This window comes from Pseudomonadota bacterium (assembly GCA_008501635.1).
Taxonomy (GTDB): Bacteria; Pseudomonadota; Gammaproteobacteria; order QQUJ01; family QQUJ01; genus QQUJ01.
Genome location: QQUJ01000018.1, coordinates 433990 through 491660, shown reverse-complemented (window position 1 = coordinate 491660; position 57671 = coordinate 433990). Strand labels below are relative to the sequence as shown.

At 60.4% G+C, this 57671-nt stretch carries 41 protein-coding genes, 1 tRNA gene, 1 other RNA gene and 2 pseudogenes (2 of these 45 only partly in view); 16 read left to right on the top strand and 29 right to left on the bottom strand.

The features are described from left to right. From DWQ09_12265 to DWQ09_12245, 5 genes are all read right to left on the bottom strand, one after another. Nucleotides 1-94: the 5' end (the start) of a tRNA (adenosine(37)-N6)-dimethylallyltransferase MiaA gene (locus DWQ09_12265; GenBank protein ID KAA3627915.1), read on the bottom strand. Its footprint begins 818 nt before the window's first position; the window shows 94 of its 912 coding nt (coding positions 1-94); its start codon is at nt 92-94; the stop codon falls past the left edge of the window. Nucleotides 95-156: 62 nt separating this feature from the next. Continuing rightward, nucleotides 157-1929 carry a DNA mismatch repair endonuclease MutL gene (gene mutL / locus DWQ09_12260; protein ID KAA3627914.1) on the bottom strand — a complete coding sequence of 591 codons (1773 nt, stop codon included), beginning with the start codon at nt 1927-1929 and terminating at the stop codon, nt 157-159. A 46-nt stretch (nt 1930-1975) separates the two neighbouring features. Beyond that, nucleotides 1976-3289, bottom strand: a complete 1314-nt coding sequence (locus DWQ09_12255) for an AMIN domain-containing protein (GenBank protein KAA3627913.1) — start codon at nt 3287-3289, stop codon at nt 1976-1978. Nucleotides 3290-3399: 110 nt separating this feature from the next. Then, nucleotides 3400-3879: a tRNA (adenosine(37)-N6)-threonylcarbamoyltransferase complex ATPase subunit type 1 TsaE gene (locus DWQ09_12250; protein KAA3627912.1), complete on the bottom strand. Its 480-nt coding sequence runs from the start codon at nt 3877-3879 to the stop codon at nt 3400-3402. Next, on the bottom strand, nt 3879-5366 hold the full coding sequence (locus DWQ09_12245; protein KAA3628028.1) for an NAD(P)H-hydrate dehydratase: 1488 nt from the start codon (nt 5364-5366) through the stop codon (nt 3879-3881). Before DWQ09_12245 ends, DWQ09_12250 begins: the two co-directional genes overlap by 1 nt. Nucleotides 5367-5489: 123 nt before the next feature. Here DWQ09_12245 and queG point away from each other — a divergent pair, with 123 nt between their 5' ends. Then, nucleotides 5490-6569: a tRNA epoxyqueuosine(34) reductase QueG gene (gene queG / locus DWQ09_12240; GenBank protein ID KAA3627911.1), complete on the top strand. Its 1080-nt coding sequence runs from the start codon at nt 5490-5492 to the stop codon at nt 6567-6569. Between the two features lie 537 nt (nt 6570-7106). Further along, nucleotides 7107-9659: a response regulator gene (locus tag DWQ09_12235; GenBank protein ID KAA3627910.1), complete on the top strand. Its 2553-nt coding sequence runs from the start codon at nt 7107-7109 to the stop codon at nt 9657-9659. Nucleotides 9660-9663: 4 nt separating this feature from the next. Here the strand turns inward: DWQ09_12235 and DWQ09_12230 are convergent, their stop codons facing one another. The 3 genes from DWQ09_12230 to DWQ09_12220 form a co-directional block, all read right to left on the bottom strand. Continuing rightward, nucleotides 9664-10587 carry an enoyl-CoA hydratase gene (locus DWQ09_12230; GenBank protein ID KAA3627909.1) on the bottom strand — a complete coding sequence of 308 codons (924 nt, stop codon included), beginning with the start codon at nt 10585-10587 and terminating at the stop codon, nt 9664-9666. Nucleotides 10588-10989: 402 nt separating this feature from the next. Continuing rightward, on the bottom strand, nt 10990-12102 hold the full coding sequence (locus DWQ09_12225; GenBank protein KAA3627908.1) for a response regulator: 1113 nt from the start codon (nt 12100-12102) through the stop codon (nt 10990-10992). Nucleotides 12103-12365: 263 nt separating this feature from the next. Beyond that, entirely contained in the window at nt 12366-12908 is a 543-nt protein-coding gene (locus DWQ09_12220) for an oligoribonuclease (protein KAA3627907.1), read from the bottom strand. 116 nt (nt 12909-13024) lie between these two features. Between DWQ09_12220 and DWQ09_12215 the strand changes: the two genes are divergently transcribed. Both DWQ09_12215 and DWQ09_12210 read left to right on the top strand, forming a co-directional pair. Then, on the top strand, nt 13025-13363 hold the full coding sequence (locus DWQ09_12215; protein ID KAA3627906.1) for a 4a-hydroxytetrahydrobiopterin dehydratase: 339 nt from the start codon (nt 13025-13027) through the stop codon (nt 13361-13363). A 39-nt stretch (nt 13364-13402) separates the two neighbouring features. After that, nucleotides 13403-14416 carry a small ribosomal subunit biogenesis GTPase RsgA gene (locus DWQ09_12210; GenBank protein ID KAA3627905.1) on the top strand — a complete coding sequence of 338 codons (1014 nt, stop codon included), beginning with the start codon at nt 13403-13405 and terminating at the stop codon, nt 14414-14416. Between the two features lie 187 nt (nt 14417-14603). Here DWQ09_12210 and DWQ09_12205 read toward each other — a convergent pair whose 3' ends face one another. The 7 genes from DWQ09_12205 to DWQ09_12175 form a co-directional block, all read right to left on the bottom strand. Beyond that, nucleotides 14604-15203: a recombination protein RecR gene (locus tag DWQ09_12205; GenBank protein ID KAA3627904.1), complete on the bottom strand. Its 600-nt coding sequence runs from the start codon at nt 15201-15203 to the stop codon at nt 14604-14606. 12 nt (nt 15204-15215) lie between these two features. Further along, entirely contained in the window at nt 15216-15542 is a 327-nt protein-coding gene (locus tag DWQ09_12200) for a YbaB/EbfC family nucleoid-associated protein (GenBank protein ID KAA3627903.1), read from the bottom strand. Nucleotides 15543-15609: 67 nt separating this feature from the next. Beyond that, a complete protein-coding gene (locus DWQ09_12195; GenBank protein KAA3627902.1) occupies nt 15610-17268 on the bottom strand; it encodes a DNA polymerase III subunit gamma/tau in 1659 nt (552 codons plus the stop codon). 151 nt (nt 17269-17419) lie between these two features. Continuing rightward, an RNA gene (gene ffs / locus DWQ09_12190) (signal recognition particle sRNA small type) lies at nt 17420-17516 on the bottom strand. 391 nt (nt 17517-17907) lie between these two features. Beyond that, complete coding sequence (locus DWQ09_12185) at nt 17908-18225, bottom strand: hypothetical protein (GenBank protein KAA3627901.1); 318 nt, start codon at nt 18223-18225, stop codon at nt 17908-17910. Nucleotides 18226-18490: 265 nt separating this feature from the next. Next, nucleotides 18491-20029, bottom strand: coding sequence for a glycerol-3-phosphate dehydrogenase (locus DWQ09_12180; protein ID KAA3627900.1), 1539 nt, complete (start codon nt 20027-20029; stop codon nt 18491-18493). A 202-nt stretch (nt 20030-20231) separates the two neighbouring features. Continuing rightward, nucleotides 20232-20993 (bottom strand): DeoR family transcriptional regulator, encoded by a 762-nt coding sequence (locus DWQ09_12175; protein ID KAA3628027.1) that lies wholly within the window; start codon nt 20991-20993, stop codon nt 20232-20234. A gap of 334 nt (nt 20994-21327) precedes the next feature. Here DWQ09_12175 and DWQ09_12170 point away from each other — a divergent pair, with 334 nt between their 5' ends. Continuing rightward, the gene (locus DWQ09_12170) at nt 21328-22353 is read left to right on the top strand and encodes an aminoglycoside phosphotransferase family protein (GenBank protein KAA3627899.1); all 1026 of its coding nucleotides are present in this window, start codon (nt 21328-21330) and stop codon (nt 22351-22353) included. Continuing rightward, nucleotides 22350-23636 carry a phosphopyruvate hydratase gene (locus tag DWQ09_12165; protein ID KAA3627898.1) on the top strand — a complete coding sequence of 429 codons (1287 nt, stop codon included), beginning with the start codon at nt 22350-22352 and terminating at the stop codon, nt 23634-23636. The genes DWQ09_12170 and DWQ09_12165 overlap by 4 nt, the downstream gene beginning before the upstream one ends. Nucleotides 23637-23651: 15 nt before the next feature. Here the strand turns inward: DWQ09_12165 and DWQ09_12160 are convergent. Then, nucleotides 23652-23833, bottom strand: a pseudogene (locus DWQ09_12160) (AraC family transcriptional regulator). A 75-nt stretch (nt 23834-23908) separates the two neighbouring features. Between DWQ09_12160 and DWQ09_12155 the strand changes: the two are divergent. After that, nucleotides 23909-24154, top strand: a complete 246-nt coding sequence (locus tag DWQ09_12155) for a hypothetical protein (protein ID KAA3627897.1) — start codon at nt 23909-23911, stop codon at nt 24152-24154. A 219-nt stretch (nt 24155-24373) separates the two neighbouring features. After that, nucleotides 24374-25480: a tartrate dehydrogenase gene (locus tag DWQ09_12150; GenBank protein ID KAA3627896.1), complete on the top strand. Its 1107-nt coding sequence runs from the start codon at nt 24374-24376 to the stop codon at nt 25478-25480. A 180-nt stretch (nt 25481-25660) separates the two neighbouring features. On the opposite strand, the gene hflC is transcribed toward DWQ09_12150, so the two are convergent. Next, entirely contained in the window at nt 25661-26668 is a 1008-nt protein-coding gene (hflC, locus tag DWQ09_12145; protein ID KAA3627895.1) for a protease modulator HflC, read from the bottom strand. Continuing rightward, a complete protein-coding gene (gene hflK / locus DWQ09_12140; protein ID KAA3627894.1) occupies nt 26665-27735 on the bottom strand; it encodes an FtsH protease activity modulator HflK in 1071 nt (356 codons plus the stop codon). Before hflK ends, hflC begins: the two co-directional genes overlap by 4 nt. A 971-nt stretch (nt 27736-28706) precedes the next feature. On the opposite strand from hflK, the gene DWQ09_12135 reads away from it, so the two are divergent. Beyond that, a complete protein-coding gene (locus tag DWQ09_12135) occupies nt 28707-29414 on the top strand; it encodes a Crp/Fnr family transcriptional regulator (GenBank protein KAA3628026.1) in 708 nt (235 codons plus the stop codon). Between the two features lie 180 nt (nt 29415-29594). Here the strand turns inward: DWQ09_12135 and DWQ09_12130 are convergent, their stop codons facing one another. From DWQ09_12130 to DWQ09_12115, 4 genes are all read right to left on the bottom strand, one after another. Then, nucleotides 29595-29927, bottom strand: coding sequence for a DUF1840 domain-containing protein (locus DWQ09_12130; GenBank protein ID KAA3628025.1), 333 nt, complete (start codon nt 29925-29927; stop codon nt 29595-29597). 99 nt (nt 29928-30026) lie between these two features. Continuing rightward, a complete protein-coding gene (locus DWQ09_12125; GenBank protein KAA3627893.1) occupies nt 30027-30527 on the bottom strand; it encodes a hypothetical protein in 501 nt (166 codons plus the stop codon). A 43-nt stretch (nt 30528-30570) separates the two neighbouring features. Continuing rightward, nucleotides 30571-30903: a BON domain-containing protein gene (locus DWQ09_12120; GenBank protein KAA3627892.1), complete on the bottom strand. Its 333-nt coding sequence runs from the start codon at nt 30901-30903 to the stop codon at nt 30571-30573. 35 nt (nt 30904-30938) lie between these two features. After that, nucleotides 30939-32393 carry a diguanylate cyclase gene (locus tag DWQ09_12115; protein KAA3627891.1) on the bottom strand — a complete coding sequence of 485 codons (1455 nt, stop codon included), beginning with the start codon at nt 32391-32393 and terminating at the stop codon, nt 30939-30941. A 503-nt stretch (nt 32394-32896) separates the two neighbouring features. Between DWQ09_12115 and DWQ09_12110 the strand changes: the two genes are divergently transcribed. Continuing rightward, the gene (locus DWQ09_12110) at nt 32897-33616 is read left to right on the top strand and encodes a Crp/Fnr family transcriptional regulator (GenBank protein KAA3627890.1); all 720 of its coding nucleotides are present in this window, start codon (nt 32897-32899) and stop codon (nt 33614-33616) included. A gap of 270 nt (nt 33617-33886) precedes the next feature. Here the strand turns inward: DWQ09_12110 and DWQ09_12105 are convergent, their stop codons facing one another. After that, nucleotides 33887-34516, bottom strand: a complete 630-nt coding sequence (locus DWQ09_12105; protein KAA3627889.1) for a Crp/Fnr family transcriptional regulator — start codon at nt 34514-34516, stop codon at nt 33887-33889. Between DWQ09_12105 and DWQ09_12100 the strand changes: the two genes are divergently transcribed. Continuing rightward, a complete protein-coding gene (locus DWQ09_12100) occupies nt 34454-35689 on the top strand; it encodes a hypothetical protein (protein KAA3627888.1) in 1236 nt (411 codons plus the stop codon). The two genes, DWQ09_12105 and DWQ09_12100, sit on opposite strands and share 63 nt — an antisense overlap. On the opposite strand, the gene DWQ09_12095 is transcribed toward DWQ09_12100, so the two are convergent. From DWQ09_12095 to DWQ09_12085, 3 genes and pseudogenes are all read right to left on the bottom strand, one after another. Further along, on the bottom strand, nt 35518-44166 hold the full coding sequence (locus DWQ09_12095) for a cyclic beta 1-2 glucan synthetase (protein ID KAA3627887.1): 8649 nt from the start codon (nt 44164-44166) through the stop codon (nt 35518-35520). The genes DWQ09_12100 and DWQ09_12095 overlap by 172 nt on opposite strands. A 1192-nt stretch (nt 44167-45358) precedes the next feature. Next, nucleotides 45359-45699, bottom strand: a pseudogene (locus tag DWQ09_12090) (ABC-F family ATPase). A gap of 1026 nt (nt 45700-46725) precedes the next feature. Then, nucleotides 46726-46816, bottom strand: a tRNA-Ser gene (locus DWQ09_12085). A gap of 52 nt (nt 46817-46868) precedes the next feature. Between DWQ09_12085 and DWQ09_12080 the strand changes: the two genes are divergently transcribed. After that, nucleotides 46869-47714, top strand: coding sequence for a pentapeptide repeat-containing protein (locus DWQ09_12080; GenBank protein KAA3627886.1), 846 nt, complete (start codon nt 46869-46871; stop codon nt 47712-47714). Here the strand turns inward: DWQ09_12080 and DWQ09_12075 are convergent. Next, complete coding sequence (locus DWQ09_12075) at nt 47711-48556, bottom strand: YdcF family protein (protein ID KAA3627885.1); 846 nt, start codon at nt 48554-48556, stop codon at nt 47711-47713. The two genes, DWQ09_12080 and DWQ09_12075, sit on opposite strands and share 4 nt — an antisense overlap. A gap of 56 nt (nt 48557-48612) precedes the next feature. Here DWQ09_12075 and DWQ09_12070 point away from each other — a divergent pair, with 56 nt between their 5' ends. From DWQ09_12070 to DWQ09_12055, 4 genes are read left to right on the top strand one after another with little or no spacing between them, the layout of a single operon-like run. Then, on the top strand, nt 48613-50667 hold the full coding sequence (locus DWQ09_12070) for a molybdopterin oxidoreductase family protein (protein ID KAA3627884.1): 2055 nt from the start codon (nt 48613-48615) through the stop codon (nt 50665-50667). A gap of 50 nt (nt 50668-50717) precedes the next feature. Continuing rightward, nucleotides 50718-52403 carry an NADH-quinone oxidoreductase subunit F gene (locus DWQ09_12065; GenBank protein KAA3627883.1) on the top strand — a complete coding sequence of 562 codons (1686 nt, stop codon included), beginning with the start codon at nt 50718-50720 and terminating at the stop codon, nt 52401-52403. Further along, complete coding sequence (locus DWQ09_12060) at nt 52393-55317, top strand: formate dehydrogenase subunit alpha (GenBank protein ID KAA3627882.1); 2925 nt, start codon at nt 52393-52395, stop codon at nt 55315-55317. Before DWQ09_12065 ends, DWQ09_12060 begins: the two co-directional genes overlap by 11 nt. Nucleotides 55318-55324: 7 nt before the next feature. After that, on the top strand, nt 55325-56518 hold the full coding sequence (locus DWQ09_12055) for a hypothetical protein (GenBank protein ID KAA3627881.1): 1194 nt from the start codon (nt 55325-55327) through the stop codon (nt 56516-56518). A gap of 99 nt (nt 56519-56617) precedes the next feature. Here the strand turns inward: DWQ09_12055 and DWQ09_12050 are convergent, their stop codons facing one another. Next, nucleotides 56618-56989, bottom strand: coding sequence for a hypothetical protein (locus DWQ09_12050; GenBank protein KAA3627880.1), 372 nt, complete (start codon nt 56987-56989; stop codon nt 56618-56620). A gap of 461 nt (nt 56990-57450) precedes the next feature. After that, on the bottom strand, nt 57451-57671 hold the 3' portion of the coding sequence (locus tag DWQ09_12045; protein ID KAA3628024.1) for a fasciclin domain-containing protein. It continues 319 nt past the right edge of the window; the window shows 221 of its 540 coding nt (coding positions 320-540); its start codon lies off the right edge, out of view; the stop codon is at nt 57451-57453.

Here is a 57671-nt window from a genome sequence, read left to right as displayed (position 1 = left end):
AAACCATGGCTGAGTCGACGCTGATGATCTGACAGGGCAATCTGCGTACCAATTCCACTGCCAGATCGGTCTTACCAGTCGCGGTAGCCCCCATCAGAAATATCACCGGGCGGTCGCACTGTGGTGAATCAAGGGGAGGCTCAGTCACGGAAACGGTTACCGCCCCCGCAGGAACAGGCGATCCAACTCTGTCAACGAGAGTTGAGTCCACGTCGGTCTGCCGTGATTGCACTGGCCGCTCATAGCGGTGCGCTCCATGTCGCGAAGCAGCGCATTCATCTCTTCGATGCTCAGACGCCGATTCGCGCGCACCGAGCCGTGACAGGCCATCGTTGCAAACAGGCGATTCACCGTTTCTTCGACGCGGGTACTGCGTCCATGCTCGGCCACATCAGACAGGACATCCCGCACCAGACTCCCCGCATCACTCCTGTTGAGCAGGGCTGGTACCCGCCTGACCACCAGCGCTTCCGGGCCGGTGCGATCCACCTCCAGGCCTACCTTGCAAAACAGACTCGCGCTCTCTTCGGCGAGATCGGCTTCGCTGCGCGATACACGCAACTGCTCCGGCACCAACAAAGGCTGGGTAATCACGGAATCCGTCTGCCACTCCTCTTTGAGCCTTTCATAAGTGATTCGCTCATGTGCGGCGTGCATGTCCACCATCACCAGGCCGCTGTCGTTTTGCGCCAGGATGTAGACGCCGTGAAGTTGCGCCAATGCCAAGCCAAGAGGAGGAAGCCCATCGGCTCCCGGTTCTTGGTTTGGTGGCGGCGTTACCGCGGTCTCTGTCGCTTGCAATGCTGTGTAAAGAGCCGCATGGTCGCGTAGCTGCAGAGGCATGCTCTGCTGGACGATCGATCGAGCCGGTGCACTTCCCCGCTGTCCAGCGACATCCGACTGTGTGGTACTCGGCGTCGAATCTGCCGGGCGAACACCACGCAATGCCCCATGGATCGTCGTAAAAAGAAAATCGTGCACCAGATTCGATTGACGAAAACGTACCTCGTGTTTGGCGGGGTGGACGTTTACATCCACTGCCGCCGGATTCATCTCGAGGTAAAGCAAATAGGCGGGATGCCGCCCATGATAGAGAACATCATGGTAGGCCTGACGTACCGCATGGGTAACAAGACGATCGCGCACCGTACGGCCGTTCACAAAGAAATACTGCATGTCTGCCTGCGAGCGTGAAAAGCCGGGTAGCCCAATCCATCCCCACAGATGAAAACCCGCACCCTCATGATCGATGGTCACCGAATGGGCAAGAAACTCCGGGTTGAGCAGATCAGCAACCCGTTGTTCCCGGTCTTGTATCTGCGTGGCGGGTTGCATTTGAAGCACGACCCTCCCATTGTGACGTAGCGTGATACCAACTCCGCAGTGGCTCATGGCCAGGCGGCGCGTGACGGTGTCGATATGGGAAAACTCGGTTTTCTCCGTACGCAGAAATTTGCGTCGTGCGGGGGTGTTGTAAAAGAGCTCGCGCACCTCGACCACGGTACCTGTCGTTAGCGCAGCCGGTTGGGGAGCCGAGACCCGATGGTTCGCATCGAAGGAGATCTCCCAACCCCGATCGGCATCGTGCGCTCGTGAGGCCAGGCGCAGCTGTGCGATCGAGGCGATGCTGGCCAGCGCCTCACCACGAAAGCCAAGACTGGCAACCCGCTCCAACTCATCGAGGCTGCGAATCTTACTGGTCGCATGCGGACTCAGCGCGAGCACCAGATCGTCAGGGTGTATGCCACAACCGTTGTCACGGATGCGAATCAATGCCACGCCCCCCTGCTCGACCTCGATTTCGATCCGCGTCGCGCCCGCATCCAAACTGTTCTCCAGCAACTCTTTGACGACCGATGCCGGGCGCTCGATCACCTCGCCGGCGGCGATTTGGTTGACAAGTTGAGGGGAAAGCTGGTGTATGCGCATGCGTCCGGTACGATTGGCGGTAGACCGCCATTGTACCGACCGCTGCTCAGTTGGTCATAGTGACCAGCTCACGCGGGATACGCAGTACCGCACCCACCGAGAGCGTATCGTCGCCCAGGCCATTGATCTGCCGCAGGCTATGCAGGCTGACCTGATAGCGCCGGGCGATTCCGGAGAGCGTCTCGCCGTGACGTATCACATGCTTGTTGTGCGCGAGAAGCGTTCCGGGAGGCGGTTTATCCGCAAAATAAGCGCGGATGCCCCGCATAATGGCCCGTGCCACCTTCTCCTGGTGTTGAGGATTGCGCAGATTGTTCTCTTCCGTGGGATTGGTGATGAACGCGGTCTCCACCAGAATCGACGGAACATCGGGTGATTTGAGAACTGCGAAGCCGGCCTGCTGCACACGTCGTGAATGCATACGCCCCACCTTGGCGAGGTTGTTGTGGACATGCTCGGCGACTTCAAGGCTATCCTCAATGGTCGCCGCCTGGGATAGATCGAGCAGCACCGTTTTCAACAGGTCATCCTTGTCCTCCAGACTTACCCCGCCGATGCGGTCTGCGGCGTTCTCCTGCTCGGCCAGGAATGCGGCAGCGGCGGTGGTCGCGCCCCTCTCCGACAGCACATAAACGGACGAACCATGTGCCCGATGATCGTTGAATCCATCGGCGTGTATAGAAACGAAGAGATCGGCCTTGGCGTCTCGCGCTTTGGCGTAGCGATCTTTGAGGCCGACATAATAGTCACCTTCGCGAATCATGACCGCCCGCATACCGTACTCTTGTCTGATCTGCCGCTCCAAGCGCATGGCGATCTGAAAAACCGCGTCCTTCTCCCGGGTCCCCCGGCGTCCTATGGCACCCGGATCCTCGCCTCCATGCCCGGCATCGATGGCGACGACGATCGCTCGCGGCCCCTGCCCTGCCTGCGGTTCGGCCACCAGCACCTTGGGCTTGGCGGCGTCGCCCTGCGCATCGTACAGGTCGATCACCAATCGATGACCGTACTTTTCGTTGGGTTTGAGCAGAAAACTTTTGGGTCGCACAGGACCGGCCAAATCGAACACCACCCGCAAATCGTCGCCATTGCGCGACGAATGACGCACGGCGCGTAACAGGGGGGATGCCGCTTCGGGAATCGGTATGTTGGTGTTTAATCGAGCATTTTTCAGATCGACGACAATGCGATCGGGTTCGCGCAACGGGAACAACGCGTGATCCACGGGTCCATCTATATCAAAAACAATTCGGGTGTTGTCGGGAGCGGCCCAAAGCCGAATGCCGTCGACGCGCGCCGTTTGCGCCTGTCCCAGAACAGGCCAAAGGGAGAATAACAGTAGGATCAGGGCTCTTTTCATGCCGGCGCACCGGTCGGTTCTTTATGAATGTTATGGCATAGAACTAGTACAAAAACAAGTTTTTCCTGATAAAACGGTAAGATAGCCATCTTTTCTAGAAGTTTTCTAGCTTATGCGTTCACGTCGGTCCATTGTTGTCTCAGACCATCAATCACCCGTACTCCTCGCTGGGTAAACGCGTGCAGATGTGCCTCACGCCCACCGCTCACATAATCAAGTCGGATTTGAAGGTCGGCGGCAGGAAGAAAACCCGCACCTTTTTCGGGCCACTCGATTAATACCAACGCCTCTGAATCGAGCAAATCTCGCAGACCGAGATGCTCCAGCTCTTCGGCGTCGGCGACTCTGTAAAGGTCAAGATGTATGACCCGCCTTCCAGCCACTGCGTAGGGTTCAATCAATGTGTAGGTTGGGCTTTTAACCGCGCCCCCATAGCCGAGCCCCCGCAAAAAACCGCGTGTCAGTGTCGTTTTCCCCGTGCCCAGGGCGCCCACCAAAAAGATGACCAGGCCCGTCGCGCAACACTCCGCCAGCAGCGCGCCCAACCGCCGGGTATCTTGCTCCTCGGACAGTACACACCCCCACTCCATTATCTTGGCGCCGGATTGGCGAGACGTCGCAAGTGCGGCAGGAGGTCCGTGGCCAGCAGACCGCGCTCCCCATCACGGGCTGCGGCATCAGCGGCTTGCGCATGCAGATAGACGCCAACCCTCGCGGCCTGGACGCTGCTTAATCCTTGCGCCAGGAGACCGGCTATCACCCCGGTCAGCACATCACCCATCCCACCGCTGCCCATACCGGGATTGCCGAGCGTGCAAAGACCGGGTATCTCACCCGCGTCGGCGATTATGCTGCCCGCCCCTTTCAGCACTGCCACACCTCCATACCGCGACTGCAATCGCCGTGCACTGCCGAAACGGTCGGATTGAACCTCTGCAATGGAGCAGTCGAGCAAGCGCGCAGCCTCTCCCGGGTGGGGGGTCAGTATCCAGCGTTCATTCACATGTGGCCGATGTGCCAGAAGATTCAAAGCATCGGCATCAATCACCAGGCGCTGCTCAGACAAAAGCACGCAATCCAGCAGAGAGCGAGCCCAGTCGCTGCGCCCCAATCCTGGCCCAATCGCTACAACTGAGGCTCTTTCAAGCAGTTTCTCGAGTGCGGCAGGTTCTTCTATCCCGTGGGACATAAGCTCGGGCTGCGTCAAGGTCACCAGGCCGGCATGTGATTCCCGGGTGGCCACGCTCACTAGTCCAGCACCTATGCGCGCCGCCCCCGATGCGGCCAGGCGCGCTGCTCCCAACATGCCGCGCTCACCGCCAATCACCAGCACGTGACCATTGTCGCCCTTGTGGCTGCTTCTTGCCCGAGGTGTCAGTGCAGCGCGAATTTCCTCCTGGCTCAGGCGCATGGCATCGGGATCGAACGCTTGGTAGACCTCTTGCGGAATCCCCAGCGAATCAAACCTTACGGAACCTGTGTAATCTTGCGCGAGCCCGGTGAATAAACCCCTTTTCAAGCCCACGAACGTCACCGTCATCTCAGCCCGAACAGCAATGCCCATCGGCATACCCGAATCGGCGTTCAGACCCGAAGGTACGTCCAGTGCCAGCACGGGACGACTCGATTGGTTGATCGCCTCGATTACGGCCGCAAACTCACCAGTTACGTCGCGCTCCAGGCCGGTTCCCAACAAACCATCGACGACGACGCAGGGCGTCGCGAGCGCCCCCGCCTTGAACTCACCCACGGTTCCGCCGCAAGCAAGCCAGGCATTGTAGGCCCGCAATCCGTCACCGTGCGGGTCGCCAACCCCCTTGGGGCGATAGACAGCGGCAATGAGCCCCGCCTCCCTGGCCAATCTGGCGACGACATAGCCGTCCCCAGCGTTGTTTCCACTTCCGCATACCACCACAATGCGTTGAATCGACGGCCAGCGCTTCTGCAATGCAGCGAACGCCGCATGACCGGCGCGATTCATCAAATCGATACCCGGTTCACCCCACTTCTCTATAGCGAGTCGATCTAACTCGCGCACCTGCGCAGCGCGGTATAAAGCGGTCGGAAGCCCGCGGATCTCATTCATGACAACGTTGGCGGCGGAAGCATTCATGCTCAGAGGCTGAGGCGGCTATAAAACAGTGGCAAAATACCGCGAAACTCCATCGCGAATCCAGCAGCCTGTAGAATCCGCGTCACTATGCCAGAAGAACAGCTTTTCAACATTGAGGAACTCAGCGATTCCATCCATCGTTGGGCGGGAGAGCTTGGTTTTCAGCGGCTCGGCATTTCCGACATCGATCTTCACAAACAAGAGCCACAACTGCAGAACTGGCTGCGGGCCGGCTATCACGGTGAAATGCACTACATGTCGAAGCATGGGATGAAAAGGGTGCGGCCGGCGGAACTCGTTCCCGGCACACTGTGCGTGATCAGCGTCAGAATGGACTATCTGCCGGAATCGGTTGCCGCGGCCGAACAAGCACTGTGCCAAAGAGAGTCCGGATATATCTCGCGCTATGCCCTGGGACGTGACTACCATAAAGTTTTGCGCAAACGTCTGCAAAAGCTCGCAACGAAAATTGAATCGATAATCGGCCCGTTCAGTTATCGTGTCTTTGTCGACAGTGCCCCGGTCATGGAAAAGCCGATCGCTCAAAAAGCAGGTCTTGGGTGGGTTGGCAAACATACCAACATCATCGACAAAGAGGATGGTTCGTTCTTCTTCCTCGGCGAAATCTACACAGACCTGCCCCTGAAACCCGATTCTCCCGCGAAAAACCACTGTGGCTCCTGCAGTGCATGCATCGATGTCTGCCCTACCCAGGCGATAGTAGCTCCGTATCAATTGGATGCCCGACGTTGCATCTCCTATTTAACGATTGAACACCCCGGATCGATAGCCGAGGAATTCAGACCCGCGATAGGCAACCGAATATATGGCTGTGACGACTGCCAACTCGTATGTCCTTGGAATCGATTCGCCAAACTCGGCGCGGAGGCGAATTTCGTGTCGCGAAGCGAACTGGGGAGCCCCAGGCTGACAACCCTGTTCCGCTGGACCGAAGAAGAGTTTTTACGTAACACCGAGGGTAATCCCATACGCCGGATCGGGCATGAAAGGTGGTTAAGGAACATCGCAATCGCCCTGGGAAACGCACCGCCATCCCAGGCCGCCAGGGAGGCGTTACTTTTCGGGACGCGAAGCGCGTCCGAATTGGTACGCGAACACTCGACCTGGGGCCTTTTACAGCAGGGCATTGGTCGGTCAAGGCTCTGATGAGCGTTCGGCTGCCGTAAAGCCGGGTCCCGCCTGGCACCTGGCCAGCCACCCCCGGCACCTCTCCCCGGCACGATTTAGTGCCCCGAGCGGCTGCCTTTTTACCCCCTGAAGCCGTGCCCTGATGCCTCGATCCCCCAGATTGGGCATCAGGTCAAAGTTTGTTTCGAAAAACTTGGGCTAAATATTTGTGATTCTGTGTCGATAAGATTTCATGCTTGTTCGTCCGAGGCACCGGAACATCCTTACAAAAAGGCAGTAATTCTTTTTCACACAATGGGTTAGCAAGCTTTATGGGAACACTTACCGGTAGATTCGTATACGCTTAAGGGGTAGTAACGTCGTGCTTTGCCATTCCGAGAGCAAAGTTTGGGTGTGGTATCGGAATGGTGCATCCCAGCATGGACCGGACACTGCCCCATCGTCGACAAACACCGGTGCGAAACCGCGGCAAGGCCTTTGCAATCCGTCCCTCGATGGCAACGTGCGTTGTATTGACAGGCCGCAAGTTCTGATCTCAGAAGGATATCTTTCTCGATGAGTGCTGATCAAAGAACGGTTTGGCTGGAGCGGGTACGCCAACGCAAAGATACCGAGTTGGAACAGGCCGTCACCCGTGTGGTCATGGGGGCCGCGGCCTTTGTTTACGTGTTGGCTTACGCGCTTTTCTCGGAGGAAGGATTCGCGGGCGTCAAGACCGGGATTACGATGTTCGCGACGTTTTTCGTCTGCTCATTTGTGATCGTCGCTAGCGTTTTGTGGAAGCCGGCACCCAGCCCGTCGCGCCGCGTGCTCGGTTCTGTAAACGACATGTTCTGGATCTCATCGATACTGTATGTATACGGCGGGATGACCTCCCCGATCTGGATCATGTATCTCTGGGTCATCGTAGGGAACGGTCTGCGTTACGGTAATGTCTATCTGACGATTTCCGCTTCACTCGCGATGCTCGGTTTTGGCATCGTAGCGATCTATTCACCCTTCTGGTCTAACATCCCCGAACTCTCGTTCGGGTTATGGGCGGGTCTGTTGGTACTGCCGCTCTATTTCGGCATGCTGATCTTGCGCCTGACCAAAGCCACAACCGACGCTGAGCAGGCGCGCACCTACGCAGAGCAGGCGAATCGCGCCAAAAGTCAGTTCCTGGCGCACATGAGTCATGAAATCCGCACCCCGATGAACGGCGTCATCGGGGTGGCATCGCTGTTGGGTGATACCGCATTGGATCAGCAGCAAAGAAGTTTTGTTGGAACCATCCAAAGATCCGCCAAGCACCTGCTATCGATCATCGACCAGATACTCGATTTCGAGAAAATCGAGGCAGGGAAGGTTGTCGTTGAGAAAGTCGGGTTTGATCTGCACGATCTGGTCCGTGGCGTCGTCCGTACATTTGAACCGATGGCCAGAGACAAGGGTTTGAGGGTCAATGCCCGTTTCGATGCAAGCGTTCCCTATCAGGTAGTGGCCGATGAGCTGCACCTGCGCCAGGTGCTAATCAATCTTGTAAGCAACGCGGTGAAATTTACCGACAATGGCCAGGTGGACATTGTCGTTCGTTCAGTTGGCGAGACCGATAACGGGATGCTGACCGCGTTCGAAGTACGGGATACCGGCATAGGAGTGCCGGAAGAGAAGAAAAAACTAATATTCGAATCATTTACCCAAGCCGCCGACTCGACCGGTCGCCTCTATGGCGGTACCGGATTGGGAACCACGATTTCCAGAGAACTGGCTGAGGCGATGGGTGGCACGTTGACTCTCGAGTCCACAGAATCACAGGGAACGACGTTCACCTTGACGATTCCCCTGGAGAGCTCGCACGGAACCAAGGCCGAGGAGACCCGATCAACCCGGTTTTCGGACGACAAGATATTGTTGTGCTCCAAAGATGCAGAACTGTGTTCCGTCCTGGGGCAGTGGCTGGAATCTTGGTCCATGAACTGGGACCAGCTGATGGCGTTACCAGTGGATAACGATGCCGTATCGATCAATTGGCAGGGGGTTGGCGTTCTGGTTATCGACGAACGCATGCTGCCCAATCCTGTGGCATTCGCACACGCCTATGAGAGCAAACGCGACGCCACCGCTAGCGCACTCCCGCTGCTCATGTTACTTCGCACCAGTGAACAACCGCTCGACAGCGAACTGTTCATGGCTGGTTACACCTCTATTGTTACGCGACCGCTTAACAAGTCTCTCGTCTACACTGCGCTCCATTCCTGCTTGAACCCGATAGTGGAAAATCCATCGGCTGTTTCTTTCTCTTCCCGAATGCCCACGGGTTCCGCGTTGCGCATACTCGTCGCGGACGACAACGAGATAAACGCAGAAGTGGCCCGACTGGTCCTTGAAAGGTCCGGTCACTCGGTTGACGTTGTCGGTGATGGGGAGGCCGCGCTCGATCAACTGGAACGGCATCCCTACGATGTGGCGGTGATTGACATGCAGCTACCGGAGCGTACGGGACCTGAGGTCATCAAGTTGTACCGAATGATGACCGTCGGGAAGAAGTATCTGCCGTTCCTCGTCTTGACGGCCAATACAACCACGGAGGCAAAGGAGGAATGCTCTGAAGCGGGTGCTGATGGCTTCCTGACCAAACCCTTTAATCGAACCGTATTGCTGCGAGTCATTGAACAGCTCGCTTCGCGCGGTCACCAGCGGCATATGCTCACTGCACCGGAGCTGACAGAGGTCCCCGCGCGGGAAAATCGATCCTATGTCGATAGTCGCGCCATCGAGGAGTTAGTCAGGATCGCGGGTGAGAAACAGTTTGCAGTCAAAGTAGCCAATGACTACTTGAACCATACGAAATCGATGCTGGATAAACTGACGCGCGAAGCGGCCGCGTCGATGCTCACAACGGGCGATTTTCGTGACGATGTCCATGCACTTTGCGGAAACTCCAGCTACGTAGGAGCCTCCGCGTTAGCAGAAACTGCACGAGAGATCATGAAGAAACCCACCCCGGTGCTGAAAAACGATCTGGAGGTGGATATAGGCAAACTACATGAAGTGTTCCATCACACCCAGGAGGCGATGGTACGCCTCCTGGAGGATGAGCTGGAAGTCAATCAAGCCTCCAGATAATTTATTACTTGGATCGCGAGGCCTCCTGCACGTTGTTGACTGTTACCGAGGCCTGAGCCTGCGCACGCAGAATTCTCTCCATGGTTCGCAGTTCCTTGTCGGAAAGCGCCAACGCGCAGTCTACCCAGTGCTGGGTAATCTCCAGCAATTCTTCAAAGGGAACGCGGTTGTGTTTGCGCCGTATAGTGGAAATCAGACTCCTGGCGTTGCTTTGGCGCGGGGCATTCTTGACCAGCCTCCGCACAGCGCTCTCACCCTCTCCTGGTTCGGCAAGAACATTGACGATTCCCATCTCATACATCTCCTCGGCGGAATAGAGTTTGCCGCTCATGATTATCCGCTCCGCCAAGGCTTGGTTGACGCGGCGAGAGAGGAATGAATAGGCGCCCATTCCCGGGAAAAGATTAAAGAGCACTTCGGGAAAACCGAATTGGCTGCCGCGTTCCGCAACGATCGTCGTGCAGGCCAATGCCGCCTCAAACCCGCCGCCTAATGCCGGACCCTGCACCAGCGCAATAAATTCAAAACCCTCAAGATCGAGCGCCACGGAACCATTGTGCGCGACCTTGATGCATGAGGTGGCGTATTCCAGCAATGCACCCCGATCCCGGTCGCGAATCCATTTTACAAACCTTCCCAGGTCCCCGCCTGTATTAAAGAACCCGTTGATAGCCGAGGCGAACACACCCCAGCGAAAGGTAGGGGCTCTATTTTCAGCTTCCTCGGCATGATAGCGTTTGCGAATACCCTCCTGCCAATACAATATATCCGCCAGCAATTCAGGTGTGTAGCACGTCTTCATAGGCGGCTGCATATATAGTGCGGTTACGCCCAGACACTCATCTTCGACAACTTGCGCATGCTGATAGCTTCTCGCCTTACCCGTCCGTCTTTCCCCATTCGACTCGATCAGTGTCAGATTGGCCATTTGTGCTGCTCTCCTCTTTCGATATAGATGTCATGGAACACAGGCAATACCATCTTCTCTTTTATTCTTGGCATTCCCCGAATACCTATTCGTGCATGGATCACGAAACTACGCACGCAGAGCGGAACGTACAACTGTTTTTCTTCATGCCATCAACGAGTTAGCGTTATTCGATCAGACTTCTTCAGTGAAGCGTCGATTTTTTTGGTTTTTCGCCCACTAGACCAAGCACGACGCTTGGGCATAAGGCAGTCAGTGAGATATGGCTCCCGGCCTTCTCGAATCGGCCTTTATATAGTGTCAGGACTGCTCGCTGCTATAGTTTTCATCGCGGGCATAGGAGTGCGGGCACTCATCCAACCTGATGCATTTACGTGAATGGCGTCGGCTATAGTAACGCCCTTACTGGAAGGTGCTGTCAGGATCCTGCAACTCGTTATGCACTTCCGCCACCTTCTCTTTATTGCACGTCATGATCTCTATACATAAGGGATCAAAGTGTTTACCGCTTTCCGCCTGGATGTAGTGGAAGGCGTCTTCCAGCTTCCACGGTTTTTTATATGGGCGCCTCGACGTCAGTGCATCGAACACGTCGGTAACAGCTACGATTCTCGCCGCCATGGGTATCGCATCACCGGCAAGCCTCTGCGGGTAACCCGTGCCGTCAAAACGTTCATGGTGATTGAGGGCAATAATTGCGCCCGCCTGCAGGTACTTGGAAGGACTGTCCTTGAGGATGTTGTAGCCGATGTGGGTATGCTGTTGCATAAAGAGCTTTTCCGCCGGCGTATACCGCCCCATCTTCAAAAGAATCCCGTCGGGGATGCCGACCTTCCCGATGTCATGCAGCGTTGCGGCCAGACTCGTCACTTCGCACTGTTCTTCAGGAAACCCCAAATCTTCCGCAATGATCCGCGTGTATCTTTTCACTCGTAAAACATGATTGAAGGTTTCTTCATCTCTGAACTCGCCCGCTTTCGCGAGTCGCAACAAGGTTTCGCGCTCTCGCTCCCGCACCTCACGTGTGGCAAATCCGACCTGCTGCTCCAACCAGTCAGCACGGTCTCTGATGATATGCTGCTGGTTTCGGAGCGTAAGCAGATTACGACACCGCGCTGCACACTCATGCCGATCTACGGGCTTGGTAAGAAAATCGGTGGCGCCCGCTTCCAGCGCCTGGTAGCGCACTTCCCGGTCTTCGACAATGGTGACGATCACGACGGGGATATCGAAACCGTTAGGCAGTTCGCGAATGCGTCGGATAAATTCGATGCCGTTCATTTCCGGCATCTTGTAGTCGGCAACGATGAGGTCTGGAGTCCGCTTGTTCATCCACTCCAGCGCGGCCGGGGCCCCGTCGAACGTGAGTATTTCCACTCCGCCGATTGTTTTTTTTATGATTTCTGCGAGGATCTGCCGGCTGGTTGCCTGGTCATCCACGATTACTACGGTACCTACCGCCGCCCGTTTTTCGACGACTTGCTCAGGATAGTGCGACAGGGCTGTTGTGTGCATGGTGACCTAGCTATCCCCACAGGCGGCTGTGATTATAGTGTTCGCTTCCGTTGCCGCTGCAATTTCACTCATTTGCCGAAGCGGTTCTCCCACCCAGGCAAACGGGTGATTTTTACCGGATTATCAGCGTCGCTTCGTTCTCTTGCAATGCTTGCCGCATACATATCAGTATTCCATTTAATAAATATCACTAATACAGATTTTTAAAACGGGATTGCTGCGAACGCCAGCGCATTCCCGGTCACCTGGTATTCGATCGATAGTTATTTAAACAGCATGCTCCGGTAGTACTGCAGTTCCCTGATCGATTCACGAATATCGGAAAGCGCTTCATGTCTACCCTCTTTGGTGAATCCGTCAGCAACGTCAGGTGCCCAACGCCTGGCCAGTTCCTTGAGAGTGCTGACATCCAGATTGCGATAGTGAAAAAAGCCCTCAAGCTCGGGCATCAATCGCACTAAAAAGCGCCGGTCCTGGCAAATACTGTTGCCGCAAATCGGCGATTTTCCGCTTGGGACCCACCGCACCAGAAATGCCAGGGTTGCCTGTTCCGCCCCGGCCATGTCGATATCACTGCGCCGGACCCGTTCGATCAGACCGCTCCTGCCATGGTGCAGCGTGTTCCATTCATCCATGCCGTCGATAACAGCGTTCGGCTGATGGATCGCCAATACCGGTCCCTCCTCAAGCACATTGAGTTGGGAATCAGTGACGATCGTAGCGATCTCCAGAATGGTGTCGCGATCAGGATCCAGGCCTGTCATCTCCAGGTCAATCCAGATAAGGTTCATGTCGCTGATCGTCATTAGAGAACCGCCTCGGCTAAAGGGATGGCTGGAAATGTAACAAACCCATGCGGATCTCGCACAGCGGGCGCGCAGGAGTCTAGACTCTACAGCAGTACCAATGCGGAGCCCGCATCATGAACAAACTCACTCAAAAGCGATGCCGCCCCTGCGAAGGCGGCACCACCCCCCTCGGGGCAGAAACCGCGGAAACCCTGTTGGAGCAACTGCATCCCGACTGGCAGCTCAGCTCGGATTCGCAGGCCATAGAACGACTGTTCCGTTTTTCCGATTTTCACAAGACGATGGCATTCGTGAACGCCCTCGCCTGGATCGCTCACGAAGAGGACCACCATCCTGATCTCGAGGTGGGCTACAATCGCTGCACAGTCAGGTATACCACTCATGCCATTAACGGGCTGTCCGAGAACGACTTCATCTGTGCCGCAAAAACCGATGCCCTGTTCCAAGACTGAATCATATCGGAGCGACTCCCTCTCGCCTTTTGCAGCGCTATGGCAAATCGCCGCCTGACCCGCCGTCAGGCGCATCACGTCCAGCGCATCCAGGAGCGGCGGCTGGCTCGCGTCAAACAGCGCACACAATCCAATACTGACGATAGCGAAGCCAATCAGCTCGGTTCCGAGGAGATCGGTCAGGTGCTCGCCAATTTTGGCTCTTCGCTGATGGTGGAAAACAGCCAAGGCGAAGTAATACGTTGCGTACCCCGCGCCAACCTCGAACTGATGGTCAGCGGCGACCGCGTGGTTTTTCAACACATCAATGGGTCAGAGGGTGTCGTAACGGCCCTGGTACCCCGTCGCACCGAACTCAGCCGTCCGGATTACGGCGGCCGACTCAAGCCGCTGGCTGCCAACATTGATCGATTGGTGGTGGTCGCGGCGGTCCAGCCCGCCTTCGATGAACACCTCATAGACCGTTACCTGGCAGCGGCTGAGCTATTGGGTGCAGTCCCATTGGTAGTGGTCAACAAGATCGACCTCGCAGATGAAGGCGTGCGCAAGACATTGCATGAACAAATGTCGGTCTACGAACGCATCGGCTACCAGGTCGTTTACACCAGCACCAGGCGCAAACATGGATTGGATGAACTGTTTCGAGCGCTCTCAGGCCATACCAGCATTCTGGTGGGTCACTCCGGCACAGGCAAATCATCCCTCATAAAGGCGCTCCTGCCCGAGCAGATGATCCGCATCGGCGATCTGTCTGAGGCATCGGGTCAGGGTCGGCATACCACCACCTCTACAATGCTCTACCATCTCCCTACCGGAGGAGATCTGATCGACTCGCCAGGGGTTCGTGAGTTTCGACTCTATGAAAAAGACCCGCAACGCGTGGCTGAGGGTTTTATAGAGTTCCGGCCGTTTCTCGGCCACTGCCGCTTTCGCGACTGCCGTCACGAAACGGAGCCGGACTGTGCACTACGTGACGCGGTGAAGCAAAACAGGATCGACGAGCGACGCCTGGCGAGTTATCGAATTATTGTGCGAGAAATTGCATCCGAATGAGTGTCGCCCGAGTCAGGGCATCTTTAGGAACCTCTGATCAAGTCAGTTTAAATGAGGGTGTTGTACAGAAGGGGCGAATTCAAGGCGCAAAGTGCAGGTAATAGCCCACTATTGCCAAGCTTTCCAACACCGGAATCATCGCTTCCGGGCAACAGAATCACTGAACACGACTTGATCAGCGGTTCCTTTACATCGATCGCCTGCCACTGAAGGCGTGAGACAGCGTTCCACCGTCGATATATTCCAGCTCACCCCCCAGGGGCACGCCATGGGCGATGCGGGTCGTGGTCACCCCGTATTGGCCCGCAAGCTCGGCGATGAAGTGAGCGGTCGCCTCGCCTTCCACCGTAGGATTGGTGGCGAGAATGACCTCGCTTAATCCGGGGCTGACAAACCTTTGCTCCAAATCGTCCAGGCCGAGTTCACCCGGCCCAATGCCATCGAGGGGTGAAAGATGCCCTCCCAGCACGAAGTAGAGACCGCGATAGTCCGTGGCTTGCTCGATCGCGTAGACGTCGGCCGGGGTTTCGACTACGCACAACAAAGTGCGCTCGCGACGATTGGAACTGCACAAAGGGCACAGTTCTGATTCGCTGAATGTGCGGCAGCTCGCGCATCGCCCCACATTGACCATCGCCTCTTCCAGTGCGTGCGCCAGAGCCCGGCCACCGGTACGGTCTCTCTCGAGCAGGTGAAAGGCAATACGCTGCGCCGATTTCGGTCCAACTCCCGGCAAACATCGCAACGCCTGTATGAGCCCCTCGATCAACGGCGGGAAAGTTGCCATCGCCGCCAGCGCTCAGAACGGCATTTTGAAGCCGGCCGGCAACTCGAATCCCGAGGCAAAGCCGCTCATTTTTTCCTGGGTATTTTTCTCGACGCGCTGCACCGCATCGTTGACGGCCGCCGCCACCAGATCCTCGAGCATCTCGCGATCGTCGTCGACGAAGAGACTGGGATCGATAGAGACGCGCCGCAACTCGTGACGCCCCGTCATGATGACTTTCACCAGCCCGCCTCCCGACTCGCCCTCCACCTCCATGTTGGCCAGCTCCTGCTGAGCCTTCTGCATATTGGCCTGCATCTGCTGGGCCTGTTTCATCAACTTGCCGATCTGCCCCTTCATGGTTACTCCTCAATTACAGCTATGGCGTGATTAGACGACTTGTACCTTCCTGCAGCGGCTGCGCCGTTCAATGGGAATCGTTAAGCGGACGCGTGGAACCGTCACGGATCTGTGCTGAAAAAACATCCTGCAATGCTTGAACATTGGGATCCTCCGCGACGGCTTTCTCAGCTTCGGCTTGTCTCTGCGCGGCGTCGCGGGCACGCTCCTGGGCCGGTGTTACCTGAGTGAGGTTGCCTACCTCGATCTCCAGCCGCACCGGTTCACCCAAATGGGTCTGCAGCGCCTCCGCCAGGCGTTTCTCCAACGACTCGCTGCGCAATTGCGCATTGGCCGGATCGAGCATCAAATGCACGCGACTACCCTCTCTGCCCACCCAGGAGCAGTGCATTGCGAGTTCCTTGACCATACCTCCCACGCGCAGCGAATCCACGATCTGTTTCCAGTTACCCTCGCTGCCACGGTTGGGATTGGTCGGCGCTTGCGGGCGCGGTGCCGGCGGGAGCTCGGCGACAGCGTCTGCGGAAGATTCCCCCGCGGGGGTGATCGCCGGCAACGGAGCCTTCGCCTGCGCCCCGCGCACAGCGCTCCGTTCTCCCCGACCGGTTTGGTTCGCGTCGCCGGCAACTTGTTGCTCACCGGTGACCGGACGAAAGGCGAGCATGCGCAACAGAATCATTTCAAAGCCACTGCGGGGCTCCGGGGCCAGCGGTAGATCGCGGCGCCCGTTCAAGGCGATCTGATAGAAAAGCTGCACCTCTTCCGGCGATGCCTGTTCCGCCAACTCCATCACCGCGTCGCGGTCTCCCAGGAGGTCATCGATGGCATCCGGTACTACCTGGGCCAAAGCGATGCGCTGCAATACAGTGATCATATCGGCCACTATCCCGCCGAAATCCGGGGCCTGCGTCGCAATCCGCTGCACCTCTTCGAGCAGTGCCTGCCCATTGCCGGCGACGATCTGACGCAACAGTTCGAACACGTAGGTCTGCTCGATGGTACCGAGCATCATACGCACCTCATTGTCGCGAAGCTCGCCGCCACCGTGAGCGATCGCCTGATCGAGCAGACTCAGCGCATCGCGCATACTGCCGTCTGCGGCACGCGCGATCAGCACCAGGGCGCCCTGGTCGAAGCAGACCTCCTCCGCCCCCAGCAGACGCTGGAGATACTCGACGATCATCTCGGCAGGCAGCCGTTTGAGGCTGAACTGCAGGCAGCGCGAGAGCACCGTTACCGGTACTTTCTGCGGATCGGTCGTTGCAAGCAGAAACTTCACATGGGGAGGTGGTTCCTCCAATGTCTTCAACAGGGCGTTGAAGCTGTGGGTGGAGAGCATGTGCACCTCGTCGATCAGGTAGACTTTATACCGCCCCCGGGTTGGCGCGTACTGCACATTGTCCATCAGTTCGCGCGTATCCTCGACCTTGGTGCGGGAGGCGGCATCGACTTCGATCAGATCGATAAAACGACCCTGATCCACTTCGCGGCAGGTGGCGCACTCACCGCAAGGTTTCGAACTCACACCCTGCTCGCAATTGAGCGATTTGGCGAGAATGCGCGCCACAGTGGTTTTGCCCACGCCACGGGTACCGGTAAAGAGAAAGGCATGGTGCAGGCGATCGTTGTCCAAGGCGTTGATCAACGCCTTGACCACGTGCTCCTGCCCCACCATCTCCTCAAAGGTGCGGGGGCGCCACTTGCGTGCCAGTACCTGATAGGTCATTGCTCTCTTCGCCGCGGGGATAGGTGAGCTTCTCAAATCCCGAATTACATTCGGGCTACATTCAGGGTCAAACGAGCGGTCGATTATAGCGCACCTGGTCGGCGGCTTACTTGATCCGCGGAACAGGTTGGTATGTAAAGTGGGTGGCGGCCCGCACCAGCCACACCCCGGCACACAAATTCACTGCTGCCGCTGCTCCCTTCCGGGCCTGACGGGGTTCACAGCTGATTGTTGCGGGGGGACCGGCACGGCCCGCCATAAAACCGGGGGACCGGTCGATCGATCCGAGGGTGGCCTTTATACCCCAGCCCCCTGCGAGTAACAAGCAGCACCGGGTGCCGGGCGGCCACCCTTACGTTGGTCAGAACTGCCTGCTGAACGCACCACGATCGGTAGCGCTCCTGCCGCGTCCCGCGCTGAGCGACCGGCCCTATCTATGCTATGGTTCCCGCACGCCAGGGCGCGATCGTCACCCCGGCCAGCCACCTGTAAGGACCACTTCGGCCATGGCGACAACAGACCGATCGACGCCAACCACCCTGTTACCCCTTCGCGATATGCCGCAGGCCACATGTCGCGCAATCCAGATGGTCATGACGGATATCGACGATACATTGACCGATGACGGTCTACTGCGACCTAACGCATCGCTTCGATTTCGGCCGTATTGGACTGCACGGTGCAGTAGATCACCTTCTTGCCGGTCTTCTCGGTCAGGTAGTCCTGGAAAGGTTTGAAGGCATCGCGGTAGACAGCGGGGTCCTCGACCGGCGTGTCGGTGGATACCAAAGTAGAGGGATCGCGCCACTTGAAAGAATCCGTGGGCGCACCCGCCACCAGATCGTTATCCTCATCGCGGTAAAGAACATCCAGACTACCGCGATTCTTGCACTCATCCGCAACGGCCGGCGCCAATCCTCCCGCCGTCATCAGGCCCAGCGAGCGTGGTTGGGTCATTCCCAATGAGCGAGCCGCAACACCGCGCTGGAGCCACGAGCGCCCGGCCCTTCGGGTTGGCCCCGGAGGTGCGCTGGCGGTGTTCTCGACTTGCCAATAGCGTTGCTATTGGCTGCGCCTTCGGGCCTACCCAGCGCACCTCTGGGGCTCAACACAGCACGCGGGGGATTCTGAGATAGGTTCTAGTGATCTTCCTTAGATGATCGTTAGATACTTTTCGTATTATTCCTGCCCTATCGCGACCCACTCCCTGACCGCAGCGGCCTCACGCCGCCGTTGCGGTAGGCACTTGAACCGCCAACCACGCTTCAAGATTCCTCACCTCTTCCGGTGTCAGCCAAAGTCCCTGTTTCGTCCGCCGCCAGATGACATCCTCCGCACTGCGCGCCCATTCACGCAACACCAGATACGCCACTTCACGTTCGTACAGGCTACCGCCGAAATGTCTGCCCATTGCCTCGAACGAGGCCGCGTCACCGATCACATCGCCGGCCAATGCGCCATAGGCCCGGGAGTAACGAGCGGCCAGAGCAGCAGGTAACCACTGATATCGACGCGTGAGGTCCGCGGCGATCTCCTCGGGCTCACCCCGCTCGGCCAGCCCGCCCGGCAGCAGCGCTGCCGCCGTCCACGGTTTCGCCATCTGCGGCAACCAAGGTCTCAGTTTCTCCAGCGCATTCTCCGCCAAACGCCGAAACGTAGTGAGCTTACCGCCGTAGACAGACAATAGCGGAGGTTCTTCCGGTTTGCCGTCGATCATCAAACTGTAGCCCCTGCTCACCTCGGAGAGCGAACTCGCTTCGTCTTCATCAAGCGGCCGGACGCCGGCGTAGCGCCAGACCACGTCCTGCCTCTGCGTCTCATGGGTGAAGTTGCGATTGGCGACGTCCAACAGATAGTCGATCTCATCCTCGTCGATGGTGGCCTCCGCCGGATTCCCCACGTACGGTTTTTCCGTGGTACCAATCAATGAGAATTGCTCTTCGTAGGGAATCACGAAAACGATCCGGCCGTCGGTATTCTGCAGCAGGTAAGCCTGGGCGCCGGTGTGCACTCGCGGCACGACGATGTGGCTCCCCTTCACCAGCCCGATGCGCCGTTTCGGGGTCAGCGCCAACTCCTTCTCCAGCACACTTTCCACCCAGGGGCCCGCGGCGTTGACCAGAATGCGCGCCCACAGCTCCTGCGGCGCACCGGAATCGACGCGCGTCTGAACGCACCAATGCCCATCAGCCCGGCCTGCCCAAACCACTTTGGTTCGGGTGCGGATCTCGGCCCCTCTGCCGGCGGCGCTGCGCGCCACCAGAATCACCAGACGCGCATCGTCCACGCGGCAATCGGGGTAGGCGAATCCGCCGCGATCCCGATTGCGCAGCGGCTCTCCCTCGGGTGCAACGCGCAGATCGAGGTGCCGGGAGGCAGGCAATTTGCGCCGATGACCGAGGTGATCGTAGAGCCACAGGCCGATGCGGATCATCCACTCCGGGCGCTGGGCGGGATCGTGGGGCAGGACAAACGTAAGCGGTCGTACCAGGTGGGGCGCGCGGTGCATCAGCGTTTCGCGCTCGGACAATGCCTCGCGCACCAGGCCGAATTCGTAGTGCTCGAGGTAGCGCAGTCCGCCATGGATCAGTTTACTGCTGGACGAAGAGGTGGCCGAGCCCAGATCCGACTGCTCACAGAGAACGACCTTCAGCCCGCGCCCCGCCGCATCCTCGGCGATGCCGACGCCGTTGATACCGCCCCCGATCACACAGAGGTCAAAGATCCCGGATCTATCGTTCTCTATCGCCACGCCGTCCATCAGCCACCCTCTCGCGCACCGGGCGATCCCTACGATCCCTAAGAATCGTCCCGGACACCGGCCAGCAACCTCAATTTCCTCTAAAGGAATTGTGAACCACGGATGTTCATTTTAGAAGGTATTATTTTCGTTTTATTACATTTTCCTCCTGTGCAAACACCCATTGGCCAGCTGGGACAGGCGGGGATCAGCGTGTCAGGCATCAGTTGAGCAGGTGCAATTCCACCTCATGCGCCAGCGCCAGATCCCGCAACTCCGCGGGCAACTGCCCATCCGTGAACAGTGCGGAGACTTCGCTGAGATGCCCCATCCGCACCATGGCATTGCGGCCGAACTTCGAGCTGTCGGCCACCAGGAACACACGGCGCGAGTTGGCGATAATCGCCTGGGCGACCTTGGTCTCACGGTAGTCAAAATCGAGCAGCGAACCGTCCTGATCGATACCACTGATGCCGATGATCCCGAAATCCACCTTGAACTGGCGAATGAACTCCACCGCCGACTCGCCCACGATACCCCCATCGCGTCTGCGCACGACACCACCCGCAATCAGCACTTCGACATCGGGCCGCGGCATCAGGGAGAGCGCGACGTTCATATTGTTGGTTATTACCCGCAATCCTTTGTGATCGGCGAGCGCTCTCGCTACCGCCTCGGTGGTGGTGCCGATATTGATGAACAGCGAGGCGTTGTCGGGGATCTGTGCGGCGACAACCCCGGCGATACGCTCCTTGATCTCGGCGTTGTGCACGCGCCGTGTCGTGTAGGCGGCATTCTCCACGCTCGAGGGCAGGCCCGCACCCCCATGATAGCGGCGGATGTCACCTCGTTTGGCGAGATAGTTGATATCCCGCCGCACGGTCTGCGGCGTTACCCCAAAGCGCTGCGCCAGGGCCTCGATAGTGATAAAGCCCGTCCGCGCCACCAGCGCACGGATGGCCTCGTGCCGCGACCCCGAATTCATGCTCATTGCCCGCCTCCCTGCCCCCTCGATCACGAATATTCGAAAACGAACATCAAGTCCGTAAAACCTGCCATTGAACGCCGTGATTGTCAAAGAGAAAGACACGAGGAGCGCTTGAAGGCCGAAAAATCCGGCTTCCCGATCCGCATCTCATCCGTTCGGGCAGCGTACCCCGCCACCGGTGCAGCACTGTCGGCGGATTTCCTCCGCGCCGCCTCTTGAATCTGTCCGCCCGGTCGAATAAATCCTTGTTCCTCCCCGCCGCGCCATTCGGATCCGATCAATCTCCGTGTTTGTGCGTTAAGCTCCCAGGGATCGATCCCTGGAGAGCCCGATGGCCAAGCCCAGCCCGCAGGACACCAGACCCGACCCATCCATGTTAAACACGCTGCGCAAGGCCGGGCTCCTCGATGATCCGCATGCCGCCGTGTTCGAGGCACTGACCGGGGGTGTCTCCTCGGACATCTGGAAAGTGGTGACGCCGAAAAGGACGTTCTGCGTCAAGCGCGCCCTGCCGCAACTCAAGGTCGCGGCGCACTGGGTCGCGCCCGTCGAGCGCAACCAGTACGAGGTGGCCTGGTATGAGATTGCCGGGGCGATCGTGCCCGATGCCACGCCCGCCATCCTCTACCACGATCCCGCGACTATGCTCTGCGTCATGGAGTACCTCGATCCGGCAAACCATCGGCTGTGGAAGAGCGAGTTGCGCGACGGCCACGCCGATCCCTTGTTTGCCGCCGAGATCGGGCGGCGGCTGGCTGCGATACATGCGGCCACCGCGGACGACCCGGCGGTCGCCCGACGCTTTCCCCGCACGGACATCTTTCAGGACATCCGCCTGGAACCCTATCTCGAGGCGACTGCGGCGCGGCATCCCGATCTTCGTGACGCGCTCTTCGCACTCAGTCACCGCACCGCTGCAACCCGCCGGGTGATGATCCATGGCGACGTCAGCCCCAAGAACATCCTCGATGGCCCGCGGGGACCGGTATTTCTCGATGCGGAATGCGCCTGCATCGGTGACCCGGCCTTTGACCTCGCCTTCTGCCTCAACCACCTGCTGCTGAAGTCACTGTGGAATCCCGCGACCCGTCCCGCCTTCAACGACTGCTTTACCGCCCTGGCGGGCGCCTACCTGGCCGGCGTGACCTGGGAGCCCGTTGCCGCCCTCGAGACGCGTGCCGCGCATCTGCTGGCCGGACTGTTTCTGGCGCGGGTCGACGGCAAATCGCCCGTGGAGTATGTCACCGAGGAGAGCGATCGCGAACGGGTTCGGCGCTGCGCCCGGGGGCTGCTCAGCAATCCCGCCGATGAGTTGACCATGGTGCTTGCCGCATGGAACAGGGAACTCGACACATGAACGACACCATCGTTTCCATTCACGGCCGGCGTGTCTGGGACTCCCGCGGGCGTCCCACCGTCGAAGCCGAGGTACGACTGGCCGGCGGCGCGATCGGCCGCGCCATCGCCCCGGCGGGTGCCTCCACGGGCAGCGCCGAAGCCGTCGATCGCCGTGACGGCGGCACCGCGTTCGGCGGATTCGATGTGCGCGGCGCGCTCGACGCGGTCAACGGCGAGATTGCCGGCCTGCTGCGTGGCAGGGCGGCCACCGATCAGTCGGAAATCGATGCGGCACTGGTGGCGCTCGATGGCACACCCAACCGGGAGCGCCTGGGCGGCAATGCCCTGGTCGCCACCTCCATGGCGGTCGCCCACGCCGCGGCCACCGCGCGGGGCTTGCCCCTGTGGCGCTACCTCGCGAACGGTGACAGCTCCCCCTGTCTGCCCTTACCGGAAGTTCAGATCTTCGGTGGCGGCGCCCATGCGGGACGGCGTGTCGACGTGCAGGATTTCATGGTGATCGCCGTCGGCGCCGGCAGCTACGCACAGGCGCTCGACTGGACCGCCGAGGTCTATCGCGCCGCCGGGCAGTTGATGAGCGCAGCCGGCCTGCTGCAGGGCGTCGCGGACGAAGGGGGTTACTGGCCGGCCTTCAGCAACAACGAACAGGGGCTGGATGTCCTGGTGCAGGCCATCGAGCGCGCGGGGTTGGTTCCCGGCAGCGACGTCGCGATCTCGCTCGATATCGCCGCCACCGATTTCGGGCACGGTGGTCGTTACCGCCTCTCCCGCGACGGGCGCGAGATCGACAGCGACGGCCTCGCGGAAATGCTGCTCGGCTGGCTCGCGCGTTACCCGATCGTTGCGATCGAAGATCCGCTCGGCGAGGACGACGGCACCGCGCTGGCGCGCTTCACAGCCGCTGCCGGACCGCGCATTGAAGTGGTTGCCGACGACTTTATCTGTACCAACGCCGCCCGCATCCACCGAGCGGCCGAACTCGGCGCCTGCAATACGGCGTTGATCAAACCCAACCAGGCCGGCACCCTGACCGAGACGCGGGCAGCCCTTGAAGCCGCCCGTGCCGCAGACTGGGAGGCGATCGTCTCCGCTCGATCGGGTGAGAGCGAAGATGTCACCATTGTGCATCTCGCCGTCGGCTGGGGCGCTAAACAACTCAAGGTCGGTTCGTTCTCACGCTCCGAGCGAATGGCGAAATGGAACGAGGGGCTACGCATCGCGGAGAGCCTGGCTGACAGCGATGGGGATCTGCCGCCGCGCGCGGCGTTTCCCTGGGGGTGACAGACGCCGCGGCCCCTATCGCGCCCCCTGCTCCCGCCATTGCCTCGGGGTCAATCCCGTCCAGCGTCTGAAAGCCTGGTGGAAGCCCGTGGTATCGGAGAACCCGAGAGATAGGCAATCTCACGGATCGGAAGAGTGCCGGCAAGGTAGCCGCAGGCGATGGTTGCCAAACCGATTCTGCCGGACAGGTGGGTCATCCCGCTCGGCTGTTTGGCGGCTGGTGCGGGAATCGCCTCGCTGTCACAGATCGGCCATCCGTGGGAGTCGGCGGCATGGTGGTCAGCCTCATCGTCGCCGGATTGCAGGCCGAGGCGACGCCCGCTGTGCGCGGCCGTGTGATGAGCATGTACACCACCACCAGCCAGATCGTTCCGGCCGCCTCGGGGCTGTCGGCGGGAGCCTTGTCGGAGTTTCCGGATGTCGTCACCGCCATGCTGATCTGTGGTTGCTTGATCGCACCGGTCGCGCGGTTCGGCATCGGCCGTCTCCGCCTCGTTCGTGCCTATGTTCTTGCCTGATCCGGCAGTTCGCACTCCCGGGCTTTGGACCGTCGCCAATCAGGCACGGCCTGGCTCGTGATTCGGATCATTGCGGACTATGATCGTACTGGCATTCGCCTTTGGACGGTCCGCGCGCCACCGGCAGCGCCCTGATCGCCGGGTTCGGGTGGCCCAGGGTAAACACGCTTCCATATCGCATACCGGCCGGCGTCCTCTTCTGAAACGGAGAATCACCCAGTGACTATGCGTACCCACAAACTTGCGGTCATTCCCGGCGACGGCATCGGTATCGAGGTCGTTGCCGCCGGCCTGGAGGCTCTGGAGACCCTCGCCGAACAGCAGGGTGGCTTCCGTTTCGAGACCGCGCACTTCGATTGGGGTTCGGAACGTTACAAGCGGGAAGGCGCGCTGATGCCTGCTGACGGGGCCGAGCGGCTGCGTGCGTTCGATGCGATCCTGTTTGGAGCGGTTGGCGCTCCCGATGTACCTGACCATCTGACCCTCTGGGGATTGCGCCTCGCCATCTGCCAACCGCTGGACCAGTACGCCAACGTTCGGCCAACACGCGTTCTACCGGGAATTCAGAGCCCGCTGCGCAGCGTCAATGACGGCGAACTGGACTGGGTGATCGTGCGGGAAAACTCGGAAGGCGAGTACTCGGGACAGGGTGGGCGCAGCCATCCCGGCCTGCCTATTGAAGTGGCCACCGACGTCTCGGTCTTCACCCGCGCGGGGATCGAGCGGATCATGCGCTTTGCCTTCCGGTTGGCGCAGTCGCGCCCGCGCAAGCGCCTGACCGTGGTCACCAAATCCAATGCGCAGCGTCACGGGATGGTGCTATGGGACGAGGTGGCGGCGCGGGTTGCCAAGAAGTTCCCCGATGTAGCCTGGGACAAAATGCTGGTGGACGCCATGACGGTGCGCATGACACTGAAGCCCGCTTCCCTCGACACCATCGTGGCAAGCAACCTGCACGCCGATATTCTGTCCGACCTCGCCGCGGCGCTCGCCGGATCGATCGGCATCGCGCCGACGGCAAACCTGAACCCCGAAGGCATGGCGCCTTCGATGTTCGAACCGATCCACGGTTCGGCGTTTGACATCACCGGCAAGGGCATCGCAAACCCGGTGGGCACTTTCTGGACCGTCCAGATGATGCTCGAACACCTGGGTGAACATGCAGCGGCCGAACGTCTCATGCAAGCCATCGAGACGGTCACCGCCGATCGATCGTTGCATACGCCGGACCTCGGTGGCCAGGCAACGACGCGCCAGGTTACCGACGCGCTGATCAGGATCATCCGGGGTCAGGAACGTCCCAGCGGGGCGGGTAATGTCGGCTAGCGCTCCAAAGTTCACCGTCATGCAGATTTACAACATCGTGCTTGCCCTGACCGCGCTCTTTTGACCACACCCGCTCGCCGACGCGCATCATCGAGGTGCGTGAAACCATTGGCTCTTTGTGGAGCAAGTTCCGTTCCTTCGCCGACAATGCACGAAGGTGCGGCGCAGGTGGCTCACGTGCTATCGCCGTATTGCGTCTGTGCTTTCCAGTGGCACCCGCGCACCGTTCGGGCTCATGCCCTTGAGAAACTTGAATAGATCGCTGTCCGTGGACAACACCAGCGTGGTCTTTTCCGCGATGATCGCCTGGTAGGCCTGCATGGTGCGCGTGAACTCATAAAACTCCACCGCTGCGGGACTCTCGTTGTATGCGGCCGCGTAGATCTCAGTGGCCTTGGCGTCCGCCACGCCACGAATCTCTTCGACCTGCCGGTAGGCCTCGGACTGGATCTTGTTCAGGTCTCGCACACGGTTGCCGCGTATCCTGGCAGCCTCGCCGTTCCCCTCAGACAGGAAACGTTCGGCGATCTGTCGCCGTTCGCTGATCATCCGGTCGTAGATCTTCGGGCGCACGCTTTCGTTGTAGTTGATCCGCTTGAATCGGATATCGAGCAACTCGATACCAAAGACCCGAACCTTCTCGGCGGCGGCCGTGAAAATCTCCTGCTCCACGAGTTGGCGCCCCTTCTGTATGGGCACCAGGGCACCCATATTGAGCTCCTTTTCCGCATCGGTCAGGAGGACGTCGCGCAGCGGTACGCGGTCCTTGGTGGTGCGGATGATCTCGATCAGCTCGTGTTTGGCCACAGCGTTACGTGTTTCGCTGCCGAGAATGTCGTCAAGGCGCGACTGGGCACTGCGTTCATCGCGTAGCCGCAGAAAATATTGCAGCGGATCGGTTATCCGCCAGCGGGCGAAAAGGTCGACCGAGATGTAGAGCTTGTCTTTGGTGGGCATATCCGAGGGGCTGCCGTCCCACTCGAGCACCCGTTTATCGATCGGATTGACGTCCTGGATGAAGGGCACCTTGATCTTGAGACCGGCCGACGTTACCGGGTCACCAACGGGCTTGCCGAATTGGGTGATGATCATCTGCTCGACTTCGCTGACGGTGTAGATCGCGCTCATGGCGAGATACCCTCCGATACCGAGGACCACGAGGAGTGCGATTTGAGTGTTCCTGCTCATGGCCGCGCGCCCCCCGCCTGCGAATCGAGATTCAGCAACGGCAATATCCCGCGCGCCTGTTCATCGATGATGATTTTGGAGCGAATGCCCGGCAGCACATTCTGCAGGGTCTCGATATAGATGCGGCGGCGCGTGACCTCTGGCGCCTTGGCATACTCGGCCAGCAAGGCACTGAATCTGGCGACATCGCCTTCCGCTTCATTGATCCGCTTGAGCCGATAGCCGTCGGCCTCGCGGATACGCTGATCTTTCTCGCCCTCGGCCAGCGGGATTACCTTGTTGTAATCGCGGCGGGCTTCGTTGATGAGCTTCTCCTTCTCCTGTTGCGCCTGGTTGACCTCGTTGAACGATTCCTGCACCGGCCCGGGAGGGTTGATGTTCTTCAGTTGCACCTGGTCGATACTGAGTCCCATGGCATACTTGGTGGATAAAGCCTGCATCTTGGCAAGCGCCTCGGATTCAATCTCTTGCCTGCCGATGGTAATCACCTCATCGACGGTGCGGTCCCCGACGACTTCGCGCATGACCGATTCGGAGACATGGCGCAGCGTGGCACTCGGCTCCCTAACCTCGAAGAGAAATTTCACGGGATCCGAGATACGGTATTGAACGACCCATTCCACCAGCGCGGCGTTCAAATCACCGGTGACCATCTCCGTCTCGCGCTTCGTCTCCCGCCTTCCGTCGCGAGTACCCTGGTACGGATCGCTGGCGCCCGGGGTTATGAAGCCGAATTCCTGCTTCAATTGCCGTTTAACGGGAACGATCGTTGCGGTATCGATACCGAACGGCAGCTTGAAATGTAATCCCGCCGGGACGTCCTTGAGGTACTTGCCAAAGCGCTGCACCACAGCGACGGAATCGCTCGGTACGGTGTAATAGGCCGTCCATGCGAGCAAGCCGGCCACCGCGAGAACGACAACGACAATCAACACGCTCGGGCCGCCACTCGGCAGGAACTGTTTGAGCCGAGCCTGCCACTGTCGTATCAGAGCCTCCAGATCAGGCGGTGTGCCCCCACTGCCCCACGGGCCGCCTGGTCCACCGCTATCGTGCTGGGATGGCATGAAAATCCTCTCATTTGAACGTCTGCTGTGACGCCTGGTGTCCCGACGTCAAGCCAACCGAAGTGGTGCCCATGTCGCTCAACGCAGGCGGATTGCCGGTCCGGGGAGAACATGTCATCCCTTCGTTTTCGGCTCGTTCTTCAGATTCAGGGTAGGGTGCCCGTTCGACCGGGGTCTGTACGCCAGCGTACATTGGGACCACCGGACCCATGCGCAGCCCACCGTCAGCGCGGCGATACGGTCTTCCTCCATGGCACACTGCGCCGGACTTGGTGCGGTGTCAGGCGCAGTGCCGTCGCTGACCAGCCCGCATCTTGCATGAGGGGTTCGGCTTCAGGCCCAAGCTGGCAAAGCAGTTTGGATGATTGACCGCTGGAGCAAAACCGTAGCCATGGTCCTAGGGGGATCGTTCGAAACGCGCAGCCAGATTGGGCCTGGGGCCGACCAGGTAGTAGCTGTGCCGATCATTGTGGGCCGCCTCTCGAACGGGACCCTGACCCGGCCGGTCAGCTGCGTTTGTATCCGGCGCGGTATCCGATCATGGTTGGTCGCCGATGCGGTTGCGGCATGAACGCCCATCACTGCTTCTCCCAGGTCAGAGACCATTCCCGGAAACATGGCGCGATGCCCTCCGGTGGGGCGCCGTGCAGTGCTCCAGCATTCGTTGTCTGGTCCCCGTTTCGATTCGAACTTACACCGTGCACGACACGCCTTCTGTACGCATGCGCACATAAACCCGCTTTCAATGCTGGCAGCCCACCAACGCTCGCGGGCGGATTGTTGCCCGCCCATTTGCATCGCAAGCCTGCTATGTGCGCAAGCGAGCAGACAACCAGCCGGTTACTCCCCATAATGCGAGCCAATCATCTTGGGGAGGCCTTTCGGTGTTGGCCGGCACCCCGCATCCGCATGGCATCGGCTGGATCGCTGGTGTCGCTTCCGGTTATTTCCCCGCCATCAGGAGAGCGCACGTGCCGCCCACCCCCGTTGCCACTATCGGCAATCGGTTACTTGCCGCCTTGCCGCGCAAAGACAGCCAGCGTTTTGCGGCAGATTGCAAGCCGATCTATCTGACATTTGGCGAGAGCCTGGCCGAGCCTGGCGAGCGCATTCGCCATGTCTACTTTCCCACCGAGAGTTTCATTTCCCTGACCACGCCCAGCGACCGCGGCACTACCCTTGAGGTTGGGCTTATCGGCGATGAGGGCATGCTCGGGATTTCACTGCTCCTCGGCGTGAATGTCTCGCCTCTGCGCGCCCTGGTGCAGGGGGCAGGCCCGGCGCTGCGCATGAACGCGGCATCGTTTAACCGCGAGCTCGAGCAAAACCAGGTACTCGAACGCGTCATAAAGCGCTACGTCTACGTGCTATTGAGCCAGATTGCACAGACCGCGGCCTGCACCCACTTTCATCAGGTCGAGGCGCGCCTCGCACGTTGGCTGCTGATGACACACGACCGGGCGCACTCGGACAGCTTTCATGTCACGCAGGAATTCCTCGCCTATATGCTGGGTGTGCGTCGCGTCGGCGTCACCAAGGCCGCCAGTGCCCTGAAGCGGCGTAAGCTGATCCACTATAGCCGCGGTGCAATTACGATTCTTGACCGCAGCGGCCTCGAGGCGGCAACCTGCGACTGCTACGCGATTGACAGGACCACCTATGCGCGCGTCATGGGTTAGCGCCGCGTCCAGCCCGCATTTTGCACGAAGACAGACCGCCGAGATCTCGGGTTTTGCAAGCAGTCGAATGGATGGGGCTTAGGCAGGGCTCAGCGGCAGGGTTACGATCCGTCCTGTTCGGCCTCAGGCCCAGGCCATTGACCTTGGCCCGAGAATCAGGTTGGTCGTTGACTGTCGCCATCAACTGACTGTGCCCGATTGCGGGTTGCTGTCCCACATCACATAGCACTCGGCCCTGGTCGCGGCCCTGAGCAGTTCGACCACGGGCAGAGCGCGGTGATGGAGACTGACGGCGGGTTCCTCGTCCTCTACCGGAGAGGATACTCCCGGCCCCGGCGACTGCCCCTCCAGCGCCAGCGCCGCCTCCAGCCGCTCGAGCGCCAGCGGAACATCGGCGGCATCAAGCGCACCGGGTATCGTTCCGCTGTGTCCCATCATCCTGAGCAGGTGGATCGCCACATCGCCGAACAGGGTGATATCCGCATAGGCTGGGCAGGAAAAAGTTACCAGCATGATCACACCCCCTCTCTCGTCAAAGTCCAGGTATCGACCAGCAAACCGTTGGAAGGGTCCCGGACGGGTTTACGACAAGACATCGGTGAGATAGGCGGGCTAGATCCATATCGCAACGGCACACCGCGGGCCTTCGCGCCCCGGCGCCGGCACGACCGGCCACGCAGAACGTGCGCCCGGTTCCAGTGCGATGTATTCCCACAGGGCGGTGCGCAGTCGCTGGACCGGTTGGACGACGCGATCCTTGGCACCCCATTGCCCCTCTGTGTACCCCATTGCCCGGCCGCTGCGCGGGTCGCCGACAGCGGCAGGCTGCCACGGGCCGGCCACGTCAAACCGGCGCCGACCCGTGACGATTTGGGGAGGAACCAGGTGCTCCATGCGCCCTGGCAACAGTGGGCTTCGCAGTGCACGAAAGCGGGAAACAAGACATGTGCCGGGAATTTCAAACGTCATGCCATCGCCCCGGTTCACCGCGACCGGCCCGTACTCACCCACGAACACCACCCGTGCGGCGTAGGCGACGGCCGTATCCCGGCCGATACCGGACAGCGCGGCACCGCCGAGAACGAGGGTCAGACCGATCACAATCAACACCATGCGCCTGTCTGGATGGCCGGGGTTGAACACCTTCGATCCCCTGTCACTTCATCTTCATGTCGTTCTTAACGGATTTCACGCCCGCAACCCCGCGCGCCACCGTGACAGCCCGATCGATTTCACTTTGGGATCCCACGAAGCCGCTCAGTTGCACCACGCCCCTGAAGGTCTCGACGTTGATATCCAAGACCTTGAGCATCGGGTCGCGGAGTATGGCCGCCTTAACCTTGGTGGTGACGACGGTGTCGTCGAAGTATTCGCCGGTCCCTGACTGCGTCTGCGTGGAGGCGCAGCCGGCAATGCTGACCAGGCCCGCGCCGGACACCAGGGTCGCGGTCAGGAACAGGGCGGAAAGAGCTGAATTGCTGGATTTCATTTCGGGAGTCTCCAAATGTGGAAGTTCAGGCTGTTTCAGTCCCGCCTGCGGCTGCAATCGGCAGCAAAGAACCGGTAACCGTTCCGGCCACTTGCCTTTGCCTGGTACATGGCGGTATCGGCGTATTGCATGAGGGTCACTGGGTCGTCACCGTGATCCGGGTAGACACTGATGCCGACGCTCGCGCTCACCCGCACTTCGATGCCCTCGATGTTCTTCGGCTCCGCCAGGCTTGCAATCACCTGCTCGGCGACCTGCGCAGCATCCTTCGAATGTGCGATTTCCGCCAGCAGGATCACGAACTCGTCACCACCGCGCCGACAAATCGTGTCCGTGGCTCGTACGCAGGTCTGCAGTCGCGCCGCGACCGTCTGCAGGAGCCGGTCGCCGATCAGGTGTCCAAACGAATCGTTGACGAACTTGAAATCATCCAGGTCGAGAAACAGCACTGCCACTTGCCTGTGGTTGCGGCGCGCCAGGCCGATTGCCTGGGACAACCGCTCCGTCAGTAGCGCGGAGTTCGGCAAGCCGGTGAGAAAATCGTGCCAGGCCAGGTGCTCCATCTGTTCTGCCCGAGTGCGCGATTGAGCCGCGTCGTGGAACACGATCACCGCGCCGGTGACCCCGCCGTTACGGTCGTGGATGGGCGCGACGGAGTCCTCGATCTCGACCTCGGAACCATCGCGGCGCACCAGGGTACAACCCATGGCCAAACCCACCGTCTGGTTTTTGTCCATGGCCTGTTGTGCCGGATTCATGGCCACGGCGCGCGTCGTCCCGTCGATGATGCGGAACACCTCGGCCAGCGGCCGACCCAAGGCTTCATCATGGGACCAGCCGGTCATCGTCTCCGCCTCCAGATTCAGATAGGTCACCGTGCCCGCCTGATCGGTGGTCAGCACTGCGTCACCGATGAAGTCGAGCATGACCTGGGCACGTTCCTTTTCCGCGAACAGGGCCTCTTCCGCCGCCTGCAACTCCGCCTCCACGGATTTGCGCGCGACAATGTCTTCAACAATCAGCAGGCTGATGTTCTGCTCGCCTCGGTTTGGCGCCACGGCTGCGTTCAGGCGCGTCCAAACCACGCTGCCATCGCACCGCCGCACCACGCGGATCTCCGACTGGAACGGCTTCCGGTTCCTCGCGGCGACCTGCCGCCCGGACAACACGCGCTGCCAGTCCTCCGGGTGTACCGCGTTGATCCACTGCGTGCCGAGCGCCTCTTTCATTGTCAGCCCGGTGATCTTGCGAAAAGCGGCGTTGGCATAGATGCAGTTGTCCTGCGCGTCGGATATAACCATGCCCAACAGGGAGGCATCGCAGAGTCGTTTCATCCATTGAAGGTTGAGCGGATCGTCGCTACTGCACTCAAGGGCATGGTGCATCGCGTCGGCGTCGACTCGGTCGGAATGCGCTTTGAGCTCCGCGACTGCTGGCTGGTTGTAAGACTGATCGGCTGCGCCGATGGGATATCGATCCATTTTCCCCATCCTTATCTCCCTGTGGCTAGGACTACACTCCTCAAATGACCGCAATTGCAGGTGCTATCCTCACAGCATTTGACCTGCTTCTCGGCGTCTTAGCGCGTCAGGGCGCAAACCTCCTGAACACTGCCGGCAAGCTCGTCGCGATTACCGGCGATGACATCGATTTGATCCTCATTGAGCTTGCGTCACCGAGACTGCACCGTGCTCTCGAACTGTTTCCAATTGCCTTGAACGAAATCCCGGTTCATATCCGGCTCGCTTTCGTCCACGATTCCGTCTGAGGAAATCAGCGTATGGCGGGCTGCAACCGTCGTCTGTACGTTACCGTACACAGCGCCCGCCTGGCCTGGTGGCGAACTCGCCATTGACCTGCACCGGGGTGGACTCGGCGCGTGGGCATTTTTTGTCTGTGCGCCGTATGACGCAGTGGTGCGGTGCTATAATTCGGTATTCATCGCCTTCGCGGCAGGCGTCATCAACGCCTTAGGTCCGCGCGGGGTTTCGCTATGAAAAACGCTCAAAACCCGGGCGACAATCACCTGCTCGCCGCCCTTCCGGCAATCGAACGCGCGCGCATCTTTCCCGATCTGGAACCAGTGGAAATGGCGCTGGGCGATACGGTCTCTTCCCCGGGCCTGCCGATGCGCCACGTCTATTTCCCGACCACCGCCATCGTCTCGCTGCTCCATATCATGGAGGATGGCGCCTCGGCGGAGATCGCCGTGGTCGGCAACGAAGGGATCGTCGGCGTGGCGCTGTTCATGGGGGGCGAGACCACGTCCAGTTGGTCGGTGGTGCAAAGCGCCGGCCACGCCTATCGGCTGACCGGGCAGCACCTGAAGAATGAGTTCTTTCGCGGCGGTCCGATGCAGCGGCTGTTGCTGCGCTATACCCAGGCGCTACTGACCCAGATGGCGCAAACGGCGGTGTGCAACCGGCACCACTCCGTGGACCAGCAACTGTGTCGCTGGCTACTGTTGAGCCTGGACCGCCTGCCGTCCAACCAGCTGACCATGACCCAGGAACTGATCGCCAATATGCTGGGCGTACGCCGCGAGGGTGTGACCGAGGCCGCCGGGAGGTTGCAGAGCGCCGGGCTCATTCATTATGCCCGCGGCAAGATCACCGTCCTCGATCGGCCGGGATTGGAGAAGCGGGTCTGCGAGTGCTACCAGGTGGTCAAGACAGAGTCCGAGCGCCTGATGCCAGGCAAGCTCGACGCCTGATTGCGTTTTATCGAACGCAGGTGGGTGCAGGCTGCCACCCACCACCACTTCCTAAGCCATCGCCAACCGCCTTCGCCTGTCCGAACGACCGTAACGATCATTCGGATACACAGCACGATTCAAGCGGATGCATCCCGTAATCGCTCTTTAGATGGCCAGTTTGGCGCATCACAGAAGCCTGCGAGTCAGCAAATTGGCGTGCGCCTGGCCCGCCGTCCGTGCGCCGGCGTGCAATGCGGCCGATGGGCTTGCCCGACACGCCGGGGCGTTTCACCTGGGCGGTGAGAGGCGATCACACTCCGTCTTGACCACCTGGTAGCATTCGCAGACCGCGCGCTCCAGGCCACGACGGTCGATGATCGTAATGTGACCGCGTCGGTAACGGATCAGTCCGGCTTTGTGGAGTCGATGGGCTGCGACCGATACGCCTTCCCGGCGCACGCCCAGCATGTTGGCTATCAACTCCTGAGTCATGACCAGCTCATCGGATTCCAGCCGGTCGTGGCTCAGCAGTAGCCAGCGGCACAGTTGCTGCTCTACCGAGTGGAGCCGATTGCACACGGCGGTCTGCGACATCTGCGTGAGCAATGCCTGCGTGTAGAGCAGCAACAGCCGATGCAGTTCTGCAATTCGCCTGAATTCGTCGCGAAAGAATTTAAGCCCCAACCGGAAGGCGTCGCCCGCGCTTTGAACCACGGCCCGATTAGGCGTCGTATCACCGCCCATGAACACGGCGATGCCCACGACGCCGTCACAGCCAACGACCCCCATCTCGGCCGAGGTACCGTTCTCCATGGTATAGAGCAGCGAAACGATGGCGGTGGTGGGGAAGTAGACGTGCGAAAGCGTCTCGTCCGGCTCGTAGATCACCTGCCCCAAGGCCAGTTTAACCGGTTCCATAGTGGGTTGAAGACGACCCAGAACATCCGCGGGAAGCGCTGCGAGCAGGCGGTTTCGCTTCAGATCGCCGAGTTTCTCGCTGGAATTCACTTCACGATCACCTTTTTTGCGGTAGTCCTGCCAGTCGTCGCAGGTCGCGTTTCACCACGTTGCGCAGCACACACCGAGCTTACCAGATATGTGCGGTCCCGGACATATCGCCCATTCGCTTTGACCACCGCACACAGCCGTCAGCAGCGACATGGGGAAGGAAGGCAACCGCCAAGCGGCCGGGTGCCGTTCGCCGTGTTCTTGACTAAGGCCTCGGCGGCCCGTCTCGACTGTCTTTCCGCCGGGACGAACAACCTCGCCCAGTACATTCTCGCGGCAGACCGAATGAACGCTCGGGTCACGGCGCCGAGCGACACCCTGCATCCCGCCGTTCTCAACGCAATCAACATGATAATCCGCGACGCCCACGCCCACTTCCAGAGTACGCCTGTGAGTGTGTGCGGCGAAATGGCCGGCGATGCCGCCGCAGCGCTCGTGCTTCTCGGCAGGGGGGTCGATGCCCTGAGCATGCGCCCCGCCGGTTTCGGACGCGTCAAGCTGGCGATTCGTACTTACACGTTGAAACGAGCACGGGCGCTCGGTGATACGGTCGGTCGTGAGGTACGCCGCGCCCGTCTGGGTGACCGGGAACCCGATACCGTCACCGGCAACGGCCATGAGCAGGCCCTTGTCCCTTCAACGGGGCGCAAGTCGCGGCTGGCGTGGTTCGCCAAAGTCCCCAACACGGGTGCCGAAGGCGTCAAACAAGCAGTGCTCGAACTGCTGGAGCCACTCGCTGAGCGCGTCCACACCGTAACGTCGGACAACGAAGAGGTATTTGCCCACCATGAGAGCAGCGCGAAGGCATTGTCGGCGCCCACGTGTTCCGGGACATTATCCACAGCTGAAACCGCCACGCCCGCCCATATCCAGTGGTCACCAGGCAGGGATATGGGCAATGCAAAACACCTTCAGATCAAATCAACCTCGACGTTATGCTCCCGGCGGTCGTCCACAAGGGGAATCATGCCTTGCGCGCGCCCTGTCCCATCCACGCCAGCTCCAGCTACCACGGCACCGTCTACCGTCACGCGGATCGCTGGCTCCGACTTTTCACCGATGCGCCTGACTGTGATGTGGTAGAAGGTCTCGCGATAGCGGTAGTGAATTTTGTACGACTCCCAATGGGCCGGGATACACGGTGCAATGCGCAGATGATCCAATTCCAGGCGCAGGCCCAGTAGTGTTTCCACGATCAGCCGGTACATCAGACCCGCCGCCCCGGTGTACCAGCTCCAACCGCCCCGGCCTGTATGGGGGGGTGCGCCGTAGACATCCGCGCACATGACATACGGCTCGACCCTGTAGCGTTCGATCGCCTCGGGCGTGCTGCCGTGATGGACGGGATTGAGCATGGCGTACAACTCCCATGCGCGTTCCCTGTCATTCAACATCGCAAACGCCATCGTGGTCCAGATCGCGGCATGGGTATATTGGCCACCGTTCTCGCGCACGCCGGGGATATAGCCCTTGATGTAGCCGGGCTCCAGCGCGGACTTGTCGAAGGGCGGGTCGAGCAGTTGGATTAACCGCGCATCGCGTCGTACCAGGCGTTGGTCCACCGCCGCCATCGCCTGGCGAGCCCGCAGGGGATCACCAGCGCCGGAAATAACCGCCCAGCTCTGGCTGATCGAATCGATCTGGCATTCATCGTTGCTGGCCGAGCCGAGCGGGGTGCCGTCGTCGAACCAGGCGCGCAGGTACCAGGCGCCATCCCAGGCCTGGGCCTCGATGTGGGTACGCAGTTGCGCCGCCTGGCCGCTGCATACCTCGGCAAAGGCCTCGTCGTCCCGGCCACGTGCCAGGCCCGCGAACAATTCAAGGTTCTCGACCAGGAACCACGCCAGCCACACACTTTCGCCACGGCCCTCCTTGCCGACCAGGTTCATGCCGTCGTTCCAGTCGCCGCAGCCCATCAGCGGCAGGTGGTGGATGCCGAAGCGCAGCCCGTGCTTGATGGCACGCACACAATGCTCATACAGGCTGGCCGTTTCGGTTGAGCGTTGCGGCTGATCGTAGTAGGCCTCCTCTTCCGCATACAGCTCACGTCCTTCCAGAAAATGGACGGACTCGTCGAGCACCCCCGTATCGCCAGTCGCCAGCACGTAGCGACAGGTGGCATACGGCAGCCACAGATAGTCATCGGAGAAATGGGTGCGCACGCCCTGGCCGTTGGGCGGATGCCACCAGTGTTGCACATCACCCTGGACGAACTGGCGCTCGGCGCATCGGAGCAGGTGCTCGCGGGCGAGCCAAGGTGTCGTATGGATCAGCGCTAGGGTGTCCTGCAGTTGATCGCGGAACCCGTAGGCGCCGCCGGACTGGTAATAGCCGCTGCGGCCCCAGAGCCTGCAGGACAGGGTCTGGTAGATCAGCCAACCGTTAGCCAACACGTCCAACGCAGGGTCTGGCGTCTCCACACGCACCGCGCCCAGGGTGCGGTTCCAGTATTCCCATACCGATTCCAATGCCTGTCGAGCGCCAGCCGGTCCGCAGTATTGCTGGATGAAATGCTGCGCTTCGTCGGCGTTGCGGGCCGCGCCGAACACGAACACGATCTCGCGCTCTTGCCCGTCGGCCAGCTCGATCGGGGTCTGTATCGCGGCGCACGGATCAAGACCCGCGCCGGTCTTGTCCGACAAATGCATGCGGCGCATCGCCGCCGGGCTGGCCAGCGAGCCGTTGCGGCCAATGAACTCGGTACGGTTTCCGGACAGCGTGCGCTCCAGCTCGCTGACCTGCGCAAAGACGATCCGATTGGCGCATTCGCGGCCGTAGGCATTGCGGGCAAACAGCGCCCCACTGTGTGGATCCATCTCGGTAACAATATGCATCAGATTGGCGTGCCGCCACTCACCGAGCACCAGTTCCCAGTACCCGGTCAGCGACAATCGACGCGGGCGCCCGGAATGATTACACAGCTTCACTACCGCAAACTTCACCGGGGCGTCCATGGCGACGTAGGTGAACAGTTCCGAGGAGATACCGGCTTCGTAATGCTCGAACACGCTGTAGCCAAACCCATGCCGGCACACATACCCTGACCGACCGCAGGCGGGCAACGGCGTCGGTGACCAGAACGCACCCGTTTCCTCGTCGCGGATGTAGAACGCCTCGCCGCTGCTGTCGCTAAGCGGATCATTGTGCCAGGTGGTCAACCGGAATTCGTGCGCGTTTTCCACCCAGGTATACGCGCTGCCGCTCTCGCTGACGACCGTGCCAATGTGCGGGCTGGCGATGACATTGGCCCACGGCGCCGGCGTGCACTGACCTGGCTCGAGGGTGGTGACGTATTCGTGCCCGTCGGGTGTGAAGCCCCCCAGGCCATTGTAGAAAACGCGTTCGCGTGCCGACAGTGGATGGGCCGCTTCAGTCGCCGGTTTCAGCAATGGCTGCAGCTGGTCCGGCACACGATCTACCGGCGCGCGGCGTTCCATCTGCTCGACCAATGTCTCGGCGGTATCGGTGAACATGATGCGGGCGACGGATTGGAACAAGACCCGATCCTCTTCGGTAAGTTCTTCGGCGCGCCGCACAAAGACCCCGCCCGGCTTGTCGATGATGTGCGCCTCGGGACCCGCGTTGATCAGCCCCATGATCTGATCTTGCAGTACCGCCCGGTAGCCCGAGAAATCCTCGTTCACTATCACCAAGTCCACAGTCAAGCCCTTCATCCGCCAATAGGCATGGGCTTGCAACGCCTGTTTTACCAAATCGATGCGGTCCAGGTTGCCGATGTGTATCAGGATGATCGGCAGATCGCCCGAGACGCCGAAACGCCAAAGCCCGGTCTGACCCGACTGGTTGCGGGCAATGACGCTGGGCGCGGTACGACGCAAGGCATTGCCGTAAATGACGGAGCTGGCCAGGCGCCCATAGACCTGCGCATCGGCTTCGGTTGCGTTGAGATGGCGAAGTACTTCCTGACTCTGGAACCACGCCATCTCAAAAGCACGTTCAACAAAGTGGCGGTCACAATATTTGTCAATCAGCGCCAGTGCCGCCTCACGCGTATCTGCAACACCGGAGATGATCTGCACGGTCGCCGATGCGTCAGCCGGCAAGGTGATAGTACAGCGGATCGCTACGATGGGATCGAGCACCGAACCATCGGTGTTCGACAAAGTCAATGGGTTGTCACTGCCATCCAGCACCACTGGGTTGGCCGCCGTTCGGCCCCGGCCGATGAATCTGGCGCGGTCGGTCTCGTAAGACGGCTCATCGGCGATAGCACCGGGTGCCGCCAACAGGTGAAACATCCACGGTACCTGCTCCCCCGGTGTGCGGCGGCGGCGCGTGCAGAGGATCGCCTGCCGGTCGGGCAGGATTTCAGTCTGCACGAACAGATTGCTGAACGAGCGATGCGCCAGATCGGCATTCAACGGCGCCAACACCACTTCCGCGTAGCTCGTCACCTCGATGTGACGGGTGTGTGACGACTGGTTGGTGAGGTCGACACGGCGGATCTCGACGTCGTCTTCCGGTGAGACGCAGATCTCGGTGTGCGTGTCAATCGCATGGTCAAGCCGCCGGTATTCGGCGCACGCCTGCACGAAGATCGCCTCGTAGTGATCGGCCTCGCACAGTGTCGGTTGGTACGCGGTTGACCAATAATGCCCCGTGTCGCAGTCGCGCAAATAAATGAAGGTGCCCCAGCCATCGCAAGTAACATCCTCGCGCCAGCGAGTAACGGCCAGGTCGCGCCAGCGGCTGTAACCGCCACCGGCATGGGTCGCCACGACATGGTAGCGGCCGTTGGATAACAGGTGGACTTCAGGTATCGGGGTGTTCGGGTCGGCAAATACACGCATGATCGCGCCGGCTTCTGCGACGGCGGGTTGTGCGGCGGCGATCACTTCGGCCGCGTGCGGGTGCAACGTTGCCCCCTTCTTCGGTACACGTTCCTGCAGCAACAACTCGGTCGCCCGTGCGAGGGGATCTGACATGAAGCGGCGCTGCATCGGCTGGTCGAGCAATACATGCGCAAAAGCGAGCAGGCTCATGCCCTGGTGATGCGCCATGAACGCCCGCACGATGGCGTACGGCTTGCCGCGCGGCACGCGCGTTGGCGTGTAATCGACCGCCTCGTAGAACCCGTAAATACCGAGCAGACCTTCGGCGGCCAGCCGCTGCATGTTGCGACACGCCTCCTGTGGCATCACCGTCAGCGCCAATGCGCTGGCGTAAGGGGCGATGACCAGGTCGTCTCCCAGCCCGTGCTTGAGGCCCAGCCCGGGTACGCCAAAAGCCCGATATTGATAGACTTGGTGCATATCGGTGGCGTTATAGCAGGACTCGGAAATGCCCCACGGCACAGCACGTTGTCGGCCGTATTCGATCTGGCGCAATACCGCGGCCTTGCAGGTCTGATCCAACAAGGTGTTCTCATAACTCGGCATGATCAGCTGCGGCATGAGATATTCGAACATCGAGCCGCTCCACGAAATCAAGCTCACGTCGCCACCATGGCTGGTCAGCAGGCGGCCAAGTGAGAACCAATGTTTTTGTGGTACCTGTCCCTGCGCGATGAGCAGGAAACTGGCCAGGCGCGCTTCGGATGCCAGCAAGTCGTAGCAGGCCGGATCACGACGCCGTTCATCCACGTCGTAATCGATGCTCAGCAAGCAGCGCGACGTATCATAGAGAAATTCAAAATCCATCACTGCCAGTTTCTGGCAACGATCAACCAAATCGTCGATGATTCTGAGCCGTTCGACCACGCCCTTATAGCGTGGTCCTGCCCCCACCGCCGATGGCAGCGCTTCAGTTCCAACTGTTTTCTCTCTGGCCAATTCCGCCAATGTTGGGATAGTGGGGATGCGCCCTGGCCCCTGTTCAGGCCCCGGATCGGTTTCGGGCACCAGGAATCGAAGATCTTCGCGTATGGCGCAGGATTGCCGGTCAAATGCCCGCGCCCAGTAATACAGTTCGCCATCGATATCGATATCCGCTGGCAGCCACGCAACCAATCCTCCGCCAGTACGGTGAATCTCATCTAGCAAGCTATCGGCGGCGACCAGGGTTTGCGGCTTTCCGTTTAGGGTGAGTGAGTGCAGTGTGTCCTGCAGCAACCTGACCCTCTGCGCAAGATCCGGGGCGGGTGACGCGGGCAGATGTTCGACGAGTACCTGCAAGGTGTCCTGCAGCCCCTGAAACGCATTTGCTGACAGCACCGGTTGATCTTTCAACTCGGTCAGTCCCGCATGAAGAGTGAGCAGGCTACCGGCCAGGTTGCCGCTGTCCACCGAAGAGACAAATTGCGGGCGCAGCGGTTTCAGCGTGCGTGTGTCGTACCAGTTGTAAAAATGGCCGCGGTAGCGTTCCAGCTTTTCCATCGTCGCCAGTGTGTTCTCAACGAGGCGCAGCAATTCTCCGGCGGTGATATAACCAAAATCGTACGCCGCCAGGTCCGCCAGCAACGACATGCCGATGTTTGTGGGCGAGGTACGCGAGGCGATGGCCGGCGCCGGATACTCCTGGAAGTTATCGGGCGGCAGCCAGTTGTCCTCAGGACCGGTGAAATCCGCGAAGTAGCGCCAGGTTCGCCGGGCCGACGCCCGCAGGAATGCCTGTTGCTCTACGGTCAAGTCCAGTGCGGGGGGCACAAGCGGAATGCTGATCCACCAGCCAACGACGGGCGACGCCAGCCAGAGCAACAAGACAGGTGCCCAGAAGTACCACTCCACCGCGCGTGTTTGCCACAATGCAAAGGCCAGCCCCAGCGCCACAACAGGCGCGATCCACATCTCCACAAGCAAATCGGCCAGCGTACGGCGCGCGTTGCGGCTTGAATAGGAGCGCAGTTGCCAGAGTAACAATCCGCTGCGCGTGAACAGCATCCGCACACCCGAGCGCAGGATCGCATCCAGGTAAATCAGCGCGTCGTAGGGCAAAAAGACCAGTGTCAACAAAGCGAGCATCATTGGTCGGCATGTCGATTTGCTCGTCAGGATAAGATGCACCTGCCAATCACGTTCTTCAGCTTTACGGATAAGCTCGATCACAGCGCCAAGCAAGGTGGGCACGAGCACCACCCCCGCGACCAGCAGGGTCCAGAACCACGCCGACCCCGGACCAAACAACCAACCCCCTACCAGCAGTGCCAGTAACGATAACGGCACGAGGCTGCGTCGAAGGTTGTCGAGAATTTTCCATACCGACAAGGCGCTGAGCGGGTTCGGTTGCCGCGTTGGCTGCGATCCATTTGACCCGACCGAACTGGGCGGTCCGGGCACGCGCGGCAACAGCCAGCCGGAAAGCTGCCAGTCACCGCGTATCCACCGGTGTCGCCGGCTGCTCTCCATGGCGTAACTGGCCGGATGTTCTTCAATGAAGTCGACATCGGTCACCAATGCCGAGCGCGCATAGCCGCTTTCCAGTAAGTCGTGGCTGAGAATGAGATTTTCCGGGAAGCGGCCATCAACGGCCTGGCGAAAAGCGTCTACATCGTAGATACCCTTGCCGATGAACGACCCCTCACCGAAAATATCCTGATAGACATCCGATACCTCGCGCGTGTAGGGGTCGATACCTGATTCGCCCGCGAAAAGTCTGGTGAACCGTGACTGGCCGGCACTGGTCAGGCTGATCGAAGCGCGCGGTTGCAGAATCGCGTAACCTTCGACAATACGTTCCTTGCCCGCATCGTACACCGGCCGATTGAGTGGATGAGCGATGTTGCCGATCAGTGTGCGTGCCGCGTCGCGCGGTAGGTGCGTATCGGTATCCAGGGTGATGACGTACTTGATTGAAGCGAGGATGGATGCATCACCGACGATCTCCGAAAATGCCGTTTGCTCCTCGCCGCGCAGCAGGGCATTGAACTGCTCCAGTTTGCCGCGCTTGCGCTCATATCCCATCCACACCCGTTCGTAGGGATTCCACAACCTAGGCCGGTGAAACAGGTAGAAGATGCACGGCCGGTCCTCGCGGTAGGTAGCGTTGAGCGTCTGGACAGCGGCGCGCGCGTGGGCAAGCAGGGCGTCATCGCCCGGTAGCGCGCGCTCGGAGGCGTCACGGAAATCCGTGAGCAAGGCAAAGAACAGATTGGGATCTCGATTACCGAGGTAGCGTATTTCCAGGGCCTCAAGGAGATCATCAATCTCCTGCGGGCGGCTCAGCAAGGTGGGGACCACCACCATCGTGCGGTGTTGCGATGGAATGCCCTTGGAAAAATCCAGGCGTGGCAACGCGCGTGGCGGCAATACGAGCGTGACCAGCAGGTTCACCAGCGGGACGACAAACGCCGAGGTGCCGATGATGCCGGTAACTGCAAAAAACCAGGCACGCCAGTCACCCGGATCGAATCCTCCTAACGAGAAAAACACTCCCGATGTCGAAAGTAGCGTGAGCAACAGGATGGGGCCGAGGTAGAGCAACAGGCGGAAACGCTGTCCCAATCGACCGGCCCGCACCTTCCATGGCAAATGGCAGCCGACCGCGTGCTCCAGAGCCCGCCGTCCGTGATCGACCAGGTAATATCCGACATGCGCCGTGCGGTCGTTGCTGTCCAATCGCTCTGCCGCGGCCCGCGCGAGGGCAATGGCTTCGCGCGCCACCGCCAACTCACTGTGCGAACTATGCGCACAACCTCGGGCCACGTCCTCGATGACATGCCGGTAGCGATCGCGGGTGGCGAAGTCCTGACTGGCATGCATCCCCGCCGGGTCTTCACGCAGCGTCTGTTCGACGACACTGAGCGACTCGACGTAATCCCTCCAGTTCATTGCGCCGATAAAACGCAGACTGCCGATGCTGTTGGCTATGGAGATCTGGTTGGTCGCGGCCGTTCGCCCGGCTGCCGCCAACAATTGCGTTGCAGTCACCCCCTGTTCGAGCAGTTGTTGCTCAACCCAGGTTTGCACGAACGCCATAGCCGGCCCATGCGCCTGGAGTCTGGCGTAAAACTCCTCCACAAACGGCGCGGTCAGTGGCACATCGGCATTGGCAAACTCGGCGAGCAACTGGATAAGCTGTTTTGGCTCTACCTCGGCCGTCGTGAGCATGCGGTCCGCCCAAGTGATGGCCGTGTCGCGCTCTTCGCGCCGCCGGGCGATACGCAAGCCGACGCGGCGAAGATTCTCCAGCAGCGCCAACTGCAACATGATCGGAAATGCCCACAATTCGCCCAGTTTTAACGGCTCAACGGTCTGGTAGGCGGCAACGAGTTCGGTAACGTTATCGCTACCGACACGACCGTCCATGTGGGAGATCAACTGCAACGCCAGGTCATAGATGCGGGGAAACCCGGCTGACGAACTGTCAGCCAGTCGCGGCAATTGCCGGCTGTAGCCGCGCGGCAGATGCCGACGCGCCATGCTGATCTGCTGCTCAATCAGATAGAAATTGTCGAGCAACCAGGCCTCTGCCGGCACCATCCGTTGTCCCGGCGTGGCTGTCGCTGTCACGACGTCATACGCCGCCAGCAGGACGCGCTCATTGTCAGCCAGGCGTGGCAGTAACCGATCCGGCCCCGGACGCGGATCAATTCTGTGCTGGCCAGCCAGTATTACCGCGTGACGCTTCAGTTGCTCGATGCTGAACAGCTCCGAGCGCAGCAACTCAGTATCTCGATCGCTATACAGCGCACTCCGTGAGCGTGCCGACGATCCGAACTCTTTTTTGATGCCGATGACATGCTCCTGGTTCGTACTGGAGCTGACCAGCTCCGCACTGGCACTGCCGAAAACTCAAATCACATGTTTTCAGACCATCGGCCAGCAACCTGTCGTTCGTCATTTCCCGACGCTGGTTCGGCAGGAATTGAGATCAACATGATGAAAATGGAGAGCGTCGTAGGAACGTTAAGCTCAGGAAATCGAGGCCGAGGCTTTAGCGCTTGTCGACAGATGACTGCGTGCAGTAAAAGCCCCAACCTCTTCAACTGTGGTTACTGAGAAACCGCTGATTAAGTCTGGGTCGAGGGTCTGGGGTGATGAAATGATTCGGATCAAGGCGAAACGCCGAGCCGGAGCATTTCAGCCGCGAGACACCGATTCATGACTCGATCAGAGGTTTCCTGAGATAATGGATCCACTTTTACGCAGCTTGCCTTAGCTAAACAGATCGCCGAACGTCTGCTTTGATTCCTTTTTGGATTTCTTGGCAGCCTTCTTTTCTTTTGGCGTCATGGCCGGTTTCTTCTTACTTTCTTTGTTTCCTCTCTGTTCTTTGCTCATGTTTTTTGCTCCTGACAATGACAGGGGATATTCAGACCAACCATGACAGTTCCGTCCAACGGCGCCTGTTCAAGGGTGCCCTGCAAACCCGTTGCAAGGCGCTGAATATCCAGTGGGAGTAGTCCGTCCTTCGGGGACCGTGGGAATCCCGCAATCCGGCAAGAGAAATGCCAGAGTTCGCGGTGCTGGAAGAGAGTGTGGATTCTACCATACAAATGGGTTCTGAGCCCCAGCCGCTGTGATAGGCATATAGAAAACTCGCAACCAGGCCGCAGATACAACAAGGTAGACCAATGCGCATGGACACGGAGTGGTTGAAGCAGTCCGTCGGTCCGGGGCAAACATTCAGGATTGGTCACTCCGAATCCCTGTGAGATCCCCTTTTTTGTTGCGCCGCCAATCCAGGGCATGCCCTTCTTTGATGACTGCTCCGTGGTGCTTTTGGTTCCTTGAAAACAGAGAGACAACGGGTCAAGCCAAAGCCTGGCGGCTCAGGTAACTCTCTCAAGCGTGTCGTGTTGCGCGATTCGCTGGACAGTTGGTGTTCGCGCGTTTTGCTGGCGGCGGTGATCTACTCATCGTATTTGCCCTGTTAGATGCGCAGCTCGCCGTCATCCAGTTCTGCCCGTTGGGTGCAGACACTGTTCAGGACGTGGCGGTTGTGGAAGATAGTGATCAAGGTGGAGTTGCGCGCGTTGAGCACATTCTCCAGCCAGCGGTTGGTGTTGATATCGAGGTTATTGGTGGACTCGTCGATCAGCATGATGTGCGGATCGGTAAACAGCACCTAAGGCAAGAGGAACCGCAGTTTCCAGCCGGGGCCACGGCACTTATCGGGCTGTTGTGCTGCTCCAGGGGAGTAGCCAACCCCAGCAGCAACTCGCCGGCGCGGGATTCGGCGGTGTAGCCGTCGAACCCGGGAAACTCACCTCCAGTTCCGCAATCAGCACCCCCTTCCTTCGCTCGTCTCCGGCAGCGAACAGATGCGATCGCGTTCCAGTTTCACCTGCCAAAGATCAGCTGTGATCCATGATCACGGTGCACACCTCGTAGGCGAACCGGTTTGGTCGATACAGCATATGCGTGAATAGTAGAAGGCCTGCTACGGGTCAAATGGCTCAACCCCGATAAGATTGACCGTTTCTGCCAAATGAATGGCCTTCGAGCACCTTCGCCTGAACGAACCACGCACTGGATGAGTCTTTGCGTCGGGTATTCTACGTTCACTTGGGGGAAGAGCGAGGGATCAGCGGGCAGCACCCTCTCGCCGCTGCGCGGCCCATGCTGCGGTGCTGACGCGCCTTGTCGAACCGGCTGATTGAGTACCGAGGCTTCGAATCCAGCCATCGACAATCAATAAAAAACGGGGCACGAGGCCCCGTATTTTATTGATGGCGGAGAGGGAGGGATTACTCAGGGCTGCACCCTTCGCCCCTTCGGGGCCAGCGTCGCTTCGCTCCGCTGTTCTTCGCCGCCTGCGGCGGCTCGTCGAACCGGCTGATTGAGTACCGAGGCTTCGAATCCAGCCATCGACAATCAATAAAAAACGGGGCACGAGGCCCCGTATTTTATTGATGGCGGAGAGGGAGGGATTACTCAGGGCTGCACCCTTCGCCCCTTCGGGGCCAGCGTCGCTTCGCTCCGCTGTTCTTCGCCGCCTGCGGCGGCTCGTCGAACCGGCTGATTGAGTACCGAGGCTTCGAATCCAGCCATCGACAATCAATAAAAAACGGGGCACGAGGCCCCGTATTTTATTGATGGCGGAGAGGGAGGGATTACTCAGGGCTGCGCCCTTCGCCCCTTCGGGGCCAGCGTCGCTTCGCTCCGCTGTTCTTCGCCGCCTGCGGCGGCTTGTCGAACCGGCTGATTGAGTACCGAGGCTTCGAATCCAGCCATCGACAATCAATAAAAAACGGGGCACGAGGCCCCGTATTTTATTGATGGCGGAGAGGGAGGGATTCGAACCCTCGGTACGCTATTAACGTACACACACTTTCCAGGCGTGCTCCTTCAACCACTCGGACACCTCTCCGAAAGCGAGCGCGACAGGGTAAACCAGAAGCCTTGGGGTTGCAACGGAGCGCATGGCGGTAACGGAGGGCGGCAAGACAGCGGGCGTCAGGTTAGCTACCATCCATGAATGGTCCCTGATTACGGAGTCTGATTTGCACCCGCCCCCGCTACGTCTCGCCCTGTTTACCTCTGCGTTTCTGCTGATTGCCGTTACAGCCGGTCCGGCAAACGCGGGCTGCGAGGATCCGCCCGCACCCGGGGTCAACTGGAGCGGTTGCGATAAACGTGGTATCACGCTGGAAGGTGAGGATCTCCGCGGAGCCACCTTCAGTCATACATTGCTGGAGGGTGCCAATTTCAAGGATGCCCGTCTCGACGGCGCCGACTTCCAGCTGGCCGACCTGCGCGGCGCCAACCTGAGTGAAGCGCGGCTTTACAAGGCACGCTTCGTCGGTGCCAATCTGCAAGACGCCGATCTGAGTGGTGCATCGATTCGGGAGGGGCGTTTCGATCGTGCCAACCTGCGCAATGCTGTGCTCAACGGAGCCCGTCTGGACGGTGCCTCTTTCTACTCGGCGTCACTCGCCAGAACCCAGCTGGCGGGCGCCCAATTGGAAGAGGCCAACTTCGAGGAGGCCGATCTCTACCGCGCCGATCTCTCAGGGGTTGTGGCCCGCTCTGCCAGTTTCGTCGGCGCCATTCTCGAGGACGCCAACCTGGCAAATGCCGATCTGCAGCGTGCCCAGTTTCAAAAGGCCAGACTGTTGGGGGCTGATCTCAGCAATACCGATCTGACCCGCGTGAACCTGGTGGGCGCCGACCTCACCAACGCGAAGATCGACGGTGCTGTGCTGGACAACGCCAACTGGATCGATCGCCGTCGTTGCCGCCCCGGGTCCGTCGGGGCCTGCCGCTAACCCTTCACCCATCGGTACCAGACCGCCCCCAGCAACTCGTGCAGATAGAGCTGATTCTGGCGCAAGGCGGCGGCCGACGGCAGAAAAGTGACGAATCCCGCCCTCGCCCAACCGTGGGTAAAGAAACCGGTAGGGGCCGGGAGCACCTGAAAACCCTCCTGTTCGAACGACCACGCCGCGCGCGGCATGTGCCCTGCATGGGTCACCAGGACGACATGATCCACCAGATCGCTGCGCAGCAGATTGCGCGCCCGCCGCGCATCTTCCCGGGTGTTCAAGCTCCCCGCTGTTGCCCAGCGTACCGGCACGCCGAACTCCTGCTCGAGGATGGTGCGGATCCATACGGAGCTATCCTCGCCCTCGCCATAGGGATCGGCGCCGATGACGGCGATGGGCAGTCCGGTCTTGCGATTCAGATAAGCGGCGTACCGCACCCGTTCGAGTTCGTAGCGCCCCGAGGTGCTGGCACCGTACTCGGGTGCCCGGTAGTAGGTGGCGGCACTGATCACCACGATGGCGCCCGCCCCGCTGGCTCTGACCTGGGCGGGGGTCACGGCCGGCGTGGTCTCCAGCCATCCGGCCAGCACGGCCGAAATTGCCGGAGTACTGATCAGGTAGAGGCCCAGCCAGCCGGCGCCGAAGAGGGTCCAACCGCCACGACGTCGCAGTGCCAATAACACGGCGCCCAGCGCCAGGAGCACCAGGAATCCCAGCGGCGGCATGATCAGTGTTTCCAGAATTCGTGCCAGCGCAACAGACATGGCCCCTCCGCGAGGGCGCAGTGTAACGGCTTTCGGCGCCAGTGGCAGCCGCGGCGTGAACGCACATCGCTTGTCTCCCATTGCGGCTGCGGTTAGGCTGCCCCACTCTACCCAAGAGCCAAACCCTACAACGCGACATGAAATCCCGGATCGCCTACAGCGCCTGTCCTCACGACTGTCCCTCGACCTGCGCGCTTGAGGTCGAGTTGATCGACGAACGCACCATCGGCCGCATCCATGGTGCGCGCGCCAACAGCTACACTGCGGGTGTGGTCTGCGCCAAGGTGGCCCGATATGCCGAACGCGTCCATCACCCGGATAGACTGCAGACGCCTTTGCGGCGCGCCGGTCCCAAGGGCAGCGGCCAGTTCGAAGCGATCTCATGGGACGAAGCACTGAACGAGGTGGCCGAGGCCCTGCTCAAGGCGGAGCGGCAGCACGGCGGCGAATCGATCTGGCCTTATTACTACGCCGGCACCATGGGGCTGGTGCAGCGCGACGGCATCAACCGGCTGCGGCACGCCAAACGCTACGCCGGTCAGCACAAAACCATCTGCTCGACCATCGCCCGCGCCGGCTGGACGGCGGGAGCGGGCACGATTCGCGGCACCGATCCGCGCGAAATGGCCGAGTCCGATCTCATCGTCATCTGGGGCACCAACGCGGTAGCCACGCAGGTCAACGTGATGACCCATGTGGCACGCGCGCGCAAGAATTGTGGCGCCCAGGTGATCGTGGTCGATCCCTACCGCAACGCCACCGCCCAGACGGCCGATCGTCATATCGCCGTGCGCCCCGGGACCGACGGCGCCCTGGCCTGCGCCATGATGCAGGTGCTGTTCGAAGAGGGTTTCGCTGACCGCGATTACCTGACACGTTACACCGACGACCCGGCGCGCCTGGAAGCCCATCTCGCCACCCGCACTCCGAAATGGGCCAGCACCATTACCGGGCTGCCGGCGCGTGAGATCCGCGAGTTTGCACGCATCTATGGGCGCGCCAAACGCAGCTTCCTTCGCATCGGCTATGGCTTTACCCGATCGCGCAACGGGGCGGCCAATCTGCACGCGGTAAGCTGCCTGCCGGCCATTACCGGCACCTGGCAACACCGCGGTGGCGGCGCACTCTACGCCAACAGCGCCCTCTATCACTGGGACACCACGCTCATCGACGGCACAGACGTGGCCGACCCCAGTATCCGTCAACTCGACATGACCCGCATCGGCGCCGTGCTGACCGGCGACCGGCGTGATCTCGGCGATGGTCCACCGATCACCGCGATGCTGATCCAGAACACCAACCCCATGACCGTGGCACCGGATCAGAATCGGGTGCACCAGGGATTCGCCCGCGAGGATCTCTTCGTCTGCGTCCACGAGCAGTTCATGACCGAAACCGCACGGATGGCCGACATCGTCCTGCCGGCAACCACGTTCCTGGAGCACGACGACCTCTACCAGGCCGGAGGGCATACTCACCTGCTGGTCGGTCTGCAAGCCATTGAACCTCTCGCCGAAGCGCGCTCCAATCACCGCGTGATCTGCGATCTGGCGCAACGCCTGGGGGCCGAGCATGCCGGTTTCCAGATGACCGCACGCGAACTGATCGACGCCACCCTCAGCGCATCGGGTTGGCCGGCGGTCGATCAACTGGGTGAACACCCCTGGCACGATTGTGCGCTCCCGTTCGAGGAGGCCCACTTCCTCAACGGTTTCGGTCATGCGGACAAACGTTTCCGATTCGCCCCCGACTGGCAGGCGCTGGGGCCGCTGGGCTCCGCGATGCCCGCGTTGCCCGATCACTGGGCGGTAACCGATGAGCAGAACGCCGAGCATCCCTTCCGTCTGGTGACTGCACCGGCGCGGAATTTTCTGAACACCAGTTTCACCGAAACCCCGGGCTCCCGCAGCCATGAAGGCCGGCCCGAAGTGATGCTGCACCCCGACGATGCCGCCGACCTCGGCATCGTGGAGGCGGCCATGGTGCGGGTCGGCAATCGCCAGGGGGAGATCCGCCTCCATGCCCGCCTGTTCGATGGCCTGCAGCGCGGCGTGGCGATCATCGAGAGCATCTGGCCCAATGCCGATTTCATCGACGGGCGCGGACTCAACACCCTCACCAGCGCCGACCCGGCCGCGCCCAACGGGGGCGGCGTCTTTCATGACACCGCCGTGTGGATACGGCCCGCATAAACGACGGAACTCCTCAACAAATCACCTTACACGGTGCAATAATCAACACTATGGCCGAACGCGACGAACCTCCTCAACGCCGCCGGGCAGCGGCCCGGCCCCCAACCCCGGAAGCCGTCCGCCTGATCGCCGAACTGCTGGGCGACGGGCCGCGGCGTGCCGATCTGCTGATCGAATACCTTCACCGTCTGCAGGACCACGTCGGGCATCTGGCGGAAGATCATCTGCGCGCCCTGGCGCAGGCGCTGAAGCTGGCGCCCACCGAAGTCTACGAGGTCGCCACTTTCTACCATCACTTCGCCGTGATCCCGGAGGGGGAAGCGGCACCACCACGCACGGTGGTCCGCATCTGCGATTCGTTGAGCTGCGCGCTGGCCGGCGCCGAGGATCTGATCGCCGGCGCGGCGCCCTTCCTTCCGGCGGAGGCCCGGCTCCAGCGCGTCCCCTGCATCGGGCGCTGTCAGCATGCGCCGGTGGCCGTGGTCGGAACCAACCCCTTGCACCAGGCCACACCCGAACTGATCAGGGAGGCGCTGCACCACCAGGAGACCGAACCGGAGATTCCCAACTACGCGGATTTACGCAACTACAGCGAGAGCGGCGGCTACAAGCTCTGGCAGCGCTGCCAGGATGGCGAGCTCACCGCCGAGTCGGTCATCGACACCCTGGACCAGGCAGGGCTGCGTGGCTTGGGCGGCGCGGGCTTCCCGGCGGGGCGTAAATGGCGCCTGGTGCGCGAACACCCCGGTCCGCGGGTTCTGGTGGTCAATATCGACGAGGGTGAACCCGGCACTTTCAAAGACCGCCATTTTCTCGAATCCGATCCGCACCGATTTCTCGAGGGGGCACTGATCGCCGCCTGGGCGGTGGAGGCGGCTTCGATCTATCTCTATCTGCGCGACGAATACGCCACGGCGCGACAGATACTCACCCATGAACTCGAGGCACTACGCGAGACCTTCGATGACGAGTTACCGCAGATCCACCTGCGGCGCGGCGCCGGTGCCTACATCTGCGGCGAGGAGTCGGCGCTCATCGAATCCCTCGAAGGCAAGCGCGGTCTGCCGCGCCAGCGCCCGCCTTACATCGCCCAACAGGGCCTGTTCGGGCGCCCTACCCTGGAACACAACCTGGAGACCCTGCACTGGGTGCGCGACATACTGGAGGGCAACACCGAGGTTCTTAGTGATGATAAGGGAAAAAACTTGCGCACCTTTTCGGTCAGCGGCCGGGTCGTCAATCCCGGTGTCTACCGCGCCCCGAGCGGCATCAGCGTACGGCGCCTGATCGAGGAGTTCGCCGGGGGCATGTTGCCCGATCATGAGCTCTACGCCTATCTGCCCGGTGGTGCCTCGGGAGGAATTCTCCCCGCCAGTCTGGCCGACCTGCCTCTCGACTTCGGCACGCTGGAGGAGTACGGCTGTTTCATCGGCTCGGCCGCTGTCATCGTTCTGTCGCAGCAGGATCGTGCCGTGGATGCCGCACTCAACGCCATGCGTTTCTTCGCTCACGAATCCTGCGGGCAGTGCACGCCGTGTCGCGTTGGCACCGAAAAGGCGGTACAGCTGATGGAGGCACCGCAGTGGAACGTCCCGCTGCTCGAGGAACTGGCGCAGACCCTACGCGATGCCAGCATCTGCGGGCTCGGGCAGGCGGCGCCAAATCCCCTGGCTTGCGTCATGCGCTATTTCCCCCATGAACTGGAGGCGCGACAAAAGGCGAACGATGGCAATTGAGTTCACATTGGACGGACGGACCGTCACGGCCGAAACCGGCGAGACTATCTTGCAGGCCGCCCAGCGCCTGGGCACGATCATCCCTCACCTCTGCTATCGCGAAGGGCTGCGGATCGACGGCAATTGCCGCGCCTGCATGGTGGAGATCGAAGGTGAGCGGGTTCTGGCCGCCTCGTGCCGCCGCCAACCCACACCCGGCATGGTGGTTCGCAGCACCAACGATCGCGCCCGCAGTGCGCAACGCACCGTGGTCGAGCTGCTGCTCAGCGACCTGCCAGCCGACCGGCCGGAAAGCTGGGGCGAGGTTGGTTTCTGGGCGCAACGTTTAGGCCTTGAGGCGCCGCGCTTTCCGGCACGCGAATCGATCAGCGCCGATACCTCACACCCGGCCATCGATGTCAGCCTCGACGCCTGCATCCAGTGCACCCGCTGCCTGCGCGCCTGCCGCGAGGTGCAGGTGAACGATGTCATAGGCTTTGCCCGCCGCGGCGCGCACACTGCCATGGTCTTCGATATGGCCGATGCCATGGGCCACAGCTCGTGTGTCGGTTGTGGCGAATGCGTCCAGGCCTGTCCCACCGGTGCCCTGCGCCCGGCGAGCCTGCGCTTAGCCCGCATTTCTCACACCTCTCCTACTGCGGCCGCCGATCCACTTGCTGTGGCGGAACGTACTCGCTCCAGCCGGTTCGATGTAGAATCTACTACACCTTCACCGTCTTCCGCTGCGTGCGCCCCGCCACAGCAGCGCCGCGACACCCTCGCCACGGATGGGCGTAAGAAATCCGGGCTAGCGATACCCGCCGCCCGGCAGGTCGATTCGCTCTGTCCCTATTGCGGCGTGGGCTGTCAGCTCACCTATCATATTGCCGATAACCGCATCCTGGCAGTGGAGGGCCGCGATGGCCCTGCCAATCGCGGCGGACGGCTGTGCATCAAGGGTCGCTACGGTCAGGATTACGTGCATCACCCACAGCGGCTTACCCGGCCACTGATTCGGCGCCCCGACGCAGCCAAGAACCCCCGGCACCCCGTCGATCCCACTGATCCCTCGGCGGTGTTTCGCGAGGCGAGCTGGGAGGAGGCACTGGCGATGGCGGCAGCCGGCTTCCAGCGCATTCGCGATGCCCACAGCGGCAACGCGCTGGCGGGCTTCGGCTCGGCCAAGTGCAGCAACGAGGAGGCCTATCTGTTCCAGAAGCTGATCCGCACCGGTTTCGGCACCAACAATGTCGATCACTGCACGCGCCTGTGCCATGCCTCCTCGGTGACGGCGCTGCTGGAGGGAATCGGCTCTGGCGCGGTCTCCAATCCGGTAGCCGACGTTCAGTACGCTGATGTCATCGTCGTGATCGGTGCCAATCCGGCAGTCAACCACCCGGTGGCGGCCACCTTCATCAAAAACGCCACCGAGCGCGGCGCGACGCTGATCGTCATCGACCCGCGCATAACCGACCTGGCGCGCCACGCTGAACACGTGCTGCAGTTTCACCCCGACACCGACGTCGCGCTGCTCAACGCTCTGCTCTACACCATCGTCGAAGAGAAACTCTACGACGCCGAATTCGTCAAACGGCGCACCACGGGTTTCGATGCGCTGTGTGAACACCTTGCGCCCTACACCCCCGAGGCGATGGCGCCCATCTGCGGCATCGACGCTGGAACCCTGCGTACCGTCGCTCGCCGCTACGCCACCTCCAAGGGTTCAATGATTTTCTGGGGCATGGGCATCAGCCAGCACGTGCACGGCACCGACAATGCACGCTGCCTGATTGCGTTGGCGTTGATCACCGGGCAGATCGGCCGACGCGGCACCGGCCTGCATCCGTTGCGGGGGCAGAACAACGTCCAGGGGGCCTCCGATGCCGGGCTTATTCCCATGGTCTTCCCCGACTACCAGCGGGTGGACAACGCTGATGCCCGCGCCCGCTTCGAGGCGCTCTGGCGTAGCCCACTCGATGCCAATCCCGGCCTGACGGTGGTGGAGATTCTCAACGCGGCACGAACCGGCGCCATCAAGGGCATGTATGTGATGGGTGAAAACCCCGCAATGTCCGATCCCGACGCCACTCACGCCCGCGCGGCATTGGCCAGTCTCGAGCACCTGGTGGTGCAGGATATCTTCCTCACCGAAACCGCATACCTCGCCGACGTGGTGTTGCCCGCCTCCGCCTTCCCGGAAAAGAGCGGCACCTTCACCAACACCGACCGGCGGGTCCAGCTCGGCAGGCAAGCCCTGCAACCGCCCGGCGAGGCGCGGCAGGATCTGTGGATCATCCAGCAACTCGCCGAGCGACTGGGGCTGCGGTGGGATTATCCGGATGCCGAAGCGGTTTTCAGCGAGATGCGCCGTGCCATGCCCAGTATTGCCGGCATCACGTGGGAGCGTCTGGAGCGCGAATCGTCGGTCACCTATCCGTGCCTTGAAGAGGGCGATCCCGGTGCGGAGGTGATCTTCATCGACAACTTCCCTACCGCTGATGGACGCGGGCGGCTGGTTCCCGCCAGTCTCTGCAGCGATGAAGAGCGGCCCGATGAAAACTATCCCAGCGTACTGATCACCGGGCGCATCCTGGAACACTGGCACACCGGTTCGATGACCCGCCGCGCGTCGGTGCTCGATACTGTGCAGCCGCGCCCCGAGGTGAGTGTCCACCCTGACGATCTGCACACCTTGCAGCTCGCGGATGGGGATGTCATTACCGTGGAGTCGCGTCGCGGTGCGATCAGCGCATTCGCACGCAGCGACCGCAGCGTTCCTCCCGGCACGGTATTCATGCCCTTCTGCTATTACGAAGCGGCAGCGAATCAACTTACCAGTCCGGCGCTCGATCCCCTCGCCAAGATTCCGGAGTTCAAGTACTCGGCCGTTAGGCTGCGTCGCGGGGAGCAGGCCCCGTCACGCAGCGGGTATTGAGGGGCGCATGGCCCGCATCGAATCCGGTCCTCTGCGAGGTTTCTACCGGCCCGACTATGAGGGCCGTAGCCTGGTCAATCTGATGGCAAGCGTGATCCGCGCCCGTGGCGGTGAGTCGGCCCACAGGGGACTGGGCCAGGCGTGGGAACAGGTACTCGCCAAGCCGCGTCATGTGGTGTTGGTGGTGGTCGATGGACTCGGACTGGCCCAGCGCGAGGCTTATCTGGATGCGGTGACCGACAGCCCCTTCCTGGGACAACACACACCACACGAACTCTCCAGCGTATTCCCAGCCACCACGGCCGCCGCCGTCACCACTCTGATGAGCGGCGCCAGTCCCGCCGAGCACGGTATTCTCGGCTGGTTCCTCAATCTGCACGATCTGGGCGTGGTGAGCGCCATCCTGCCCTCGACCAGCCGCACCGATGTGCCGATCGCCGATGATCGATTCCGCCTGGCACAGTATCTGGCGATCCCGCGGCCAATCGCTACGATGCCTGCTCCGCGTATCGCCCTGACACATCGCTTCATTCTGGAGAGTCGTTTCTCGCATGCCGCCAGCGCCTGGAGCGAGACCTGCGCCATAGAATCGTTGGCAGAGCTGGAAAACAGACTGGCGCAGTTCTCCAGGCAACACCAACCTTCCTACCTCTATGCCTACTGGCCAGGCTATGACGGAATCTCCCACCAATACGGTCCCGCCAGTCCCGAAGCTTTAAAGCACCTTGCCCAGATCGATCTGTTTTTGGCGCGGCTGCGCGATGTGTTGACTGCCCACGACACAACACTGCTGGTGACCGCCGATCACGGCTTTGTTGAAACACCGCTGGAAAAGCATATCGATCTCAGCAGAATCGACACGCTGTATGACAGCCTCGCGACGCTGCCCTCCGGTGACGTGCGGGCCGTCTCTCTGCATGTGAGGCCGGCACGCATCGAGGCCATTCGCAAAAGATTGCAGAACTATCGGGATTGCTTCGCCGTGCTGGAGGGCGAGGCACTGTTCGAAGCCGAGGTTTTTGGTCCCGGTGAACACCATCCCGCACTATACGGTCGCGTCGGTGATCTGGTTCTACTCGCGAAAGGCGGGTACGCCCTCGCCGCACCTTTGCGTGGAGAACCGCCCCACTGTATGCCGGGCAATCACGGCGGTATGACCGAACCGGAGATGCAGATCCCGCTCTATGCAGTTCACGCGTGATCGGAGAACGAACAGTATCGAAGAGCACTCAGTTCAAGATAGAAAAACCGGCACCGCCGTTGCGACGATACCGGTCAGGGTTGACTTTAATGTTGCACATTAGTTCCAGTTGCTGCCATCTTGGCCCAACCAGCTCTTGCGGCTCGAACCCTTGTAGGCGCTGGATTCAAACATGTCGAACGACGCAGTCATTCGTGAAGCGTCGCCTGCCTGGGTTTCGTACTCGCTCAACCATCCGTTGTGAATGGTCGCATAAGTAACGTTATCGCCGGATTCCGCGTTAAAGATCGAACCGGTCATGGTGGGCAAATCACCCGGCTGAACTTGATACTCGCTCAAGTACCCGGCGTGAACTGTCCTATAAGTGTCGTTGCCTTCCGCCATTACCGGAGATGCAACCAACGCAGCCGAGAGCACAGTCGATGCAGCAGCCATCGAAAGGAAGTTACGTAGACTAATTGGCTTTTTCATTTCGCTAAATCTCCATTCAATTTCGTTGGATGACAAGAAACCTTGATTCCTTGTGTGCACCTGAGAAAGTGTTTCAGGGTAATTTACTAGACCGGCATGTTGTCCAGATCATTACAGTCTTTCCGTGTCGCTCGCGATACAACCGAAAGGATTAGTGTTCGAGCAGGCACAACAACAGACACTCTCGTCAAGGAGATGGGCGCTAGCGACTCAACAACGTTGGCTTTCGCCCTGCTCTGAACTTCGTGCCCCGACTCGAGTAGGTAGAAGACCGCCCAAAGGGCGGGCTTCACCTTTTGCATCGATGGCGAGGAACGATTGCCTCCACGTTCTTTTCGTACCCGGCACCGTTTACCGACTATTGGATCGAAAAGATCTGCACTCTATGGAAAGCAACACTCTTCACCAACAACCCTGTTAAGTGCGTCGCTACAACTACAAGGTTGTTCTGTCACCTCGCCTTACGAACCGCTGGGAAGCACCACGGTATCTATGACATGAATAATCCCGTTTTTGGTGACGATATCGGTCTGAACGATGTTGGCAGCATCCACCATTGCACCTTTGGGCGAGGTGGAAATGGAGAGATTCGATCCCTGCACCGTCTTCAGCCGATCCTTGTTAACCACGTCCTTCGCTTCCAGGCGCCCCGGTACCACGTGATAAGTCAGAATCTGCGCCA

Excerpts from the sequence above, each read along its gene's own strand:
- DWQ09_12070 (KAA3627884.1), top strand. The coding sequence starts at position 48,613 with ATGAAATCCCGGATCGCCTACAGCGCCTGTCCTCACGACTGTCCCTCG.
- DWQ09_12115 (KAA3627891.1), bottom strand. The coding sequence starts at position 32,393 with ATGGGGAAAATGGATCGATATCCCATCGGCGCAGCCGATCAGTCTTAC.
- hflK (KAA3627894.1), bottom strand. The coding sequence starts at position 27,735 with ATGCCATCCCAGCACGATAGCGGTGGACCAGGCGGCCCGTGGGGCAGT.
- DWQ09_12235 (KAA3627910.1), top strand. The coding sequence starts at position 7,107 with ATGAGTGCTGATCAAAGAACGGTTTGGCTGGAGCGGGTACGCCAACGC.
- DWQ09_12185 (KAA3627901.1), bottom strand. The coding sequence starts at position 18,225 with ATGACCCAACCACGCTCGCTGGGCCTGATGACGGCGGGAGGATTGGCG.
- DWQ09_12125 (KAA3627893.1), bottom strand. The coding sequence starts at position 30,527 with ATGGTGTTGATTGTGATCGGTCTGACCCTCGTTCTCGGCGGTGCCGCG.
- DWQ09_12205 (KAA3627904.1), bottom strand. The coding sequence starts at position 15,203 with ATGGCAACTTTCCCGCCGTTGATCGAGGGGCTCATACAGGCGTTGCGA.
- DWQ09_12055 (KAA3627881.1), top strand. The coding sequence starts at position 55,325 with ATGGCCCGCATCGAATCCGGTCCTCTGCGAGGTTTCTACCGGCCCGAC.
- hflC (KAA3627895.1), bottom strand. The coding sequence starts at position 26,668 with ATGAGCAGGAACACTCAAATCGCACTCCTCGTGGTCCTCGGTATCGGA.
- DWQ09_12170 (KAA3627899.1), top strand. The coding sequence starts at position 21,328 with ATGGCCAAGCCCAGCCCGCAGGACACCAGACCCGACCCATCCATGTTA.
- DWQ09_12250 (KAA3627912.1), bottom strand. The coding sequence starts at position 3,879 with ATGGAGTGGGGGTGTGTACTGTCCGAGGAGCAAGATACCCGGCGGTTG.
- DWQ09_12180 (KAA3627900.1), bottom strand. The coding sequence starts at position 20,029 with ATGGACGGCGTGGCGATAGAGAACGATAGATCCGGGATCTTTGACCTC.
- mutL (KAA3627914.1), bottom strand. The coding sequence starts at position 1,929 with ATGCGCATACACCAGCTTTCCCCTCAACTTGTCAACCAAATCGCCGCC.
- DWQ09_12080 (KAA3627886.1), top strand. The coding sequence starts at position 46,869 with ATGGCGGTAACGGAGGGCGGCAAGACAGCGGGCGTCAGGTTAGCTACC.
- DWQ09_12105 (KAA3627889.1), bottom strand. The coding sequence starts at position 34,516 with ATGGAACCGGTTAAACTGGCCTTGGGGCAGGTGATCTACGAGCCGGAC.
- DWQ09_12230 (KAA3627909.1), bottom strand. The coding sequence starts at position 10,587 with ATGGCCAATCTGACACTGATCGAGTCGAATGGGGAAAGACGGACGGGT.
- queG (KAA3627911.1), top strand. The coding sequence starts at position 5,490 with ATGCCAGAAGAACAGCTTTTCAACATTGAGGAACTCAGCGATTCCATC.
- DWQ09_12225 (KAA3627908.1), bottom strand. The coding sequence starts at position 12,102 with ATGCACACAACAGCCCTGTCGCACTATCCTGAGCAAGTCGTCGAAAAA.
- DWQ09_12220 (KAA3627907.1), bottom strand. The coding sequence starts at position 12,908 with ATGACGATCAGCGACATGAACCTTATCTGGATTGACCTGGAGATGACA.
- DWQ09_12120 (KAA3627892.1), bottom strand. The coding sequence starts at position 30,903 with ATGAAATCCAGCAATTCAGCTCTTTCCGCCCTGTTCCTGACCGCGACC.
- DWQ09_12255 (KAA3627913.1), bottom strand. The coding sequence starts at position 3,289 with ATGAAAAGAGCCCTGATCCTACTGTTATTCTCCCTTTGGCCTGTTCTG.
- DWQ09_12155 (KAA3627897.1), top strand. The coding sequence starts at position 23,909 with ATGGTGGTCAGCCTCATCGTCGCCGGATTGCAGGCCGAGGCGACGCCC.
- DWQ09_12110 (KAA3627890.1), top strand. The coding sequence starts at position 32,897 with ATGAAAAACGCTCAAAACCCGGGCGACAATCACCTGCTCGCCGCCCTT.
- DWQ09_12195 (KAA3627902.1), bottom strand. The coding sequence starts at position 17,268 with ATGACCTATCAGGTACTGGCACGCAAGTGGCGCCCCCGCACCTTTGAG.
- DWQ09_12210 (KAA3627905.1), top strand. The coding sequence starts at position 13,403 with ATGGCAAATCGCCGCCTGACCCGCCGTCAGGCGCATCACGTCCAGCGC.
- DWQ09_12130 (KAA3628025.1), bottom strand. The coding sequence starts at position 29,927 with ATGCTGGTAACTTTTTCCTGCCCAGCCTATGCGGATATCACCCTGTTC.
- DWQ09_12050 (KAA3627880.1), bottom strand. The coding sequence starts at position 56,989 with ATGAAAAAGCCAATTAGTCTACGTAACTTCCTTTCGATGGCTGCTGCA.
- DWQ09_12215 (KAA3627906.1), top strand. The coding sequence starts at position 13,025 with ATGAACAAACTCACTCAAAAGCGATGCCGCCCCTGCGAAGGCGGCACC.
- DWQ09_12065 (KAA3627883.1), top strand. The coding sequence starts at position 50,718 with ATGGCCGAACGCGACGAACCTCCTCAACGCCGCCGGGCAGCGGCCCGG.
- DWQ09_12200 (KAA3627903.1), bottom strand. The coding sequence starts at position 15,542 with ATGAAGGGGCAGATCGGCAAGTTGATGAAACAGGCCCAGCAGATGCAG.
- DWQ09_12165 (KAA3627898.1), top strand. The coding sequence starts at position 22,350 with ATGAACGACACCATCGTTTCCATTCACGGCCGGCGTGTCTGGGACTCC.
- DWQ09_12075 (KAA3627885.1), bottom strand. The coding sequence starts at position 48,556 with ATGGGAGACAAGCGATGTGCGTTCACGCCGCGGCTGCCACTGGCGCCG.
- DWQ09_12175 (KAA3628027.1), bottom strand. The coding sequence starts at position 20,993 with ATGAATTCGGGGTCGCGGCACGAGGCCATCCGTGCGCTGGTGGCGCGG.
- DWQ09_12060 (KAA3627882.1), top strand. The coding sequence starts at position 52,393 with ATGGCAATTGAGTTCACATTGGACGGACGGACCGTCACGGCCGAAACC.